The 56,062-nt window shown below is 54.9% G+C and carries 54 protein-coding genes and 2 tRNA genes (2 of these 56 running past the window's edge); 27 read left to right on the top strand and 29 right to left on the bottom strand.

Annotated features, from left to right (window positions below; genetic code table 11):
• The 3 genes from AB1F12_RS10335 to AB1F12_RS10325 form a co-directional block, all read right to left on the bottom strand.
• On the bottom strand, nt 1-264 hold the 5' portion of the coding sequence (locus AB1F12_RS10335; protein WP_368184069.1) for a TfoX/Sxy family protein. Its footprint begins 66 nt before the window's first position; 264 of the gene's 330 nt are visible here — the first part of the coding sequence; its start codon is at nt 262-264; its stop codon lies off the left edge, out of view.
• Nucleotides 265-891: 627 nt separating this feature from the next.
• A tRNA-Asn gene (locus tag AB1F12_RS10330) sits at nt 892-966 on the bottom strand.
• A gap of 81 nt (nt 967-1,047) precedes the next feature.
• Nucleotides 1,048-1,968, bottom strand: coding sequence for an MBL fold metallo-hydrolase (locus AB1F12_RS10325; RefSeq protein ID WP_368184068.1), 921 nt, complete (start codon nt 1,966-1,968; stop codon nt 1,048-1,050).
• Between the two features lie 28 nt (nt 1,969-1,996).
• Between AB1F12_RS10325 and AB1F12_RS10320 the strand changes: the two genes are divergently transcribed.
• Complete coding sequence (locus tag AB1F12_RS10320; RefSeq protein WP_368184066.1) at nt 1,997-3,325, top strand: ATP-binding protein; 1,329 nt, start codon at nt 1,997-1,999, stop codon at nt 3,323-3,325.
• A gap of 58 nt (nt 3,326-3,383) precedes the next feature.
• On the opposite strand, the gene AB1F12_RS10315 is transcribed toward AB1F12_RS10320, so the two are convergent.
• From AB1F12_RS10315 to AB1F12_RS10295, 5 genes are all read right to left on the bottom strand, one after another.
• Nucleotides 3,384-4,124: a substrate-binding periplasmic protein gene (locus tag AB1F12_RS10315; RefSeq protein ID WP_368184064.1), complete on the bottom strand. Its 741-nt coding sequence runs from the start codon at nt 4,122-4,124 to the stop codon at nt 3,384-3,386.
• Nucleotides 4,125-4,409: 285 nt separating this feature from the next.
• The gene (locus AB1F12_RS10310) at nt 4,410-4,586 is read right to left on the bottom strand and encodes a hypothetical protein (RefSeq protein ID WP_368184062.1); all 177 of its coding nucleotides are present in this window, start codon (nt 4,584-4,586) and stop codon (nt 4,410-4,412) included.
• A 249-nt stretch (nt 4,587-4,835) separates the two neighbouring features.
• Nucleotides 4,836-5,921, bottom strand: coding sequence for a serine hydrolase domain-containing protein (locus tag AB1F12_RS10305; protein WP_368184060.1), 1,086 nt, complete (start codon nt 5,919-5,921; stop codon nt 4,836-4,838).
• Between the two features lie 78 nt (nt 5,922-5,999).
• Nucleotides 6,000-6,076 (bottom strand) — tRNA-Ile (locus tag AB1F12_RS10300).
• 55 nt (nt 6,077-6,131) lie between these two features.
• Nucleotides 6,132-6,494 (bottom strand): hypothetical protein, encoded by a 363-nt coding sequence (locus AB1F12_RS10295; RefSeq protein ID WP_368184058.1) that lies wholly within the window; start codon nt 6,492-6,494, stop codon nt 6,132-6,134.
• 213 nt (nt 6,495-6,707) lie between these two features.
• Between AB1F12_RS10295 and purM the strand changes: the two genes are divergently transcribed.
• The 3 genes from purM to rnd all read left to right on the top strand — a co-directional run bounded on the left by purM (nt 6,708) and on the right by rnd (nt 9,641).
• On the top strand, nt 6,708-7,775 hold the full coding sequence (gene purM, locus AB1F12_RS10290; protein ID WP_368184056.1) for a phosphoribosylformylglycinamidine cyclo-ligase: 1,068 nt from the start codon (nt 6,708-6,710) through the stop codon (nt 7,773-7,775).
• 8 nt (nt 7,776-7,783) lie between these two features.
• Nucleotides 7,784-8,389: a phosphoribosylglycinamide formyltransferase gene (purN, locus tag AB1F12_RS10285; protein ID WP_368184054.1), complete on the top strand. Its 606-nt coding sequence runs from the start codon at nt 7,784-7,786 to the stop codon at nt 8,387-8,389.
• 91 nt (nt 8,390-8,480) lie between these two features.
• Nucleotides 8,481-9,641 carry a ribonuclease D gene (gene rnd, locus AB1F12_RS10280; protein ID WP_368184051.1) on the top strand — a complete coding sequence of 387 codons (1,161 nt, stop codon included), beginning with the start codon at nt 8,481-8,483 and terminating at the stop codon, nt 9,639-9,641.
• Between the two features lie 65 nt (nt 9,642-9,706).
• On the opposite strand, the gene aqpZ is transcribed toward rnd, so the two are convergent.
• The 6 genes from aqpZ to gatB all read right to left on the bottom strand — a co-directional run bounded on the left by aqpZ (nt 9,707) and on the right by gatB (nt 15,208).
• Nucleotides 9,707-10,396 carry an aquaporin Z gene (gene aqpZ, locus AB1F12_RS10275; protein ID WP_368184049.1) on the bottom strand — a complete coding sequence of 230 codons (690 nt, stop codon included), beginning with the start codon at nt 10,394-10,396 and terminating at the stop codon, nt 9,707-9,709.
• A gap of 149 nt (nt 10,397-10,545) precedes the next feature.
• Entirely contained in the window at nt 10,546-11,175 is a 630-nt protein-coding gene (locus tag AB1F12_RS10270) for a J domain-containing protein (protein ID WP_368184047.1), read from the bottom strand.
• A gap of 227 nt (nt 11,176-11,402) precedes the next feature.
• Entirely contained in the window at nt 11,403-11,885 is a 483-nt protein-coding gene (locus AB1F12_RS10265; RefSeq protein WP_368184046.1) for a DUF4177 domain-containing protein, read from the bottom strand.
• 195 nt (nt 11,886-12,080) lie between these two features.
• On the bottom strand, nt 12,081-12,692 hold the full coding sequence (locus AB1F12_RS10260) for a hypothetical protein (protein WP_368184044.1): 612 nt from the start codon (nt 12,690-12,692) through the stop codon (nt 12,081-12,083).
• Between the two features lie 257 nt (nt 12,693-12,949).
• A complete protein-coding gene (locus AB1F12_RS10255; protein WP_368184042.1) occupies nt 12,950-13,558 on the bottom strand; it encodes a hypothetical protein in 609 nt (202 codons plus the stop codon).
• Between the two features lie 138 nt (nt 13,559-13,696).
• Nucleotides 13,697-15,208 carry an Asp-tRNA(Asn)/Glu-tRNA(Gln) amidotransferase subunit GatB gene (gene gatB / locus AB1F12_RS10250; RefSeq protein WP_368184040.1) on the bottom strand — a complete coding sequence of 504 codons (1,512 nt, stop codon included), beginning with the start codon at nt 15,206-15,208 and terminating at the stop codon, nt 13,697-13,699.
• Nucleotides 15,209-15,386: 178 nt separating this feature from the next.
• Between gatB and AB1F12_RS10245 the strand changes: the two genes are divergently transcribed.
• Together AB1F12_RS10245 and AB1F12_RS10240 are read left to right on the top strand one after the other, a co-directional pair.
• Nucleotides 15,387-15,995 (top strand): transglycosylase SLT domain-containing protein, encoded by a 609-nt coding sequence (locus AB1F12_RS10245; protein ID WP_368184038.1) that lies wholly within the window; start codon nt 15,387-15,389, stop codon nt 15,993-15,995.
• An 85-nt stretch (nt 15,996-16,080) separates the two neighbouring features.
• Nucleotides 16,081-16,962 (top strand): transglycosylase SLT domain-containing protein, encoded by an 882-nt coding sequence (locus AB1F12_RS10240; RefSeq protein ID WP_368184035.1) that lies wholly within the window; start codon nt 16,081-16,083, stop codon nt 16,960-16,962.
• Nucleotides 16,963-16,966: 4 nt separating this feature from the next.
• On the opposite strand, the gene AB1F12_RS10235 is transcribed toward AB1F12_RS10240, so the two are convergent.
• From AB1F12_RS10235 to pepN, 3 genes are all read right to left on the bottom strand, one after another.
• The gene (locus AB1F12_RS10235) at nt 16,967-17,827 is read right to left on the bottom strand and encodes a 1-acyl-sn-glycerol-3-phosphate acyltransferase (RefSeq protein WP_368184033.1); all 861 of its coding nucleotides are present in this window, start codon (nt 17,825-17,827) and stop codon (nt 16,967-16,969) included.
• Between the two features lie 80 nt (nt 17,828-17,907).
• Nucleotides 17,908-18,429, bottom strand: coding sequence for a hypothetical protein (locus tag AB1F12_RS10230; protein ID WP_368184032.1), 522 nt, complete (start codon nt 18,427-18,429; stop codon nt 17,908-17,910).
• Nucleotides 18,430-18,474: 45 nt separating this feature from the next.
• A complete protein-coding gene (gene pepN, locus AB1F12_RS10225) occupies nt 18,475-21,024 on the bottom strand; it encodes an aminopeptidase N (protein WP_368184030.1) in 2,550 nt (849 codons plus the stop codon).
• A gap of 174 nt (nt 21,025-21,198) precedes the next feature.
• Between pepN and AB1F12_RS10220 the strand changes: the two genes are divergently transcribed.
• Together AB1F12_RS10220 and AB1F12_RS10215 are read left to right on the top strand one after the other, a co-directional pair.
• Complete coding sequence (locus AB1F12_RS10220) at nt 21,199-23,334, top strand: malate synthase G (RefSeq protein WP_368184028.1); 2,136 nt, start codon at nt 21,199-21,201, stop codon at nt 23,332-23,334.
• Between the two features lie 32 nt (nt 23,335-23,366).
• Nucleotides 23,367-23,795, top strand: coding sequence for a heme-binding protein (locus tag AB1F12_RS10215; protein ID WP_368184026.1), 429 nt, complete (start codon nt 23,367-23,369; stop codon nt 23,793-23,795).
• Here the strand turns inward: AB1F12_RS10215 and AB1F12_RS10210 are convergent.
• Nucleotides 23,778-24,992: a cytochrome P450 gene (locus AB1F12_RS10210; protein ID WP_368184025.1), complete on the bottom strand. Its 1,215-nt coding sequence runs from the start codon at nt 24,990-24,992 to the stop codon at nt 23,778-23,780. The two genes, AB1F12_RS10215 and AB1F12_RS10210, sit on opposite strands and share 18 nt — an antisense overlap.
• A gap of 113 nt (nt 24,993-25,105) precedes the next feature.
• Here AB1F12_RS10210 and AB1F12_RS10205 point away from each other — a divergent pair, with 113 nt between their 5' ends.
• The 5 genes from AB1F12_RS10205 to AB1F12_RS10185 all read left to right on the top strand — a co-directional run bounded on the left by AB1F12_RS10205 (nt 25,106) and on the right by AB1F12_RS10185 (nt 30,485).
• Nucleotides 25,106-25,888, top strand: coding sequence for a gamma-glutamyl-gamma-aminobutyrate hydrolase family protein (locus tag AB1F12_RS10205; protein WP_368184023.1), 783 nt, complete (start codon nt 25,106-25,108; stop codon nt 25,886-25,888).
• Between the two features lie 113 nt (nt 25,889-26,001).
• Entirely contained in the window at nt 26,002-26,688 is a 687-nt protein-coding gene (locus tag AB1F12_RS10200) for a D-lyxose/D-mannose family sugar isomerase (RefSeq protein WP_368184021.1), read from the top strand.
• A gap of 187 nt (nt 26,689-26,875) precedes the next feature.
• A complete protein-coding gene (locus AB1F12_RS10195) occupies nt 26,876-27,352 on the top strand; it encodes an isoprenylcysteine carboxylmethyltransferase family protein (protein WP_368184018.1) in 477 nt (158 codons plus the stop codon).
• Between the two features lie 114 nt (nt 27,353-27,466).
• Nucleotides 27,467-29,038, top strand: a complete 1,572-nt coding sequence (locus AB1F12_RS10190; protein WP_368184017.1) for a Re/Si-specific NAD(P)(+) transhydrogenase subunit alpha — start codon at nt 27,467-27,469, stop codon at nt 29,036-29,038.
• 13 nt (nt 29,039-29,051) lie between these two features.
• Complete coding sequence (locus AB1F12_RS10185) at nt 29,052-30,485, top strand: NAD(P)(+) transhydrogenase (Re/Si-specific) subunit beta (protein WP_368184016.1); 1,434 nt, start codon at nt 29,052-29,054, stop codon at nt 30,483-30,485.
• 92 nt (nt 30,486-30,577) lie between these two features.
• Here AB1F12_RS10185 and AB1F12_RS10180 read toward each other — a convergent pair whose 3' ends face one another.
• The gene (locus tag AB1F12_RS10180) at nt 30,578-31,144 is read right to left on the bottom strand and encodes a flavodoxin family protein (protein WP_368184014.1); all 567 of its coding nucleotides are present in this window, start codon (nt 31,142-31,144) and stop codon (nt 30,578-30,580) included.
• A gap of 123 nt (nt 31,145-31,267) precedes the next feature.
• Here AB1F12_RS10180 and AB1F12_RS10175 point away from each other — a divergent pair, with 123 nt between their 5' ends.
• The 5 genes from AB1F12_RS10175 to AB1F12_RS10155 all read left to right on the top strand — a co-directional run bounded on the left by AB1F12_RS10175 (nt 31,268) and on the right by AB1F12_RS10155 (nt 34,489).
• Nucleotides 31,268-31,639 carry a winged helix-turn-helix transcriptional regulator gene (locus AB1F12_RS10175; RefSeq protein WP_368184013.1) on the top strand — a complete coding sequence of 124 codons (372 nt, stop codon included), beginning with the start codon at nt 31,268-31,270 and terminating at the stop codon, nt 31,637-31,639.
• Between the two features lie 193 nt (nt 31,640-31,832).
• On the top strand, nt 31,833-33,107 hold the full coding sequence (locus AB1F12_RS10170) for a DUF3422 family protein (protein ID WP_368184012.1): 1,275 nt from the start codon (nt 31,833-31,835) through the stop codon (nt 33,105-33,107).
• A gap of 118 nt (nt 33,108-33,225) precedes the next feature.
• On the top strand, nt 33,226-33,720 hold the full coding sequence (locus AB1F12_RS10165; RefSeq protein WP_368188346.1) for a hypothetical protein: 495 nt from the start codon (nt 33,226-33,228) through the stop codon (nt 33,718-33,720).
• Complete coding sequence (locus AB1F12_RS10160; protein ID WP_368184010.1) at nt 33,704-33,982, top strand: hypothetical protein; 279 nt, start codon at nt 33,704-33,706, stop codon at nt 33,980-33,982. The genes AB1F12_RS10165 and AB1F12_RS10160 overlap by 17 nt, the downstream gene beginning before the upstream one ends.
• Before the next feature lie 42 nt (nt 33,983-34,024).
• A complete protein-coding gene (locus AB1F12_RS10155) occupies nt 34,025-34,489 on the top strand; it encodes a GNAT family N-acetyltransferase (protein ID WP_368184008.1) in 465 nt (154 codons plus the stop codon).
• Between the two features lie 66 nt (nt 34,490-34,555).
• Here AB1F12_RS10155 and AB1F12_RS10150 read toward each other — a convergent pair whose 3' ends face one another.
• The 5 genes from AB1F12_RS10150 to AB1F12_RS10130 all read right to left on the bottom strand — a co-directional run bounded on the left by AB1F12_RS10150 (nt 34,556) and on the right by AB1F12_RS10130 (nt 40,362).
• Nucleotides 34,556-35,458 (bottom strand): ABC transporter permease, encoded by a 903-nt coding sequence (locus AB1F12_RS10150; protein ID WP_368184006.1) that lies wholly within the window; start codon nt 35,456-35,458, stop codon nt 34,556-34,558.
• The gene (locus AB1F12_RS10145) at nt 35,451-36,470 is read right to left on the bottom strand and encodes an ABC transporter permease (RefSeq protein ID WP_368184005.1); all 1,020 of its coding nucleotides are present in this window, start codon (nt 36,468-36,470) and stop codon (nt 35,451-35,453) included. Before AB1F12_RS10145 ends, AB1F12_RS10150 begins: the two co-directional genes overlap by 8 nt.
• A 106-nt stretch (nt 36,471-36,576) precedes the next feature.
• A complete protein-coding gene (locus tag AB1F12_RS10140) occupies nt 36,577-38,298 on the bottom strand; it encodes a peptide ABC transporter substrate-binding protein (RefSeq protein WP_368184003.1) in 1,722 nt (573 codons plus the stop codon).
• Between the two features lie 44 nt (nt 38,299-38,342).
• Nucleotides 38,343-39,359: an ABC transporter ATP-binding protein gene (locus AB1F12_RS10135; RefSeq protein WP_368184002.1), complete on the bottom strand. Its 1,017-nt coding sequence runs from the start codon at nt 39,357-39,359 to the stop codon at nt 38,343-38,345.
• The gene (locus AB1F12_RS10130) at nt 39,352-40,362 is read right to left on the bottom strand and encodes an ABC transporter ATP-binding protein (RefSeq protein ID WP_368184000.1); all 1,011 of its coding nucleotides are present in this window, start codon (nt 40,360-40,362) and stop codon (nt 39,352-39,354) included. Before AB1F12_RS10130 ends, AB1F12_RS10135 begins: the two co-directional genes overlap by 8 nt.
• A gap of 211 nt (nt 40,363-40,573) precedes the next feature.
• Between AB1F12_RS10130 and argE the strand changes: the two genes are divergently transcribed.
• The 3 genes from argE to AB1F12_RS10115 all read left to right on the top strand — a co-directional run bounded on the left by argE (nt 40,574) and on the right by AB1F12_RS10115 (nt 43,970).
• Entirely contained in the window at nt 40,574-41,752 is a 1,179-nt protein-coding gene (gene argE, locus AB1F12_RS10125) for an acetylornithine deacetylase (protein WP_368183998.1), read from the top strand.
• A gap of 158 nt (nt 41,753-41,910) precedes the next feature.
• Nucleotides 41,911-43,074 (top strand): M20 aminoacylase family protein, encoded by a 1,164-nt coding sequence (locus tag AB1F12_RS10120; RefSeq protein ID WP_368183996.1) that lies wholly within the window; start codon nt 41,911-41,913, stop codon nt 43,072-43,074.
• A gap of 56 nt (nt 43,075-43,130) precedes the next feature.
• Nucleotides 43,131-43,970, top strand: a complete 840-nt coding sequence (locus AB1F12_RS10115; RefSeq protein ID WP_368183994.1) for a glycosyl transferase — start codon at nt 43,131-43,133, stop codon at nt 43,968-43,970.
• On the opposite strand, the gene AB1F12_RS10110 is transcribed toward AB1F12_RS10115, so the two are convergent.
• Both AB1F12_RS10110 and moaA read right to left on the bottom strand, forming a co-directional pair.
• Nucleotides 43,967-45,199, bottom strand: coding sequence for a 3-deoxy-D-manno-octulosonic acid transferase (locus AB1F12_RS10110; RefSeq protein WP_368183992.1), 1,233 nt, complete (start codon nt 45,197-45,199; stop codon nt 43,967-43,969). The genes AB1F12_RS10115 and AB1F12_RS10110 overlap by 4 nt on opposite strands.
• Before the next feature lie 2 nt (nt 45,200-45,201).
• A complete protein-coding gene (gene moaA / locus AB1F12_RS10105; RefSeq protein ID WP_368183991.1) occupies nt 45,202-46,206 on the bottom strand; it encodes a GTP 3',8-cyclase MoaA in 1,005 nt (334 codons plus the stop codon).
• Nucleotides 46,207-46,290: 84 nt separating this feature from the next.
• On the opposite strand from moaA, the gene AB1F12_RS10100 reads away from it, so the two are divergent.
• Nucleotides 46,291-46,806, top strand: coding sequence for a D-galactarate dehydratase (locus AB1F12_RS10100; RefSeq protein ID WP_368183989.1), 516 nt, complete (start codon nt 46,291-46,293; stop codon nt 46,804-46,806).
• On the opposite strand, the gene AB1F12_RS10095 is transcribed toward AB1F12_RS10100, so the two are convergent.
• From AB1F12_RS10095 to glmU, 3 genes are read right to left on the bottom strand one after another with little or no spacing between them, the layout of a single operon-like run.
• The gene (locus tag AB1F12_RS10095) at nt 46,803-47,480 is read right to left on the bottom strand and encodes a DNA alkylation repair protein (RefSeq protein WP_368183987.1); all 678 of its coding nucleotides are present in this window, start codon (nt 47,478-47,480) and stop codon (nt 46,803-46,805) included. The two genes, AB1F12_RS10100 and AB1F12_RS10095, sit on opposite strands and share 4 nt — an antisense overlap.
• Nucleotides 47,477-49,297: a glutamine--fructose-6-phosphate transaminase (isomerizing) gene (glmS, locus tag AB1F12_RS10090; RefSeq protein ID WP_368183985.1), complete on the bottom strand. Its 1,821-nt coding sequence runs from the start codon at nt 49,295-49,297 to the stop codon at nt 47,477-47,479. Before glmS ends, AB1F12_RS10095 begins: the two co-directional genes overlap by 4 nt.
• A gap of 1 nt (nt 49,298) precedes the next feature.
• Complete coding sequence (gene glmU, locus AB1F12_RS10085) at nt 49,299-50,651, bottom strand: bifunctional UDP-N-acetylglucosamine diphosphorylase/glucosamine-1-phosphate N-acetyltransferase GlmU (protein WP_368183984.1); 1,353 nt, start codon at nt 50,649-50,651, stop codon at nt 49,299-49,301.
• A 126-nt stretch (nt 50,652-50,777) separates the two neighbouring features.
• Here glmU and AB1F12_RS10080 point away from each other — a divergent pair, with 126 nt between their 5' ends.
• From AB1F12_RS10080 to AB1F12_RS10060, 5 genes are all read left to right on the top strand, one after another.
• Entirely contained in the window at nt 50,778-51,440 is a 663-nt protein-coding gene (locus AB1F12_RS10080) for an HAD-IA family hydrolase (protein ID WP_368183982.1), read from the top strand.
• A gap of 42 nt (nt 51,441-51,482) precedes the next feature.
• A complete protein-coding gene (locus AB1F12_RS10075) occupies nt 51,483-52,679 on the top strand; it encodes a DegT/DnrJ/EryC1/StrS family aminotransferase (protein ID WP_368188345.1) in 1,197 nt (398 codons plus the stop codon).
• A gap of 137 nt (nt 52,680-52,816) precedes the next feature.
• Nucleotides 52,817-53,977, top strand: a complete 1,161-nt coding sequence (locus AB1F12_RS10070) for an isovaleryl-CoA dehydrogenase (protein ID WP_368183980.1) — start codon at nt 52,817-52,819, stop codon at nt 53,975-53,977.
• Nucleotides 53,977-54,507: a lysozyme inhibitor LprI family protein gene (locus AB1F12_RS10065; protein ID WP_368183978.1), complete on the top strand. Its 531-nt coding sequence runs from the start codon at nt 53,977-53,979 to the stop codon at nt 54,505-54,507. The genes AB1F12_RS10070 and AB1F12_RS10065 overlap by 1 nt, the downstream gene beginning before the upstream one ends.
• Before the next feature lie 32 nt (nt 54,508-54,539).
• A protein-coding gene (locus tag AB1F12_RS10060; RefSeq protein WP_368183976.1) for a carboxyl transferase domain-containing protein crosses the window boundary here: on the top strand, nt 54,540-56,062 show its 5' portion. Its footprint extends 85 nt past the window's final position; the window shows 1,523 of its 1,608 coding nt (coding positions 1-1,523); it begins with the start codon at nt 54,540-54,542; its stop codon lies off the right edge, out of view.

The following is a 56,062-nucleotide window of genomic DNA, read 5'->3' as shown; positions in this document are numbered from 1 at the left end:
AAAATGTTTGGTCTTCATGGCGTCAAATTTGACCCGTAGGGCGTCCTTTTCTTTGCCTTTGCAATCGTTCCACGGGCGCCCCTGCAATGCCATGACCAACACATAATACCCGATAAAATGTGGGCGTGATCCGTTGGCCAGCAGTTGCGCATAGGCCGCATCCGCCCCCACATCATATAGGTCCTCAGCCGTATGAATGCCGACCTCTTTGAGCGCCTTTTCATAGGCTGGGCCAAGGTTTCGAATGCTGGAAATCGCGGTCATCGGGCAGGGGCCTGCAATGTTAAAGCCAAGTGTTGACGTTAAATTAACCGCTGAACGGAAAAAGACCAGCGTCCCTGCAAGGAGAATGAACAGGGAATTCGCTGGTCAGCTAGCCGCCCCGTGCGAGGGAGAACGCATAAGGGCGGGAATCCTATGGGTCAAATGGAACGGCCCCTCCGCATCGGGGGCGTTCAACATGTGATCAGATGCTTGCGTAGTCTTTGAATACAATGGGTTTTGGCGCGGGGGCAGGTTTTTTGTCCCCGGACGCCGTCCGTGGTGTCGGGGTGGGTTTCTGTGCGCTACGAATGCTTTTGAAAACTGTATTCATCACTGCGTCTACCTTTATGCCAGGGGCCAATGCCCGTTAATCCCTGTGGGCCTCTTGGTGGGCCATAAATTCAGGCTGCTCAAAGAGGATGGCCGGAAAAAGACGCAATTGTGTCAAATCCAAGGCAGTGTGCTCGGGGCAATGGAGCACCGCGGTTAATGAAGGCCGGGAGAGTGGCGATGTGAGTAGGGAGAATGGACCGCAGCAGATGGATCACCACTTTGGTCTGAATACAAAAAAACCGCCCGATTTCTCGAGGCGGTTTTTTGTTTCCAATCAGTGCCTTGCAGGATGATTGGCTCCGGCGGTAGGGATCGAACCTACGACCAATTGATTAACAGTCAACTGCTCTACCGCTGAGCTACGCCGGAACATGTGGGGTGATATAGCGACGTGATTCAGTGGCGGCAAGAGGGGAAATGCGAAAATGTCATCTGGATGACAGATTATTTTTACCGCCTCAGTTCAAAGCGCGCATTGATTGATATTTGCGGCTGCGCGGTGATTACATCACGCCCCACTAAATCAACGAGATGCGCAAAAACGTTTCGCTCTGCTGCTGGAAACAAACGGGGGTTCACATCTGTATAAACGGTTTGTGTGACTTCGGATGCGGTCGTGCAGCCCGTTGAAAGGGCTTGCAAAATTTGCTGTTCTCTAGATTTGCGATGTTGGATCAATTCCGCCAGCCGACCATGTGGGTCGTCCATCGGGGCCCCATGTCCGGCATGGTAGCGGCGCGCTGGGATTGACTGCAATTTAACACAGGATTGCATGAAATCGGTCAAATCCCCGTCAGGCGGCGATACCAACGACGACGCCCAGCCCATCACATGATCCCCAGTCAGAACAACATCCTGCCAGCCAAGCGCAATATGGTTGCCCATATGGCCGGGCGTGTGAATGACGCGAATAGGGCATTCGGCATCAATGATCTCTCCGTCGTTAACCCTTTGATCAAATTCAAAGTTCACATCAACGCCTTCGCCCCCACCTGCCAATCCTTGCGCGGCAAGTTGCTGCATTACGGGGCTCTGACCTGCGTTAGAATCGCCAAAGGCTAGAATTTTTGCGCCGGTTTCACCTGCTAATGGTCGCGCGAGCGGGGAATGATCCAAATGGGAATGCGTGACGATGATTTGGTCCACGGGGCGGCCCTTGATGGCGGCCAAAATCGCAGAGAGATGCTCTGAACTCTCTGGACCCGGGTCGACGATCGTCAGACGCGCATCGCCCAACAGATAGGTGTTGGTCCCCATAAACGTCATCGGCGATGGGTTGGGGGCCAGAATGCGGGTCAGACCGGGATCCAACTGTTCGGCGATACCGGGGGTGGGATCAAATTCTGTTTGCATATTGGTTTCGCTTTTCACTTGGGGCACCGCGCATTACGTTTGGCACATGTTCTTTACCTGGCTCAAACATTATATGCCCCGAAGCCTGTATGGGCGCGCCGCGTTGATCCTGATTTTGCCGGTGGTCACTCTGCAATTGGTGGTGTCTGTCACCTTTATTCAGCGCCATTTCGAAGGTGTGACCCGCCAAATGAGCCAATCAATCCTTATCGAGCTGTCTTATCTGGCCGAAGGTGTGGCCCAAGCAGACAGCTTTGAGGCGGCGCAACAAGTTGTTCTGGAACGTGCATCGCCCTTGGAAATGAATGTTGTCTTACCGGCTGGCGATGTGCCTGCGCAGGACATTCGCGCGTTTTACGATCTGTCCGGGCGGGAAGTGATCAGAACGTTGCGTCCTCAGCTTTTGGGGATGGGCCCCGTTGATCTGAGCGACACGCGCCGGGTGAAACTGTGGCTTGAAACGCCACATGGGATTATGCAGATCAGTTTTGATCGTCAACGTGTTTCGGCCAGTAATCCGCACCAACTTATTGTTTTGATGGTTGTTTTGGGTGTTCTGATGACGCTGATTGCCTATGTTTATCTGCGCAATCAGCTGCGACCGATCAAACGGATGGCTGCCGCGGCGGCTGAATATGGCAAAGGGCGGATTGTGCCATATGCACCGTCTGGCGCCACCGAAGTGCGTGCAGCAGGCAATGCATTTTTAGACATGCGCAACCGGATCGAACGTCAGGTGGCGGCGCGCACCTTGATGCTGTCTGGGGTGAGTCATGACCTGCGCACGCCGCTGACACGCCTTAGGTTAGAGCTGAGCCTGATGGATGAACAGGACGCAGCCCCGTTGTTGCGCGACGTTGATGACATGCAGCGATTGGTCGATGCGTTTTTGGATTTCGCCCGCGACGAAGCTTTGGACGCGCTAGAGGAAACCGATCCGGTTGCGTTGATAAAACAGGTTGTGGCAGACGCGGCGCGAACTGGGGATGACGTCGAATTGGGGCCGATATCCGGCGTTTTGCCTGCTCCGGGGACGATGCCGTTGCGGCCCATGGCGATTTGCCGAGCGCTTGAAAATTTGATCGGCAACGCATTGCGCTATGGGGGCAGGGCGATTGTTTCGATTTCCGTATCCAACCGGGCGCTAAAAATTTCTGTCGAAGATAACGGCCCCGGCATCCCCCCACAACAACGCGACGAGGCGTTGAAGCCTTTCACCCGACTTGATCCGTCCCGCAATCAAAATCGCGGCAGCGGCGTTGGGCTGGGATTGGCGATTGTGGCTGATATTACCCGCGTACATGGCGGCGCAATCCGACTTGCTGATAGCGATCTAATGGGTGGGCTGCGGGTCGATTTGATTTTCCCACGATGATTAAAGGCAAGGCAACTTGGAATGGCAAATATGACCATCCCAAATTGCCATCTCTAAATTATTGGGCAGCGGCGGCCGCAATAAATTCAGCCTCAAACTGTTCCCTAAGTTGTGCGAGTTCACCGGAATCACGCATTTCTATGATGATTTCATCAATCATCGGGATGATATCAGCTTTGGATTCATGCACATAATGATAAAGTTGCAGCGTCGCCAGCGCGGGGGAAACCATTTCGACGCCGGTAATGCCGTGCTGTGCCAGATTGGCCCGACCATCTAGATTGCTAGACAATGCAAAATCTACGCGGCCTGACTGAACAAGACGGAACAACGCGTCTGAATTTCGGACTTCGTGAACATTATCAACGTCTTGGGTGATGTTTCGTGTGTGAAGAACCCCCATCACAATCGCATTTGAATAGTTCTCCAACTCTTGCGCACTTGTCACTTGCATATCTGTGCCCGCTTGGCGAAACGCAACGGTTTGCAGATCAGACAATGGTGTGGGAACCCGGATCAAGGTGGGATGGTTTTCCCCCAACGCAAAAATTCGCAAAGTTTCCCCATCCATTCTGCCCGACGCCGCTTCTTCTAGGGCGCGACGTCCGGGCATTTCTGTAATTGTAATTTCCAGACCCGCACGATTATATACTTCTTCTAGCAAGCGCGCGCCTACGGCTTGCTCTGCAAGGCCCTGAATACGTACAAAATTGTATTCAGCGGCGACTGCAATATTGGCCATCCCTAGCGTGAGCGCCGCGATCAGAGATACAAAGAGTTTTTTTAAGCTGAAATTCATATTGAAGGTCCTTTGATGATTGTGGACATTCAAAAAACTGGATTGAACATCGCTGACGAGGCCACGCTATCAAGGCAAATGTAAACGTCTGTTGAACGTTGAGAGATCAGCGCACATCCGTGTTTCTAAAACTGTTTAGAAATTAACTGTTTGAGAGCGGCAAGTGGTTGGTCAACCAACCCAGATCCAGACGCCAATCACAAATCTAGTTTGCCCAAAGTTGACGGAATGCCAGGTTGTGAGCTGATATTTCGTACTTTTCACAATGACAGCCGTCAAAGCGGACTATTCGTCCAAGGTAGGGCGATCAATCACGGCATCCATTGCCTTGGAATAGAGGGCTTTGTGGGCCATGGCGCGTTGGCGACGTATTTCACCTCCGGCAAATTCAGCCCCAGCCATCCAAATACCCATTTCAGACATTTGGCGCAGCGCAAACAAAAAGATCTTAACTTTGTGCATCTCCTTCACTCCGATTTGTTAAACACCATCAGTTTACCCCGATCTGGTTAAGGCGGCGTTCACTTTGGCTTGTTTGGTCTGGGCGCTGGTCGGGGAAACACGTGTTTATCTGGGGAAAAGCCCGAACCGTGATGCAAAGGTGGCCAAAGTTTGCAGTGTGAAACGCCGTTTTGGAGGCGCAAATGTTCGAGTGATGGAAGCGGTTAACGCGATGAGAACCCTAAATAGGGCCAAACATCGTGAGAATTGCTAGGTGTTTGAAGTTGCCATGCTTTTGAACATATCGCTGATGGTTTGGTGCGGGTTTGATCTGTTCAGTTTCATGCCAGCCCAAATGTTAGCGGCCACACCACGATTGGTCAAAATGGCCGCCGCGGAATTGGTTTTTGGGCAGATATACAGGGTTGATGTCGATCCAGCCGTGCCCCCATTGTGAAACAGCATCAACGGAGCGTCATTTTGCAATTCTATCGAAAACCATCCCAGACTTTGCGCGATGGGTTTGGTCGCCCCGCGTCGTCCTAATCCAAATAATGGCATGACGCTGTTTTTGATGGCACGATCCAGAGATGTGACTGGGTTTTCCAAAGCGCGCAGAACAAAATGCGCGAATTTCCCTAGGTCTCGCGCGGTGGAACGCAAACATCCTGCGCCAGCATAGGCTTGGAATGTCCAAGGAACCACGGGTTTGCCTTTGGCATCATGGGGCTGCATGAACCGCGCCTGTTGATCTGATGTCAGAAGGCTGCTGGTGTCGCGCAACCCCATAGGATCAATCACTTTTTCGGATAAAAGGTCCAAAAATGGTTTCCCCACACTTAGGCTTATCGCCTCTCCCAAAAGGCCCATGCCCAAATTGGAATAGGCATGCCGTACATGACGAGGTTGGGACGTGATTGCCCGGTCATCAAACCAGTCAAAGAGGTCTTTCCTCGTAAAAGTTGCATAAGGATCATCGGGCAAAGGTTTGAACAGCACTTTCCAAATCGGCACATGGATCCTGGGCAATCCGCTGGTATGGGTCGCCAAGGTTTGAAATGTGATCCAGTCTGGGACATTTGACAGACCGGGATCTACGTCTTGGATGGCGCGATTGGGGTCAATTTTGCCTTCTTCGATCAACACAGCAAGCAAAAGCGCGGTGAAAACTTTGCTGATCGATCCAATTTCGAACAGCAAATCTTGGGGGGCGGTTTGACCTGCGGGCGGAATTGTTCCCAACGCAGAAAACGCGCAATCCCCATCCGTGAGCAACATGCTGACAATACCGGTTTCATCACCTTGATACGGGGCAAGCATCTTGGAGGGAAGCAACGAATGGGGGGACCGTATCATGGTTCGCTATTTGCCTTTGAAGAATTGACAAAATCTCATCTAAATGTTGGCAAAAGCGGGAATAATCCTTGCCATATCTGGTAGGCCCGGAGGGACTTGAACCCCCAACCAAAGCGTTATGAGCGCTCTGCTCTAACCAATTGAGCTACAGGCCCGCCATGGCTGTGACTAGCAGACAGGCTGGCAAGGTCAAGACCACAGGATGCGGAATTATAAGTCGGGGAAATCGCTGATTATTTCACCCAAAGGCGGACCGCCCAGCACCTGAAGCAAAACTTCAAGCATCTGCGCCTCTTCTTCGGTGAGGTTGGTTGGATCGCCATCCAGATCGGCCATCGCCAGCAAATCGGCCCGGGTCACCACAGACGGGATCGGCATTTTGGGCTGCAATTGGACCAAAGGTTGTTGTTGGAACATATCATGATTGGGATCGTCAGGTTCATAGCGCACATCCGCAGGCATCGCCCATGCGTTGGATGCTATAATTGTGGCAGTACAAACAGCCCAAAGAAATACTGGAACAACAAACTTAGATCGCAGAAAATCAGAGTGAATTGTGGATTCTCTGAACATTCATACCCCCATTTTTCAGTGGCCGGTTACGCGCCCGGTGCCATACACATGTCGAACGCATCTTAATAATATGTGAATATCGCCCCTGAACCGCGGCAGATTTCGCCCGAAATTGTCTGAATTTGCCTGAATTTGATTGTAGTGGCCCACATTCGTTGCACCGCGCGCCGGATTGGGCTATCGCGACGCAAACGTGACCTCGGGGGACAAGCGATGACACAGGACAAAACCCAGAAAAATGGCCAAAAGAACGGCCTAACATATGCCGAAGCAGGCGTGGACATTGATGCGGGCAATGCGCTGGTGGATCGGATCAAACCGGCCGCTGCGTCAACGAACCGGTCTGGCGTGATGGCCGGTCTTGGGGGCTTTGGCGGGTTGTTTGACCTCAAAGCCGCCGGGTTTGACGATCCGATTTTGGTCGCGGCCACGGATGGTGTGGGCACCAAATTGCGGATCGCGATCGATACTGGATTTGTAGACGGCGTTGGCGTTGATCTGGTGGCGATGTGTGTGAACGATCTGGTTTGCCAAGGCGCCGAGCCGCTGTTTTTCCTGGACTATTTTGCCACAGGCAAGCTGGAAACAGATCAGGCGGCGCGGATTGTCGAAGGGATCGCAAAGGGCTGTCGCGACAGTGGTTGCGCGCTGATCGGTGGTGAAACGGCGGAAATGCCGGGCATGTATCCAGCGGGTGATTTTGATCTGGCCGGGTTTAGCGTTGGCGCAATGGAACGTGGTACGGAACTGCCCGCCAATGTCGGCGAAGGCGATGTTCTGTTGGGGTTGGCCAGCGATGGCGTGCATTCCAACGGCTATTCCTTGGTGCGTAAAATCGTCGAAGTTGCAGGCCTTGGCTGGAATGACGACGCGCCGTTTGCCGATGGCAAACTGGGCGAGGCATTGCTGACGCCAACCCGCCTATATGTGAAACAAGCTTTGGCTGCGATCCGCGCGGGCGGTGTGCATGGCTTGGCCCATATCACGGGCGGTGGTTTGACAGAAAACCTGCCGCGGGTTCTGCCCGATGGTTTGGGCTGCAACGTTGATCTAAACGCTTGGGATTTGCCGCCTGTGTTCAAATGGTTGGCCCAGCATGGTGGCTTGGCTGAATCTGAATTGCTGAAGACATTCAATTCGGGGCTGGGCATGGTTTTGGTTGTGGCCGCTGATCGCGCCGATGCGTTGACTGAATTGTTGACAGAGCAGGGCGAAACCGTTGCGCGTCTGGGGACCGTGAATGCCGGCGAAGGCGTCAGCTATTCCGGCAACTTGATCTGAGCAGTGACATGACAGCATCAAAAAAACGCGTCGCGATCCTGATTTCAGGTGGGGGATCCAACATGGTTGCGCTGGCGCAATCCATGCAAGGGGATCACCCGGGGCGCCCCTGTTTGGTGCTGTCAAATGATCCCAATGCCGGTGGTCTGTCCAAGGCCGCCGATATGGGCATCGCCACCGCGTCTGTTGATCACAAACCCTTTGGCAAAGATCGCGCAGCGTTTGAGGCGGCTTTGATCGATGTGTTGGACCAACATCAACCCGATGTTGTGTGTCTGGCCGGGTTCATGCGCATTTTAACCGATGGGTTCACCGGTCATTACGCGGGGCGGATGCTGAACATTCATCCCTCATTGCTGCCCAAATACAAAGGTTTGAACACGCATCAGCGGGCGCTTGATGCGGGGGATGATGTGGCGGGATGCAGCGTGCACGAAGTGACCGCTGAACTGGATGGAGGCCCGATATTAGGGCAGGCACGGGTCGCGATTTTGCCGGGCGAGAATGCGGATGATCTGGCGGCGCGGATTTTGCCGTTTGAACATCAGCTTTATCCAGAGGTTTTGCGCAAATACCTGTCTGGAAACCGCGAAATGACGGTGTTGGGCGCATAGCGCGCAGACAATTTCGGCGCGGTCTCTTTCCTTATGGGTGCAAAATGCCTATCAACATGGCCGACAGGCATATGCATCAGAATGGGCCGGAATGAAGACCATCACCACCACCGAAGAACTGGCCGCGTTTTGCGCTGCCGCCGCGCAGCACCCTTATGTGACCGTGGATACTGAATTTCTGCGTGAACGGACCTATTATTCGAAATTGTGTTTGATCCAGCTGGCCTATCCGGGCGAAGGCGATGAAAATGCAGTGCTGGTGGATCCATTGGTGGCCGATCTGTCGCTCGAGCCGCTTTATGAATTGTTTCGCGATCATGGCGTGGTCAAAGTGTTCCATGCGGCGCGTCAGGATCTGGAAATCTTCTTTGTGGATGCGGGGCTGATCCCGGAACCGTTGTTTGACACCCAGGTGGCGGCGATGGTCTGCGGGTTTGGCGAACAGGTGGGCTATGAAACCCTGGTGCGCAAAATCGTTAAGGACAGCGTTGATAAATCCAGCCGGTTTACCGATTGGTCGCGCCGTCCCTTAACGGATGCCCAAAAGAAATATGCGCTGGCGGATGTGACCCATCTGCGTGGTATCTATGAATTCCTGTCTGCCGAGCTGGATAAATCCGGTCGCAAAAAATGGGTCGCCGAAGAGATGGCCGTGCTGAACGCGCCGGGCACCTATCGGGTCGAACCGGGCGATGCGTGGAAACGGGTGAAAACCCGCACCCAATCTGGGAAATTTATGACCATTCTGCGCGAATTGGCGCGGTTCCGCGAAGGTTACGCCCAGTCGCGCAACGTGCCGCGTAATCGTGTGTTCAAAGATGACGCGCTGGTGGAGCTGGCGTCGACCAAGCCCCGGACCATGCAGGATTTGGGCCGCTCACGCCTGTTACTACGCGAAGCCCGCAAAGGAGAAATTGCGGACGGTATTTTGGCGGCTGTGACCGCCGGATTAGAGGCTGATCCAGCCGATATGCCCAAAAACACCAAAGGCGCGGATAAATTGCAGGTGAACCCGGCATTGGCGGATTTGCTGCGCGTGCTGTTGAAAGCCAAAGCTGAAGGCGAAAAAGTTGCGCAGAAACTGATCGCAACCTCTGCCGATCTGGATGTGATCGCCGCCGGTGGGCGCGATGTAGCAGCCCTAAAAGGTTGGCGCAAAGAGGTGTTTGGCAATGATGCGCTGCTGTTATGTGACGGCAAGGTCGCGTTGGTGGCCAAAGGCAATAACGTGGTGGCTGTGCCCTACGACTAAACCGCATCGCCGAGGTTGGTTTTGAAACAGCGGGTGTCTCAGCACCCGCTGTTTTGCGTTTTAGATCAATCGGTTGGTTTTGCGTCCAACAGGCCCGTTTTAAATAACGCACCTGCGGCTACCGCCCCGATCACAGGGGCCACAATAAACAGCCAAAGCTGCGCCAACGCAGTTGTGCCCGCAAATAGTGCCGGACCAATGGACCGGGCCGGGTTCACCGACACACCCGTCACATTGATGCCCACCAAATGGATCACCACCAATGACAGTCCGATCGCCAAACCGGCCAATGACGCCGGTGCATTGGCGCCTGTTGCACCTAAAATCACCACCATGAATAGGAACGTGGCCACCACTTCGAATATCAGGGCGGCGATCAGGCTATATTCACCCAAATATCCCGCACCCCAGCCGTTTTGGCCCAGCCCGTTTTCCGCGATGCTGTACTCGGCTTTGCCGGATGCAATCACCCACAAAACCAAGGCCGCCGCGATGGCGCCGATGATCTGCGCGATGATGTATTTCACCGCCTCTGGCATCGTCATGCGCCCTGCGGCGACCATGCCCAATGATACGGCCGGGTTGATGTGGCATCCTGACACCGGGCCGATCCCATAGGCCATGGCGATCAACGCCAACCCAAAGGCAAAGCTGATCCCGGTCAGGCCTATATCCCCGCCCGCAATCACCGCGGCCCCACAGCCAAACAACACCAACGTAAAGGTGCCAAGCGCTTCTGCGATTTGTTTGTTCATTTTCTTCCCTCACTGATTAACCTGGGCGACCCTAAGAGGCGCGTGTCATATTGTGAGGGGAATAATTCTGCCAATCGGCCCATAACAGCCGCAAAGCAAGAGGGACCTCAATGCGAGTTGACCCGCATTAAGGTTTTTTTATCAGGCGTTTAGGCCTTAAAGGACCGGCTTGATTTGATCTGATCCCAAGCCCAGACAACTTCGGATAGTTGCTCTTCTTGGGATCGATCACCACCGTTCATATCCGGGTGCAGCACCTTGATCAGGGCTTTGTATTGCTTGCGGATTTCGGCCTTGGTCCAGTGATCCTTAGCCTCAAGGATATCCACCGCTTTGCGTTCGGTGGGGGGCAGGCGGCGCGTGCCGGTAATGGATTTACCGGGGTTTTGCGTCGCGTTTTCACCCAGAACCTGATGGGGGTCTTCGATCCCCAGACGCGCCCATGCGCGCTGTTCCTCTGACTGTTTGAACGGCTTGGTTTCACGTTCCCAAACCCGGTCTTTGTCCTGCTGTTCCAGAACGTCCTTTTCTGTGGACGTCTCAAAGAAGTTCCACTTGAGGTTATATTCCTTCACGTGATCTTTGCAGAACCACAGATATTCATCCAGAATATCAGGCGATTTGGGCGCACGGTATTTGCCTGCATCTTCGCAGCCTTCATGGGCGCAAACGCGGGTCGAGGTTTCAAACGCCCCCGACATGCCGCGCCGTCCGCGCGGATTTTTCTTTTTGGACGTCGACACAGACATGTCGAACCCAAAGGGATCTGATTTGGCCATTCTACGTTCCTTACCGACTCGGACGAGTGATTTTAAACCTCTGGTCACCAAGGTGAAGTCTAAAGTTAAATTTTTTCGGGGTTGATCTGTATAAATTGATCAAAGCGACTCTACCTAAGGTTGCGTTTGCGCACCAAAACCTGCCCATCACAACATAGCTGTGTATTTATCAACGCAGCCCTAAAACCGGGCGGTGTTTTCATGCAAATTGTGAGTGGCAGATCGTGTTATTCAGCTGCGACCGTCGGTTTTTCCCCATCGGGTTTACCGGCACTTTGTTCGGATACCCCGGTGACCATCGCGGTGTTATCCGTTTCAAACGTGATCGCGGCAGGGGCGGCAAGCGGCGCAGACACGGCAGCCTCAATCCGAGGTTTTGTCACAGCAGGGGCCTCGGGGGTGTTTTGCGCAGGGATGTCTGCTGCGACACCATGCGCGATTTCAGGTGCGCTCACAGCTGGCGTCTCTTGGGCTTGGATCGTGCGGCGAAACACCAACATGTTTTGAAATACAGTGGTTTTGCCGGTCAAACCGGACCGTTCTTCGCTGGGCAGTGTATCGGTGCGTTGGTATTCCCAACCATCGCGCCCCATGTCGTTCATGACCATTTCCAAGGCATTGGCAAACCGAGCTTCGCCGGTTTTCAGACCTTTTGCCTTAATCCCCTTTTTCGGGGCGGCCACCACTTTGTATTCAAACGTATTCATCATCTGCTCCCACGCGCGCTTGGACGTCACAGTATCAAGAACGCCCCGTAAATCCAAGGTGTTGCGCGGTTTCTTATGACGGGTCTATGTGTTGTATCTGGCGCGGATTTGGCCGCGATATATAGGATGGTCGGGCGGTGAATGGCCCATTGCACCGCGCAGGTGTCTACGACAAGTGCCAGCAACAGATGCCTGCGATCAGGCTATGTGTTTGCGGCGTTTGCGGATAAACAATCCGGCGCCGATCATCAGCGTCGCAACCAAAGGCAGACCGGCAGGCGCGGGCACCGGGGGCAATGCGCGCGGGGCTTCTATGACGGACACCCGAACGCCATCGGCGGTCAGGGCTGAAAACGTGTCATAGGCGACCCATCCCAAGCTGCGTTCGCGGTAGGAAAAGTCGATAAAGCCGCCTCTGGCATTTGATCGCGATCCCCATCCCAGTTGCGCATGTTCGTAGCGCAGGTTTGGGTCAACAACCCAGTCGATTTCCCCAAAGGATGAATTGGAAACAAACCCCCAATTGTTCCCGATTGTGCCGTTCCAATCGTCAGGCACATCGAAAAAACCACTGGTGGTCTGTGCCGTAAACACTATGGGCATTTGATCCAAAATGGGTTCGGACAACGCATCTAGGATATTGGTCCAGCTGGTCAGTGTGAATGTGTCTGTTGTTGTATCAACGACGCCTTGCCATTCCATGTGATGCGGCCAAAACAACGTCACATCATATAGCGTTGCCTGCGCTGGCAAAGAGGCCGCACAAAGGAATAATGTTCCAGCGGCTATGTCACGTGGACGAAACGGCATGCGCAATTTCCCATTAAGTGAACAAAAAATTAACGCCAACAACAATGGCGTTAATCTATCCGTAATTGACGAGGAATTGCAAGAAAAAGCGGGTTAATGACGTCGTATCACGCTTTTGGGGGCTTAAAACCAAATTAGCTGGAAAGAGGATGATGTTTTTCATCTCAGATTTTTGGGAATAATCCCCGGAAAAAAACCAGCCGCAACGGGGGGCTGCAACTGGTGTGACGTTTGAGCCAATTCGTTCAAATCTGCCTTTAACGCGCTTTCTTACGGCGTCGCAGGAACAATCCCGTCCCGCCCAGTAACGTCGCCATCAACGGGAAACTCGTGGGCGTTGGAACAGCGGGCAAGGAAGGGGCGCCAGCTTCGGTAACAACAGAGACAACATTGTGAGGTGAGGTGAGCAAGCCAGCCCCGGTTGGCACCCAGCCAAGTCTTCCTTCGTTGTCGCTATAATCAAACGGTGCAAATAGCCCCGCACGTCCCCCCCATGCCAGATACAAGTCTGAGAAAGACGAATAAAACGACTCGATCCAATCGACATCAGCAAGCGTCATAGACGACACAAACGCCCAATCCGACCCAATGGTTCCATCCCAGGAATCCGCAACATCAAAAGACCCCGTTGCGGTCTGTGCGGTAAAGGTTATGGGAAACTGATCCGCAAGGGGGGTGAAGGTTCGCCCTTCGATTGTTGTCCAGCTGGTCAGCGTGAAAGTGTCTGTCGTTGTATCAACCACGCCAGTCCAATTCAGGTAATTTTCCCAATCGATCGACACATCATACACAATTGCCTGTGCCGAATTGGCTGTGGCCAGTGCCAAAACTGCGCAAGCCATTCGTTTTTTTAGTAATTTGCTCATGAAAATCCTCTGTTAAATATTAACTCATTAAGCACCTTTCCTTGTTCCCAATGAGACGTGCTAAATCAACAAAAAAGGGGCCACACATTGCTGCATGACCCCATTTGGTTCGTTTTAGGCAATCAGGTTGGAATTCAGTTACAATCCCAATTTGGCCGCGACCATTTCATTCACAGCCTTTGGATTGGCTTTGCCTCCGGTCGCTTTCATGACCTGACCGACAAAGAAACCAACCAGTTTGGGGTTCTGTTTGGCCTTTTCAACCTGCGCCGGGTTTGCCGCGATGACAGCATCAACAGCCGCTTCGATGGCGCCGGTATCTGTGACCTGTTTCATGCCGCGATCTTCCACGATCTGGGCTGGGTCACCGCCTTCGGTATAGACGATTTCAAACAGGTCTTTGGCGATTTTGCCGGAAATGTCACCCTTGGAAATCAGCGCAATGATGCCGCCCAACTGGTCCGGAGAAACGGGGCTGTCGCCGATGACGTGGTCTTCTTTTTTCAGGCGACCGAACAATTCGTTGATCACCCAATTGGCGGCCAGTTTCCCGTCGCGACCCTCAGCCACGGCTTCGAAATAGGCGGCGTTTTCGGCTTCGGCGGTTAGGACCGAAGCATCATAATCCGACAGGCCGAAATCGGCGATGAACCGCGCCTTTTTGGCGTCAGGCAATTCGGGCAAAGTCGCGGCGATGTCGTCGATAAACGCCTGGTCGAATTCCAGCGGCAACAGATCGGGGCAGGGGAAGTAGCGGTAATCATGCGCTTCTTCTTTGGACCGCATTGACCGGGTTTCGTTTTTATCCGGATCATACAGACGTGTTTCCTGCGTGACCTCACCGCCATCCTCGACGATGGCGATCTGACGACGCGCTTCGACGTCGATTGCGGCCTGAATGAACCGCATCGAATTCATGTTCTTGATTTCGCAACGTGTGCCCAGATGGCTGAAATCACCCGTTGCTTGGTATTTTTCATACTGGCCCGGCTGACAGATGGACACGTTCACATCCGCGCGCAGGTTGCCGTTTTGCATATTGCCATCACAGGTGCCCAGATAGCGCAGGATTTGACGCAGCTTGCCCACATAGGCGGCGGCCTCTTCTGGGCCGCGAATGTCGGGGCGTGATACGATTTCCATCAACGCCACACCAGTTCGGTTCAGGTCCACAAAGGACATGTTGGGGTCCATATCGTGGATGGATTTCCCGGCATCCTGTTCCAGATGGATCCGTTCAACCCGCACCAGACGGGCCGTGCCATCGCCCAATTCCACCAACACTTCGCCTTCGCCCACAATCGGGTGGTAAAGCTGCGAAATCTGATAGCCCTGCGGCAGGTCTGGGTAGAAATAGTTTTTGCGATCAAAGGCGGAAAATTTGTTGATCTCAGCCTTGAGGCCCAGACCCGTGCGCACAGCCTGTTCGACGCAACCTTCGTTGATGACGGGCAACATGCCGGGCATGCCCGCATCCACAAAGGCCACGTTTGAATTGGGTTCGGCCCCAAACAGGGTCGATGCGCCGGAAAACAGTTTTGCCTGCGTGGCAACCTGCGCATGTACCTCTAGCCCGATGACCAATTCCCAATCGGATTTGGCCCCTTGGATCACCTTGGGTTTTGGAGCGTCATAAGTCAGGTCAAGCATTGCAGCATCCTTTGGTTCGGCACAGCTTTGGCACGATGTTCAGCGGTGGTTTTATGAGGGCTGGGTTAGGCGTGCAAGAGGGCATGGGCGGAGTGCCGCCAAAGTTTCGATGTTTTCAGCGGTTTGATTGCGCGTTTGCCGGGTTTTGGGCCAGTCTGCCCCAAATAAGGAGCGTGACATGATGGGGTTCAAAGGTGCGATAGGTGTGATGGCCCTGTCTGTTTTGATGGCATGTGGTGGGGGGCGTGGTGATATTGCGCAAACACCTGATCAATCTGGGCCGGTTGCAACGCCGATGCGCTGGGATCATTTGCCAAATGGGGCGGCTTGGACGCAGACGGCGTTTGCGGCGTTGGACGATCAGGGCGCTGCATTGTTGACGCTCGTGCCTCAGGATATCGACACATGGTGCCCGGCCTATACAGGTGGAACCACACAGATGCGACGCGCCTTTTGGACGGGGATGTTATCCAGCCTCGCCAAACACGAAAGCACATGGCGACAGGACGCCGTTGGGGGCAATGGCCGCTGGTTTGGATTGGTTCAGATCGCGCCTGCAACCGCACGGGGCTATGGCTGCGCGGCCGGATTGGGGGCAGAGCTGAAAAACGGACATGCCAATATCAATTGCGCCATCCGCATCTGGGCCCATACCGTGCCGCGCGACGGTGTTGTATCCGCCGGATTTCAGGGCATCGCCGCCGATTGGGGCCCGTTCCATCAAGCCAGCAAACGCCAAGACATGCGCAACTGGATCCGCGCGCAACCCTATTGTGCGCAGCCTTAGGTCGCCCATTTGCAAATTTGGCAAATGAAAAGACAATGACTCAATTTTATTGAAAAATGGGGCCAAACCCGTCATAGAGGCGCGCATGTCTGTATCGCGTACCATCCTTGGGGGGATTGTTGCGGCATGTGTGATGATGGGAACTGCCATTCCTGTCATCGCCAACACAGCGCCCGACAGCCCAGATTTAACATCTGAAACACGCCCGTTTTCGCGCGATGACGCGATTGTGCTGCGCGTGGCGGCGCAGCGCGCGGCTTTGGCCGGGTATCGCCCGGCTGCGCGCCCGACATTCATGTTGCGCTATCCACCCCATGCCCCAAATGAGGCCCCGGCGATCCGCCCTCTGGCGCGCAATGATTATCACCCGCCCGCCCGTTGGGATCATCGCCCAGGAGGCGAGGTTTGGACCCGCGCGGCCCTGTCATCGATTGTCAGCCACGGCAATGGGTTGGAAACCTTGGTGCCGCGCGACATAGACGCTTGGTGCCCCGGCTATACTAACAATTCACCTGAATTGCGCCGGGCGTTTTGGGTTGGGATGATGTCATCCCTGGCCAAACACGAAAGCACATGGCGACCCGAAGCCGTGGGCGGAGGGGATTTGTGGTATGGATTGCTGCAAATCTATCCAGACACAGCGCGGCGGTATGGTTGTTATGCCCGCACGGGAGCGGATCTAAAGGATGCGACCGACAATCTGTCCTGCGCGGTGCGGATCATGGCCGTCACGGTGCGGCGCGACAATGCAATCGCGGTGCGGGATACACGCTGGCGTGGTGTTGCGGCGGATTGGGGGCCCATGACAAACCGATCCAAAATCGCGGAAATGTCGGCTTGGACACGGCAGCAACCCTATTGCGAACGCCAGTCCGGCCTAACCGCCAGCCTGCGGCCGCAATTGCGTCCAAACGGATTGAACCCCACGTCGCTGCCGATTGTCGACGCCGTTTCAACACGCGGATAATGCATCACAATCGCAGCAACGGTCTGCGGGTCGCACGCACCAGTGACACATCTGGTGCCTCTGTCCCACCAAGGGCTAGGGTGGCTTGGCGCAACATTTCAATCCCGTCTTCGGATGATTTAGGCAGTGCGTTCGGCAGAATGGGCGCGCCGAATGTCACGTGAAACGGTTGGCGATCCTTGTTCAGGGTTTCATGAAACAACGTGATATCGCGCAACGTCGGATGAACCAGATCAAACAGGTAAAACAATGCGGAATTGCGCGCGCGAATGTTGACGGGAATGACCGGCAAGTGAAATTTGCGCGCCAGCATCGCCGCCGAGGCCATCCATGGACGTTCGATCAATTGCAGCCCACGGCGTTTGGCCAGACGTCCTGACGGGAAAATCACCCCGATACGTCCTGCGGCAACTGCGCGCCGGGTAAACGCCATGGTTTCGCGGGTTTTGCCGTGGCTTCGCTTTTCCTGACGCCATTCCACCGGGGCGATGAAATCGGCCATTTGCGGAAGGATACGCAGGATGTCACGGTTGGCATAGAAAAAGGCGTCTTTGCGTACCTTGGTCAGCAGATGCTGTAATATGATACCATCCGCGATGCCGGTCGGGTGATTGGCCACAATCAGCGCCGCCCCGTTGCGCGGCACCTGCGCCATCCCCTGCGCACAAACGTCCTGGGCCAGACGCCGCCCCATGTGATCCATGATGTCCTGCGATGGCATATGTTCCAGCGACTGGGCGATTTGCACCGTTTCGCGATATGACAAGGCATCATTCAGTGCCGCACGCATAATCCGCGTTCCCAGCCTGTCAGAGCTCAGCCATGGGGCGCGTTCATGGATTAAAGGGTCGATCCGATCTTGCATGATTGTTCACACCACGGGCATGTAACAGCCCCATGATGGGAAAATGACAATCCGTTAAGGATCAGAATGTGCGGGCGGGGTTAGTGTAATTTGAACCCACGACGAATGTCGTTGATCGCTTCGCGCTGGGCGCCGGATAAATCCTCAGTTGTGATGCCTTTTAGGATCGTCAAAAGCGGTTCAAACGAATTCGCGCCATCCAGTTTGAACAAGACGCGCGCCAGACGGGTGATTGCGGGCTGGGGGCCTTGGCATTCGTTCATCAGCCACCGCCCCAAAATCTGCAATTCGCTGGAATCCTGCGCGCTGACCCGCAGGGTTGAACGCAATTGCACGTCCAACAATCCGCGTTGTTCTTTGGTTGGCAAATCATCAAGTTCCAAAAACGCAATTGCGATCGTCGCAATGGCAAGTTTGGGGTCCTCGATACTGTCGGCGGGGTGGGTGTTGCTGCGACGCTGAAACCCAAACCGACGCGCCGCGAGCCGCACATCATTGGCCACACCTAGCAAATCATGGGACAAATCCGCTGCGTTTTTCGCCCGGTTCACAAAGAAATAAACAGCGGCAAGCCCACCTAAAACGGCAATAAGTATCGGCATCTGAAATTCACTCTTCCTAAAAAACTTTTTACCGGCAGGGCCAAATTACCCAAGCATTCGCCCGACCATTTCCGCTAGATCACGGCTTAAATTATCTTTGGCCGCAATACGCGATAATGCCTCTTGGATCAAGGCTTTGCGCCCGTCATCATAGCGTTTCCACGTTTCAAACCCGGTGGATATCCGGGCTGCAACCGGTGGGTTCAACGCATCCAGCAGGATCAGTTGGTCGGCCAGCAATGCATAGCCAGCCCCGGATTTATGGTGAAACCCGGCCGGGTTGCTGATCATCGCGCCAAATACGGACCGAACCCGATTTGGGTTCTTTAGATCGAAATCGGCGTGTTTGGTCAGCGACAGGGCCGTTGCCGCGGTTTGATCGGGGGCGGCACAGATCACCTGAAGGCTGAACCATTTATCCATGACCAACCGTTCCTGCTGCCATTGCTGCTGAAACGCGTCCAAGGCATCCTGCCCTTTGCCGATGGACAACAAACAAGTCAGCGCGGCCTGTTGTTGGGTCATGTTGTCGGAGGTTTCAAATTGCGCAGTCGCCGCTTTGCCCGCATCGATTTTGCTTAGATAGGACAGGACCTGATTGCCAAGCGCGCGTTTGCCAGCATCAGCAGCGTCAGGCGAATAGGGGCCGGTGATGGTGCAATCGGCCTGAACCCGAACCAGCGTATCCTGTAGATTTTCAGCGATATGCAGCTTTAACGTTTCATGGGCGTCATAGATCGCTTGCGGGTCCGGCACATACCCGTTTGCGTGCAAATCCTGCGCGGTGTCTTCTTGGCTCGGAAGGGCCAAAACCAATGCCTGATAGGCGGGATCCAATTGCGGGTCGCGCAAAACGGATCGCAAACCTTCTATAAATGCAGAATTTGGGCTGGCATTGGTGGTGACCATGTCGCGTAATACGTCCACCGCCAGCGCACGTCCCGCGTCCCATTTGTTGAACGGATCCGTGTCATGGGCCAACAAAAAGGCGCGTTCTTCTGGGCTGGTGTTGCGTTTCAAAATGACGGGGGCAGAAAAATCCCGCAGGATTGACGGGATGGGACGGTCCTGCAGCCCGTCAAATTCAAAACTTTGTTCCGGCTCGGTTAGTTCACAAATCGTGGTTTTATGGGTTTCAGTCCCATCAGGGCCAAGCAACCCAACAGCAATTGGAACCACATGTGGCGCCTTGTTAGCTTGTCCGTTTGTGTCTGGAATTTCTTGTTTGAAATGAAGCTGATATGTGCCGTTGTTAAAGCTATCGGTCACGTGAATTTGTGGCGTGCCAGCCTGCGCGTACCAGCGCTTGAATTGGCTCAGATCACGGCCGGTGGCATCCTCAAACACCGCGAGCCAATCTTCGATTGTGGCGGCGTCCCCGTCATGGCGATCAAAATACAGATTGAGCGCCTTTTCATAGTTTGCATCCCCCACCAGAGTTTTAAGCATCCGGATCAGTTCAGCGCCTTTTTCATAGACGGTGATCGTATAAAAGTTGTTGATCTCAACAAAGCTTTCGGGGCGCACCGGATGGGCAAGCGGTCCGTTATCTTCGCGGAACTGACGACTGCGCAACAGGATCGCATCCTCAATCCGTTTCACAGGCGCACTGCGCATGTCACCGGTGAATTGTTGATCGCGAAATACTGTCAAACCTTCTTTGAGACAAAGCTGAAACCAGTCGCGACATGTGATCCGGTTCCCGGTCCAATTGTGGAAATATTCGTGGGCGATAACGGCTTCGATACGTTCAAAATCCTTGTCCGTTGCGGTTTGCGGACTGGCCAGAACCAAGGCTGAATTGAACAGATTGAGCCCCTTGTTTTCCATCGCCCCGCCATTAAAGTCATCCACGGCGACGATGTTAAACAGGTCCAGATCATATTCGCGCCCATAGACCTCTTCGTCCCAGGTCATTGATTTCTTTAACGCTTCCATGCCCCAGGCGCATTTGTCCTGATCCCCCGGTCGCACCCAAATGTTCAATTCCACGTCGCGCCCGGATCGTGTGGTGAATTGGCCGGGATAATTCACCAAATCCCCGGCAACCAGCGCAAACAGATAGGCCGGTTTGGGCCATGGGTCATGCCATTCTGCCCATCCATCCCCGGCGGCCACTGGATTGCCGTTGGACAACAAAACCGGCGCGTCGCTTTCGATGCGGACGGTGAAAACGCTCATGACGTCGGGGCGGTCGGGGTAATAGGTAATCCGGCGGAACCCTTCGGCTTCGCATTGCGTCGAATACATCCCGCCCGACATATACAGCCCTTCGAGGACCGTGTTTGCGGCCGGGTTGATTTCGACGATCGCCTCAAATGTGAACGGTGCGTCGGGCACGTCACAGCGCAGCCCGTCAGCGGATAAATCCGGCGTGATGGCTTTGCCGTCAATCGCGGCAGAAATCAGGCTAAGTTCCAGGCCATGCAAGAAAAAATCACGCGACACTGCAGCGGGATTGGGGACAAACCGAATTTTGGAAATGACTCGCGTCGCCGTCTTTGACAGCTGAAACGTCAGATGAACATCCTCAACCAAATAGGCAGGGGGGGTATAGTCGCTAAGATAGATTTTCTGAGGGGCGTCGACGTTCATCTGGGGCTCGCTGATTTACCATATGAGCCGAGCTTAGGGTGCCACCAGAAAAGCAACAAGTGGGGATGTTGAGGGGCGTGTCACTGCATTGTTTTGAATTGGTCATTTTTTTTGACCACGTTGTTGCCTATCGGAAACTTTTGTTCTATTCCGTTCGGAGAATAGGAGAAAACCATGACTGAACGCGTCGAACGAAGTGGGCTCAAAGTTGCCAAATTGATGGCAGATTTCATTGAAAACAAAGCGTTGCCGGGAACCGGCGTTGCGGTTGACGCATTTTGGTCAGGGTTTTCAGAGCTGGTGCATTCAAATGGCCCAGAAAACCTGCATTTGTTGGAAAAACGCGCAGATTTGCAGCGCCAGATTGATGAGTGGCATCTGTCACATCGCGGGCAGCCCCATGACCCCGCAGCGTATCAGGCGTTTTTGAACCATATTGGCTATTTGGTTCCAGAAGGGTCGGACTTTTCGATTGAAACCGAAAATGTGGACCCTGAAATTGCTCAAATAGCCGGCCCGCAACTGGTGGTTCCGATCATGAATGCGCGGTTTGCGTTGAACGCGGTGAATGCCCGTTGGGGCAGTTTGTATGATGCGCTCTATGGTACGGATGCGCTGGGGGACCTGCCGGCTGGCAAAAACTATGATCCCGCGCGCGGCGCGAAAGTGATCGCATGGGCCAAAAATTTCTTAGATCAGGCGGTTCCACTGCAATCCCAAAGTCATGCGGATGTGACACAATACACCATTCAGGATGGGGAACTGTCCCCCGCGCTAACAGATCCGAACGCCTTTGTTGGGTATCGGGGGGATGCCCAGTCGCCGTCATCTGTTTTGTTGAAAAACAATGGTTTGCACATCGAAGTTGTGATCGATGCGACCAGCGACATTGGCGCAGATGATCCGGCAAATATCAGCGATATCCTGTTGGAATCCGCTGTTTCGACGATCATGGATTGCGAAGATTCCGTCGCCGCCGTGGATGCCGAAGACAAGGTTTTGGCCTATACAAATTGGCTTGGCCTGATGACTGGAAATCTTGAGGAAAGCTTTGAAAAAGGGGGCCAAGTCGTCACGCGGCGCATGAACCCGGATCGGGTTTTCACCGGGCCAAAGGGCGATGATGTCACCCTGAAAGGCCGCGCGTTGATGTTGGTGCGTAATGTCGGCCATCTGATGCGCAACCCGGCGATTTTGGACAGGGACGGCGCCGAAATTGGCGAAGGTCTGATGGATGCGATGATAACCACCCTTATCGCGATGCATGACCTGCAACGGGGTGGTGGAAACTCTACAAAAGGGTCCGTTTACGTCGTAAAACCGAAAATGCATGGCCCCGAGGAAGTCGCCTTCGCGGATCAGATATTCACGGGGGTTGAGGCGGTGTTGAACCTGCCACAAAACACCGTGAAAATCGGGATCATGGACGAAGAACGCCGCACGTCGGCGAACCTAAAGGAATGTATTCGCGCGGCAAAATCGCGGGTCGCCTTTATCAATACCGGGTTTTTGGATCGTACCGGTGATGAAATCCACACCTCTATGGAAGCAGGGCCCATGGTGCCCAAAGGTGAGATGAAAAACGCTGCTTGGATTGCGTCTTATGAGGATCGAAATGTGGATATCGGGCTGGCGTGTGGGCTAAAAGGCCGGGCACAGATCGGCAAAGGTATGTGGGCCATGCCCGACCTGATGGGCGACATGCTGGCGGCCAAAATAGGCCACCTGCAGGCTGGTGCGTCCTGTGCCTGGGTGCCGTCGCCTACGGCTGCGACGTTGCATGCGACCCATTACCATCAAATTGATGTTTCGGCGCGGCAGGATGAACTGCAATCCGGCGGCGCGCGCGGTTCCTTGGACGATTTGCTAACCATTCCCACCGCGCAACAGGATCGTGTGTTTTCAGACGCGGAAAAGACCCAAGAATTGGAAAACAATGCCCAAGGTATTTTGGGCTATGTCGTGCGTTGGGTGGATCAGGGGGTTGGGTGTTCCAAAGTGCCTGACATTCATGATGTTGGCCTGATGGAAGATCGCGCAACTTGTCGGATTTCGTCGCAGGCATTGGCGAATTGGCTGCATCATGGCGTGGTTTCTGAGGCGCAGGTGCGCGCCGCATTGGAAAAAATGGCATTGGTGGTTGATGCGCAAAATGCCAACGATCCCAGCTATTTACCAATGGCGCCGGGCTATAATTCAATAGCGTATCAAGCAGCATGCGATTTGGTGTTCCAGGGGCGTATCCAGCCTTCGGGATATACCGAACCGGTTTTGCATCAGCGGCGTCTGCAGAAAAAGACCCAAGCATAACACTTTAGCTTCATCCAATAAGGATATGAAATATGGCGGAAATTTCTTTAAATCGTGCACGTACTATCATTCGTAAAACGTTTGAAAAAGGCAAAGAACTGGACCTAAAACCGCTTTCTGTTGTGGTGCTGGATGCAGGTGGGCATGTCAAAGCGTTTGAACGTCAGGATGGGGCTGCGCCGGGGCGGTTTGCAATCGCACATGGCAAAGCCTATGGGGCGGTTATGCTGGGTATGCCTGGATCGGCCCAGATGGCGCGCGCCGAGGCGCAGGGCTATTTTATGAATGCGGTGAATGGGGTCTATGGCGGACAAGTGGTGCCAGTGCCCGGAGGGATTTTGGTGCAGGACAAATCTGGAAAAACCGTTGGGGCGATTGGGGTTACCGGTGATACATCCGACAATGATGCAATTGTCGGATTGGCCGGAATCGACGCGGTGGGCCTAACTGGATTGGCGTAAACGCACCGGTAAACGTTTATATCCCCGCAATCCCACCCGCTTTAGCAGCGGCAATTCCGCCTGTTTGAGGGTGGGTTGGATTTCGGGGAAACGTTCAAAAAGAGTTTGCAACGCCACCCGCAATTCCACCCGCGCCAGTTGCATGCCTACACATATATGTGGCCCATATCCGAACCCGATATGGGGATTGCGGACGCGATCAGGTTGAAACTGGTCAGGATCCGTAAACCTGTTTGGATCCCGGTTCGCTCCGATAAGCAATAGGACGATTTTATCCCCAATTTCAAACTCATGGCCGCTAATGTTAATGTTGTTTTTCGCATAGTGGATATTGGTCAACATCACGGGTGACTCGTGTCTCAGCACTTCTTCAGTAAAGGCATTCCACCGGCTTGGGTCATCTTTGAACGGGATCACATTTTCTGGTGTGTCGAGCATATGCGCGATCGCAAACCCCATCAGATTGGCGGTGGTTTCATGGCCCGCGACAAACAGCGCCATTACCATGGCCAGCAATTCATCGTTGCTCAGGCGGTCTCCGTTTTGTTCGGCCTGCACCAAATCACTAATCAAGCCCGGTCGCGGATTTTGCCGCACATTTTCAAATTCCGTGCGAAAATACCGTGCTATGCGCCAAATACCGGGCAGGGCGCGCGCAAAGCTAGGCCCCCCGGAAATCTGCGTCATCGGATTAACCCAGGCGGCAACTTTGGCGCGGTCCGCCTCTGGGATGCCCATCACATCGCAAATCACCAACATCGGGATTTTCTGACAATAGGCCCCCATTAGATCCACCTCTTGGGTCAAAGGCATCTGGTCCAATAGCTGATTTGCGATCTGTTGAATGGCCGGAATACGCGTTTCCATGGCCGTTTTGGTAAAGGCAGCGGTCACCAAATGTCGCAATCGAATATGTTCTGCGCCATCCAGCTGGGCAGGATTCCTAAGAAGAGGGCGCAAAAACGGTGGCATCCACCAAAACGTCTTGGCCATGCTGCGCCCGGTTGCATTTTTGGTGTTGCGGGCAAAATTTTCGGTGTCTTTCAAAACCTGACGCGCGGTTTCATCATTGGTCGTGGCCCAAACGACACCGACCAACGGCAGCTTGACCTGAACAAATGCGCCTTGGGTCTGTAATGCGCGCAGTTTCGGACCGGGATTGCGTAAAAAATCGGTATTATTGAGGTCGTGAACCATATTCGCATCCAAATTATTCATGTGCGCCAATGCAGAGGGTATTCATCAACGGTAAGGGTTTTCTGTCTATCAACATAGGTCTATGTTTTGACAGGAAGTATAAGGATGGACGCGTGCGACCTGTTATTGGAATTATTGGCAATTCATATCTGATCAACGATGAATACCCAACCCATGCGGGGGGCACGATGAATTCCTGTGCGATTTCGCACGTGTCAAATTGTGCGCCAATGATCATCCCCGCCAGCCCGGACGTGGTGCAGGTCGACGAATTGCTGTCGATATGTGATGGGTTTTTGTTTACGGGCGGGCGCCCGAATGTACACCCATCTGAGTATGGCGAGGCAGAGACTGAGGCGCATGGTGATTTTGATCGTGGGCGGGATGCAATTACGTTGCCGTTAATCCGGGCCTGTGTGGAGCGTGGCCAACCCATTTTAGGAGTGTGTCGTGGGTTCCAAGAGGTGAATGTCGCCATGGGCGGGACGCTTTATCCGGAAATCCGCGATCTGCCGGGCCGCAGCAATCACCGCATGCCGCCTGATGGGACGCTCGAAGAAAAATTTGCCCTGCGTCATGTGGTCAAAGTCACGGAAAATGGCCCGTTTCATACCCTGTTTGGTGCAACCGAAGTTTTAACAAACACCTTACATGGCCAAGGGATAAAACAGCCCGGCCCGAGGGTGGTTATTGATGGGCACGCCCCCGATGGCACCCCCGAAGCGATCTATATTCAGGACGCACCGGGATTTACCATGTCTGTACAATGGCATCCGGAATGGAATGCAGCCAATGATCCGGTATCGCGCCCTTTATTCGAAGCGTTTGGGGATGCGGCGCGCGCCTTTTCTGCGCAGCGATCAACCCAAAACGCGGTCCTACAGCGCAGCGCCTGATCTGACGGCGGTAAAAGTTTCGGAAATGTTTCGTGGATCATGCTTGCTCTTGGTCTGGGGATTGGGCACTGATAGCGCAAACATATCCGTAATAGCCGTTTGAGGATTAGCCGATGAAACGTTCGCGCATCAATGACATCATGGCAGAAGCCGATGAAATGATCCGATCCTTTGGGTTTGTTCTGCCGCCTTGGGCCTATTGGTCGCCGGATGAATTCAAATCCCGCAAAGACGAAGCGCGCGCCGTTATTGATGCGCGCAATGGCTGGGATATTACTGATTATGGTGCTGGGCGTTACGACGAGATGGGCTTGTTCCTGTTTACGCTGCGCAATGGCCGTTTGGCCGATCTGCAACGCGGCGGCGGGATGTGCTATGCGGAAAAACTGCTGATTTCCAAACAAGATCAACTGTCCCCGATGCACACACATGTGATCAAAGCCGAAGACATCATCAACCGGGGCGGCGCCACCATGGTGATAGAGCTGTTTGGCTCGGATGCGGATGGGAATTTTGATGAAACTGCGGGGGGGACAGTGTTTTGTGACGGGATCCGCCGAGATTTTGCCCCCGGTGAAAAGCTAAAATTTGCCCCCGGTGAAAGCGTGACCCTGATGCCCGGCGATTGGCACGCATTTTGGGGCGAAGGCGGGGACGTTCTGATCGGAGAAGTGTCGACAGTTAATGATGACGAAACCGACAATGTGTTCCGTGACCCAATTGGCCGATTTGCCGACATCGAAGAGGATGTCGCGCCCACTCATTTGCTGGTCAGTGACTATAAAACATGGCTGGCCTGATCCGCGTTTTGGTCTAACCGGACAGAATCCCGGTTGTACCCATTCAAACCCATTCTCAGAATGAACCAAATCGTAAACGTTTGTTTGCGTTTTCACCTTTTCTTGGTGTGTTTGTTATCAAAGGGGTGCTTGCGCTTCCTGTTGGGGAGGGTATCTTCGCGCTAAAGAACCCTTTGGGACGCTGCCCGTGACGTCTTTTGCCAAAATGCCGATTTCTAAATGGATTGATGTGCCGCCTGTTTGGCTGGCCGGTGCAATTTGTGTGGCGTGGTTTGTCGGTCAGGCGCAGCTGTTCCGTCTTAGCTTTGGCGGGGCGTGGTCCGATTTTTTAGGCGGCATTGCGATTGGGGGCGGGGTGATCCTGATCCTTTTGGCGTTTGTGGAAATGCGCAAAATGCGCACCACCGTCATTCCCCACCAAGAAGCGGCGCGACTGGTCACATCAGGAATATTCAAACGCACCCGCAATCCGATCTATCTGGGGGATGTTTTGATCTTGCTGGGGGTGATTTTGCGCTGGGATGCGGTGGCGGCTTTGCCATTGGTTCCTGTGTTTCTATGGTGGATCGAACGTCGGTTTGTCATCCCCGAAGAACGCGGTCTGCGGACAAAGTTCGGTAAGGTGTTTTTTCAATATAGTGAAAAAACGCGACGATGGGTTTGAATTGCTGCGTTGCAGCGGGTATAGGTGGGTAATTGTGCTGCGTCTGCGCGATCCATTTGGCAATATTATTTCGCGGTGAATGCCGCGAAGCTAGCAAGGGAAGGGGAACGTTCCGTGAAAATCGGTGCTCCAAAGGAGACTTTCGAAGGCGAAAACAGGGTCGCAATGACACCTGCATCCGCCAAAGATCTGCAAAAACTGGGATATGATTGCGCGATTGAAACCGGGGCCGGTTTGGCCGCTGGGTTTTCTGACGCGGATTATGCTGCGGCAGGTGTGGAAATCGTAAAAACCGGGGCGGCGCTTTACAAAGCCGCTGACATTGTCGCCAAAGTACGCCAGCCAGACGCGACGGAAATGAAGCGTTTGACCGAAGGTCAGACATTGATTTCATTCTTTAATCCGGGTGCCAACGAAACCGGGATGGAAGCCGCCAAAGCCAAAGGCGCCAACGTAATTGCCATGGAAATGGTGCCACGGATCAGCCGCGCGCAGAAAATGGATGCGCTGTCATCCATGGCCAATATCGCCGGCTACCGCGCGGTGATTGAGGCGGGCAATAACTTTGGACGCTTCTTTACCGGTCAGATCACAGCGGCGGGCAAGGTGCCCCCGGCCAAGGTTCTGGTTGTAGGCGCGGGCGTGGCCGGATTGGCTGCGATCGGCACATCCACATCACTGGGCGCGATCACGCTGGCCTTTGATGTGCGTCCCGAAGTGGCCGAACAGGTCGAATCGATGGGCGCTGAATTTGTCTATCTGGACTTTGAAGAAGATCAGGCAGACGGTGCGGCCACAGGTGGTTACGCCGCCGTGTCATCGCCTGAATTCCGCGAGGCCCAGCTGGCCAAGTTCCGCGAACTGGCCCCCGAGGTTGATATCGTCATCACCACGGCGCTGATCCCCAACCGCGAAGCCCCAGAGCTGTGGACCGAAGACATGGTCGCCGCGATGAAGCCCGGTTCGGTGATTGTCGATCTGGCTGCGGAAAAGGGCGGCAATTGCAAATTGACCGTCATGGACGAAAAAATCGTCACAGATAATGGCGTGACCATCGTTGGTTACACCGATTTCCCATCCCGGATGGCCGCGCAGGCATCGACGCTTTATGCGACCAATATCCGTCACATGATGACTGACCTGACCCCTGAAAAGGACGGTCAGATCAATCACGACATGGAAGACGACGTAATCCGTGGCGCGACTGTAACCTATGCAGGGGAAATCACATTCCCACCGCCACCACCCAAAGTGCAGGCCATCGCAGCCAAACCCAAAGAGGTGGTGCCAGAACCAACTGCTGCGGAAAAACGCGCCGCAGAAGACGCCGCATTCAAGGCGCAGACCAAACAGCAGGTCATTCTGTTGGGCGTCGGTGCTGCGTTCCTGCTGGGCGTTGGATTGGTGGCTCCGGCCAGCTTTATGCAGCACTTTATCGTGTTTGTGTTGTCTGTGTTCATCGGCTTCCAGGTGATCTGGAATGTCAGCCACAGCTTGCACACACCGCTTATGGCTGTGACCAATGCGATCTCTTCGATCATCATTCTGGGCGCTCTGATGCAAATCGGATCGGGCAGTTTCCTGGTGATCTTACTTGCCGCGCTTTCGGTCTTTATGGCCGGGATCAACATCTTTGGCGGCTTCCTCGTGACACGGCGCATGCTCGCCATGTTCCAGAAATCTTAAGGGGGCCGGAAGTATGGATTTTGGTTTTACAACAGCGGCTTATGTCGTTGCAGCAGTCCTGTTCATTCTGTCCTTGGGCGGATTGTCAGGTCAAGAAAGCGCAAAACGCGCTGTGTGGTATGGCATTGTCGGCATGGCGCTGGCGGTGTTTGCAACCCTGATCGGCCCCGGCTCGGGCCTGTGGTTCCTGTCGCTGGTGCTGATCGGCGCCGGTGGGGTGATCGGCTATATGGTCGCCACCAAGGTACAGATGACAGAAATGCCGCAACTGGTCGCCGCGATGCATTCGCTGGTGGGTCTGGCCGCGGTTTTTGTCGGCTTTATCGCCCATATTGAACTGGGCCGTGTCATGGCCATGGATGCCGAAACCCAAAAAGGTCTGGACGGGTTCGCAGCGTTATTGGCCAAAAAAGACGCCGTCGAAATCGCCATCCTGCGGGTTGAGCTGTTCCTTGGCGTATTCATTGGTGCGGTCACCTTTACCGGGTCGGTCATTGCCTATGGAAAACTGGCAGGCAAAGTGACGACCTCGGCGGAAAAACTGCCCGGTGGGCATATGCTGAACGCAGGCGCGGCGGCATTGTCGGTGATCTGTCTGGTCTGGTACTTCAACACTGGCGGGTTCTTTCCGCTGTTTGTGATGACCTTGGCGGCGTTGTTCATTGGCTATCACCTGATCATGGGGATCGGCGGCGCGGATATGCCGGTGGTAGTGTCCATGCTGAACAGCTATTCCGGCTGGGCGGCTGCGGCGATTGGCTTTAGCCTCGGCAACGATCTGTTGATCGTGGTTGGCGCGCTGGTTGGTTCGTCCGGTGCGATCCTGTCTTACATCATGTGTAAGGCGATGAACCGGTCCTTTGTCAGCGTGATCTTGGGCGGCTTTGGCGGCACTGCTGGTCCCGCAATGGAGGTCGAAGGCGAACAGGTCGCGATCGAAGCGGACGGCGTTGCCACGGCCTTGGATGAGGCCGACAATATCGTGATCATTCCGGGCTATGGCATGGCGGTGGCGCAAGCCCAGCAAGCCGTGTCTGAGCTGACCAAACGTTTGCGCGACAAAGGCAAAAACGTGCGGTTTGCGATCCATCCGGTTGCGGGTCGTTTGCCCGGTCACATGAACGTTCTGCTGGCCGAGGCAAAGGTGCCTTATGACATCGTGCTGGAAATGGATGAAATCAACGATGACTTCCCGGAAACGGATGTGGCCATCGTGATCGGGTCCAACGATATCGTGAACCCCGCCGCCCAAGAAGACCCCAACAGCCCCATCGCCGGTATGCCGGTTCTGGAATGCTGGAAGGCGAAACAAGTGTTTGTTTCCAAACGCGGGCAGGGCACCGGTTACTCCGGTATCGAAAATCCGCTGTTCTTCAAAGAAAACACACGCATGTTCTATGGCGACGCCAAAGACAGCCTGAACAAATTGCTGGGTCTGATCGAATAATCGACAGTCACCTAACATCAAAAAACGCCCCGGTTTCGCGACCGGGGCGTTTTGCGTTTATGGCCTTACGTTTTTGATCCTGCGTTGATGGATTAGGCCGCTTGGCGGGCCTGCGCGAGGGTGGCCACACGTTCACCATAGGTGCGCGCACTGATCAGATCCCCGGCAAAGGGGCCTTCTTCGGGGGAGGCATCCGATGGGGACGTGGCCAGTGGCCCAGCTGATCCGCCAAAGTGGTTCATGTCAGCGGCGGTATTGGCTTTGGTATTGGCGGGCATCTGGTTCAGGCTGACCCAGAGGCCGCCATGCTGCGCTGCCAAGGTCTGAAACCACGCCATGGTCATGCCTTTGTCACCGCTGGGGGACCCGGAATTGGTAAAGCCGCCAAACAATTTGTCCTGCCATGCACGGGTAAACCAACGTTGCGCGCTGGTATCTGCAACCTTTTTAAACTGCCATGCGGCATTGCCCATATAGGTCGGGCTGCCAAACAGGATCGCATCTGCGCCGTCCAGCGCATCCCATGCCTCATCAGGCAGCGTTCCATCCTCAGAAATGGGCCAGAGCCGCGCCTGATCTCCGGCCCCTTGTGCGATGGCTTCTGCCTGTTTTGTGGTGTGGCCGTAGCCTGAAAAATAGATGATTTCGATCTTTGCCATGATGTGATTCCTATCGTTGGATCGTGTTACATCACCTCAGTTAGGGGCTTTACTTACTTTTCGTAAGGAGGTACTTTTTCGTAAGTAATACTTTCATTTTCGTAACTGTTGCGAGCAAGCGCCATGCCAATTGATGCCAATAATCACCTTTGTCCGATGGACCCTTTGCTGCGGCTGATTTCTTCTCGTTGGACCAGCTATATTGTCTGGCAATTGCAAAACCATCCGGGCATTCGGTTTGGCGCTTTGCAAAATCAGGTACCGGGGATTTCGGCCAAAATGCTGACGGAGCGGCTGCGGGAACTGGAAAATGCTGGGCTGGTGACGCGTCACATTGAACCCACACGACCGCCACAAGTGTCCTATGAATTGACCGAACAGGCGCGGGCGTTGCGCGGGGCATTGGATGCGCTGCACAAGGTTGCCGAAGATTGGAAACAGCAGGGCTGGAGCGCTGATACCGGGTTCCCGCAAAAGGCCACACTGCCATCGTGAGTTGAGTTTTGGTTTATGGCGTAAGGTACTGAATGTGTTGGCGAAACTACGGTTCGCGATGTTTGATTTAAGGGGTGGATGGATCGTGGTATACAGTCGTATCCCACTAACCCCTTGCAAAACATAATAAAAATTCTTTACAGATTGTGGATTTCCCCTAGTTTGGCGGGACCTGCCGCTACGGAAACCCGCTATGAATTCCAACAATGATCATCCCAAACGTTATGCAATGGCCAATGAATTGCATGCGCGCCCTTTTCCTTTGATCGCAGCGCCCGGTCGGGCGGCCTATCTGGCGATCAAGCCCGCGCGAAATGCTGCAGGGCGGGATCGGGATGCAGACCGGGCGCATCTGATCGCGTTGTTGGATCGCTTTGGCGCACCGCATCCCCAACCCAATGCCACGCATTATTCTGGGCAAATCGGCCGACATATCCTGAAATGGGAAAGCCACACAGAGTTTGTGACATATACCATTCACTGTGATGGCGTGGCGGATGATCCTTTTAATGCGGCCACGTTCAAATTGTTCCCCGAAGAATGGCTGGCCCAAGCGCCGGGCGTTCGGGTCACATCCGCCTTGATCCGGATTGAGCAACTGACAGACGACACAGGCATCCCGGAAAAAACCAGAGCATGGTTTGTGCCCGAAAGTCTGGCAATGTCACGGGTGCTGGACGATGATTTGGTGGTTGGGGCTGATTTTCGCATCGACGAAGCCGGACATATGCGTTTTGCGGTTTTTGTGCGCCCTGAATGTGGGGCCCGTCGGGTGGGACGGGTGGTTCAGCGTCTGTGCGAAATCGAAACCTACAAAGCCATGGCCATGTTGGGGTATTTTCAGGCAGGTGAATTGAACACCAAAATGGGGGCCATTGATGCGCGCCTGTCAAAGCTGATGGAGGAAATTTCCGGCACCGCACCAGAGGTTACATTGTCGGCTTTGATTGATGTCTCTGCAGAACTGGAAAATCTGAGCGCAAAATCATCGTTTCGATTTGGGGCAACCGGGGCCTATGAAACCATTGTGAACCAACGCGTTGCTGTGCTGCGCGAACAACGGTTCAAAGGGCGTCAGACCTTTGGCGAATTTATGATGCGCCGGTTTGATCCCGCCATGCGCACCGTCGCCAGCACCCAAGATCGCCTGCAAGTCATGGCCGATCGTGCCCGTCGCGCGGGGGAATTGCTGCGCACACGGGTGGATGTGGAACGGTCTGCCCAGAACCAAGCTTTGTTAGAAAGCATGGACAAACGCGCCGATTTGCAGCTGCGATTGCAACAAACCGTCGAAGGATTATCCGTCGTTGCGATCAGCTATTATGCTGTGTCTCTGGGGGCTTATGCGCTGTATCCGCTGGGGAAATGGGCAGGGATCAGCAAGGAATTGATCACCGCAGGGCTGGTTGTCCCTGTTTTGGTTCTGGTTTGGCTGATGGTCCGGGCGATCCGAAACAAATTCCATTAAAATGGCATGCGATTGCAATTGCTGACGGGGGGGCGATGCTTTGAAAACCTCGTTTTCAAATGGACACCTCACGCCGCAAAATGAACTTCTGTTTGCCCCCCTGACATTGCCTTGTGGGGTGGTGTTGAAGAACCGGATCGTGAAATCAGCCATGTCTGATTCCTTGGGGGACGGGACCGGGCATCCTACAGTTTCGCAATTTCGGCTTTATCAACGCTGGGCTTCTGGCGGTGTTGCCGCGTCAATCATCGGAGAGGTGCAGGGGCAGCCCGGTTTTGCTGAAAAGCCCGGAAATTTGGTGCTGAACGCCGCGGCTGATCTGGATCGCTTTCAAACATTGGCCGCCTCGGGGCGTGAAAATGACGCGCAGCTTTGGCTGCAATTGGGGCATGCGGGCGCGCTGTCATATGCGCCAACCAGCTGTGCCAAAGGACCAAGCGCGCTTGATTTACCCGGACTGAGCTGTGCAGCATTGTCCACAGACGACATTGCACAAATCCCAGCTGAATTTGCGCAAACGGCCCGTTTGGCGCAACAGGCTGGGTTTGGTGGCGTTCAGGTCCATGCGGCCCATGGTTTTTTGCTTAGGCTAGTTTTTGTCGCCGTTGTTTAACAAACGACAGGATAGCTATGGTGGCACAATTGCCAATCGTGCCCGGCTTTTGCTGGACACAATCATCGCGATCCGGGACGTAGTCGGGCCCAATTTCCCAATCGCGGTGAAACTTAACGCGACGGACCAACTTGTCGGAGGGTTCAGCGAAGAAGACGCGGGGTGGGACTTGGATATTCGCCGGGCCATAAAAGATTATGACGCCCGTGATCAAAAACGCACCCGTATTTGGCAACAGCACTTTGGAGATCCCAAAAACTAGGTTGGTCACAAAGCTGTTGAACGGGTCCGATAAGAGGGGGCAATGACCCAGTCGTTTTCAATCCGAATTGCAGATACTGACGATTCAGAGCGGATTCTGGATTTGTTGGCGCATTTGACTTTGGACGACACGCGATGTCCACCTGACGTCGCACATAAAAACCTGACCAAGTTGATGGCATTTGACGGCTCTTGTGTGTTTATCGGGGAAGTTGCGGGCATTGTCGCGGCCACCTGCATGTTGATTATCATCCCCAATTTGACCCGCAGCGGCGCGCCCTTTGCTGTGATCGAAAATGTTGTTACCCATCCCGATCATCGTGGGGCGGGCTATGGGACCCAGATTTTGGACGCCGCATGTGCGCGCGCTTGGCAACATGATTGCTATAAAATCATGCTGAGCACCGGTTCGAAAAATCCCACGACATACGCATTTTATGAACAGGCCGGGTTCGAACAATCACGCACCGGGTTTCAGAAACGCCGCATTGCGCCGCGCGCGGATTAAAAACGCCAGCTGCAAATCGGGGCAACTGGCGTTTTTGTTGGTCACATAGTGGGACCTAGCCCGGTGTCACAGACCACGGATCCGCGGATCCAGCGCATCGCGCAGCCCATCGCCGATATAATTCACCGACAGCACGGTCAGCGAAATCGCCAGACCCGGCCAGATCACCCGTTCGGGATATTGCTGCATAAAGTCACGAGCATCAAACAGCAGGCGGCCCCATGTCGGGAAATCTGGGGGAAAGCCCAGCCCCAAGAAGGACAAAGCGCTTTCGGTGATGATCGCGTTGGCAATCCCTAACGTGGCCGAGACCATGATCGGCGACAGCACGTTGGGCAGGATATGCCGCATGATCATCCGCCCCGGCCGGGTGCCGATGGACCGTGCGGCCAGCACAAATTCCCGTTCTTTGATCGCCAAGACATCGCCGCGCACAATCCGCGCGGTTGGCATCCATGATGTCACCCCGATGGCCACGACGATCAGCAGGAATATCCCCTGTTCCGGGCCAAAGGCGGCGTTCAGGCTGTCGCGAAACAGCATCACCATGACCAATAGCAACGGCAATAGGGGCAGGGCTAAAAACAGGTCGGTCAGGCGCATCAACACACCGTCCAACCGTTTGAAATACCCCGCAACAACCCCAATCAACGTGCCAAGGAACAGGGCCAGCAACATGGCCGTCATCCCAACGGCGACCGATGTTTGCCCACCTTTCATCATGCGGGCCAGCGTGTCCCGCCCCAATTGGTCCGTGCCAAACGGATGCGCCCAGCTGGGCCCCTGATTGCGCGCACGAATGTCGATATAGGTCGGGTCGATGGACCAGATAAATGGCCCCAGAAACACGCCTCCGACGATCAGGATGAAAAAGGCCGCGCCAATTAACGCGCCTTTGTGGGATTTGAACTGGTCCCAGACGTCCCACCATTGGTTGCGGACCTCGGGCATCTGCGTTTGATCAGTCATAGCGAATCCTCGGGTCCAGCACGCCATAAAGAAGGTCGGCAATCAGGTTGAACATCACAATCAAGAAGGCAAATAAGAAGGTGATTGTTTGCACGGTCGGCATGTCATTGGCCTGAATGGCGACAATCAGATATTGGCCGATGCCGTTCACTTTGAACACTTGTTCGGTGATGATCGCCCCGCCAAAGATCGACGGAATACCCAGCGCAATCACCGTCACAACCGGGATCATCGAATTGCGCAAAACATGCACCATGACCACGACGCTTTCGGTCAGGCCTTTGGCGCGGGCGGTGCGCACGTAATCTTGGTTCAGGTTATCCAACATGGATGCACGCATGAACCGGCTGATCTGTGCCGTGGTTTGCAACGCCAGCACCATCACGGGCATAACCATCTGACGGGCTTGTAACTTAAAGCTTTCCCAATCAACCACTTGCAGCGTGGTATCATAGATTGAGGGCAACCAGAAAATACTGTCGCGCGGGATCAAAACCGAAAAGATCACAATCGCCAGAACACCGGAAAAGAACGGTGGAACGGAATAGCCAACCATGGACACAAAGGTCCCAACCTGGTCAAACACCGAATATTGGCGATAGGCGGAAATGATGCCGATGGGCAGGGCGATCAGCACCCCAACCACATATGACAGGCCCACAACCTTTAGGGTTTGGGGCAGGCGTTCCAGAATAGTGTCCATCACCGGCGCGCGGGTTTGCCATGAAATCAGCCGCGCTGATTCAGGGGCATCCACCCAGCCCAGATCCGCCAGATAGAACATCGGTTCGGTCCAGACGATCTGTTTGAGCCATAAAACATAGCGAATATGAACAGGTTCCCCGAGCCCGAGGCTCTGACGGATTTGTTCGCGAACTTCGTGCGAGATCGTCAACGGCAGGTTCGCCGTCGGATCACCGGGCGCGAGGTCCAGCAAAAGGAAAATGATCAACGAAATGAAGATCAATGTCGGGATGGCCATGGCCAGCCGTCGGATTGCAAAATTCAGCATCAGGTCCCCGGAATGCCGCTTTGGGCGTTGGTCTTGGTCAGATGCCCCGGTTCAAATGGTAAAACCGGGGCATCCAGTGTGGATGTGCGTTTTTTATCCAATTGGATTATTCAGCCGCACGGGACCAATCTTTGATGTTCCACATTTCACTGTCCCAGTCGGTGATCAACACGCCTTCTAGGGAATTGGCATGCGCGGATACACCACCACGGTGCACCAGCGGCACCATGGAACCGGACTGAACCAACAGGTCATTCAGGCTCTTGGCCAACTCAGCGCGATCTTCGATCGATGCTGTGCCTGCCATTTCGGTGACCAATGCGTCATATTCTTCGGAACAGAACCGCTGAATGTTCGCACCTTGCCACTGGCTTTCTGGGGAAGGGATGTCGCTGCAGCGCCAGTTGGCCATGTACGCCTCTGGGTCAACACCGGCAAAGTTGTTGGTGTACATTTCGATATCTGCATAGAACTTCTGGTATGTGTCCGGGCTTGCTGGATCACCCCCAAAGAACACAGATGCATCAATATTGCGCAGCTCGGTTTCAACGCCGATTTCGCTCCACCACTGTTTGATCAGGGCTTGGGTATCCTGACGCACAGCATTTGTGGATGTCTGGTACAGAACCCGCAATGGCACGCCGTCTTTTTCACGGATACCGTCGCCATCTGTATCAACAACACCGAGGCTGTCGAGCAGGGCATTCGCTCCGGCAATGTCCTGACCTAGGCAGGCATCATTGGCGGTCGAGGCATAGATCGCAGGGGCAGGCAGCACGTTACAGGTGGCCTGACCACCGGACCCATAGCCCACTTCGACCAGCAATTCGCGGTCAATCGCCATGGACAATGCACGCACAACTTCGCTGTCGGACAGGAACGGATGCGCGCCGCCTTCTACGGTGGAACGGGCATCGCCAAGGGCGCTGTCAGGGTTGGTTTGGTTGATCATCAGACGTTCAACCGAGGACCCAAATGCCGTCACAACAGTGCCGTTACCGGCGGATTCCATGTCAGACAGAACGGTTGGATCAATCTGCAGGTTCCACGCATAGTCAAATTCAGCGGTTTCCAGCACCGACCGGGCCGCCGCAGCCGCGTCACCGCCGCCTTTGAACACCACGTTCGCAAAGGCAGGTTTACCCTCTTCGCGGAAGTTTTCATTGGCCGACAGGGTGATCACGTCATTGGCGCGGAATTCGTCAACCACAAACGGGCCTGTGCCAATGGGGCTAAAGTTCGCATCCGTACATTCCGGCGCAGACGCCCCCAGACAATCGGCAAATTGCGCGGCTTGGATCAGCGGGCTCTCAGAGCCAACAAAAGCAGTGTAGGGGAATGGTTTTGGCTGATCAAAGGTCACTTTGATCGTGCGGTCATCAATCGCTTCTACGTTGGTCACGCCATCATAGTAGGATGCCTGCGCACAGCCACCTTCGGGGTGGGTACAATATTGCCAAGTGAAAATCGCATCCGCAGCGGTCAGGGCTGTGCCGTCAGACCAGGTCACGCCTTCGGAGATTTTCCATGTGATCGAGGTCAGGTCTTCGGCCACGCCGCCATTTTCGATCGTTGGGATTTCGTCGACCAACCATGGAACCAGTTCACCTGTATTGGCAAAACGGGCCAGCGGTTCGATAACCAGCGACGCCGCTTCGGTTTCTTTTGTGCCGCCCGACAGATACGGGTTCATCGTGGATGGCGCTTGCCAATAGATGATCCGCAATTCGCCGTCACGTCCGCGTTCACCGCCATGGCCATCCGCAAAGGCCATCGGGGCAAGTGCGAAACTGGCCGCAGCTCCCATCAGAATTGTCTTAAGTTTCATTGTTTTCTCCATGTTGAGCGCTCTTGTTCGCCTCGTGCCGCAGGTTAGCCCGCGGTCTGATTATAGTGGTGACAGGCCACAAAACGGCCGGGCAGCACCTCTTTGTATTCAGGGTCTTTTTCGTGACAAATCTCCATCACGGCCGGGCAACGGGTGCAGAAATTGCACCCCAGCGGCGGGTTGGATGGGGATGGGACATCGCCGGTCAGGATCTGGCGTTCGGCGCTGTCATGCAGCACAGGGTCGGGTTCGGGAACCGCCGACAGCAACGCCTTTGTGTAGGGGTGCAATGGGTCGGCATATAGCGCCTCGCGTTCGGCCAATTCGACGATTTTACCCAGATACATGACCGCCACGCGGGTTGCGATATGGCGCACCATCGACAGATCGTGGGAAATAAACAGGAATGTCAGGCCAAATTGTTTTTGCAAATCTTCAAGCAAATTCACGACCTGCGCCTGAATGGACACGTCCAACGCCGCAATCGGTTCGTCACAGACAATGAATTTCGGGTTCAAGGCCAAAGCCCGCGCAATGCCGATCCGTTGACGTTGCCCCCCGGAAAACGCATGTGGATACCGCGCGGCAAACCGACGGTTCAACCCCACCGCATCCATCAATTCATAGACTTTTTCGGCCTTTTCTTTCTTGGATAGCTTGGTGTGTTCATCCAGCGGTTCCTGAATAATCGCCTGAACGGTCATACGTGGGTTCAGCGATGCCTGCGGGTCCTGAAACACCATCTGCATAGTCGGACGTTTGCTGCGTAAACTGGCCTGAGGCACATCGCCGATTTCGTCGCCATCCACCGTGATCGTGCCGCCGGTGATGTCATATAACCGCAGCACAGCCCGCCCGCAGGTGGATTTGCCACAGCCAGATTCCCCCACCAATCCAAGGGTTTCGCCCGGATAGATGTCAAAACTGACCCCATCCACCGCCTTTACCGCGCCGGTTTGACGGCGCAACAATCCCGATTGAATAGGAAAATGCATTTTCAGGTCATTGACTTGCACCAAAGGCGTCTCTGTGCGTGTTGCATCTTTTGGTAGATCAAACATTTTCAATCCCCTTTGACTGGGTCGGATCCACATGGAAACAAGCGGCATCATGACCCGGCCCGGTGGCATAGCGCACAGGGTTTTCAATCGCACAACGATCAAAGGCCACGTCGCACCGATCCCGGAATGCGCAGGATTTGGGCGCGGTATGCATCATGGGGGGCTGACCTTCGATCACGGTTAGACGGTCCTCGCGTTCACCGCGCACCGAGGGCACGGTTTTTAACAAGGCACGTGTGTAGGGATGCTGAGGATTGGCAAACAATTCCCGCACCGGCGCCTGTTCCACAACTTGGCCGCCATACATCACCATCACCCGATCCGCGATCCCGGCAATGACGCCCAGATCATGGGTGATCCAAATGACGCCCATGCCCAGCTTGGTCTGCAATTCCTTCATCAGTTCAAGGATTTGCGCCTGAATGGTCACATCGAGCGCGGTGGTGGGTTCATCGGCGATCAACACTTGGGGATCACAGGCCAAGGCGATGGCAATCATCACCCGCTGCCGCATGCCACCGGAAAACTGATGCGGATAATCCTTTAGCCGTTGATCCGCGTCCGGAATGCCCACCAGTTCCAGCAATTCTTTGGACCGGGCGCGGGCCTCTTTTTTGGACAGGCCCATATGGGTCATCAAAGGTTCGCGCAATTGATAGCCAACCGTAAACACCGGGTTGAGCGACGTCATCGGATCCTGAAACACAAATCCGATTTTGCCACCGCGCACCCCGCGCATATCCTTGGCACCGATTTGCAGCAGGTCCTGGCCGTCAAACATCACCGTACCAGCACGGACATCCGCGGGTGGGGTCGGCAGCAATCCAATCAGCGACATCATCGTCACCGATTTTCCAGATCCGCTCTCACCGACAACGCCCAGCAGTTCGCCGGGTTTGAGGTCAAAGCTCACATCATTGACCGCGTGCACCTCGCCGGCCCGCGTTTTGAATACAGTCTTTAGGCCCTGCACATGCAGAACGGACTGGCCCCCATCGGGCATACAGAACCTCCCTGATTTGGTTCCTATGTGTCGTCTTTTTTTGGCGTGGCGATTATGTTACCGCCATCATATCGCCAGACGTTAGCACGGATTTTTCCCCCCGCAAGCCCCCAGTTTAGGTCATTCGATCTGCATTCCGCTGCGTAACGGGCCACTTGACCTTCTTGCGTTGACGTTCAACGTTAGGGCGAAAATTCAGGGTAGGGATGAAATGGGCCAAAAACAAAGCGCACAAGAGATACTGGAACATCTGGTTGGGTTTGCGACCGTAAGTGAGGACAGTAATCTGAAATTGGTCGATTTTGTGGAACAATATTTGTCGTCTTGGGGTGTGAATTCTGTTCGTGTGCCCAACGAAGACGGGATCAAAGCCGCGCTTTATGCCCATATCGGACCGGATATTCCCGGCGGGGTTGTGCTGTCGGGGCACACGGATGTGGTGCCTGTGGCGGGGCAGGATTGGGACAGCGATCCATTTGTTTTGACACAGAAAAATAATCGTCTCTATGGGCGGGGATCGTGTGATATGAAGGGGTTTGTGGCGCTTGCTCTGGCGGCGGTTCCGCTGGCCGTCGCGCAGCACAAGGCGCAGAATTTAACCCGCCCCCTGCAAATTGCCCTATCCTATGACGAAGAGGTCGGCTGTACCGGGGCGCCGGTGATGATCGACCATATGCTGGCCAATGGCATGCCGCAGGCCAGCACCGTCATTGTGGGGGAACCGACCAACATGCAGGTGGTCACCGGTCACAAAGCGGGCATCGGGTTTCAGGTCCATGTGCAAGGATTTGAGGTGCATTCGTCTCTATTGCCCGAAGGGGTCAGCGCCATTCTGGAAGGCGCCCGTTTGATCAACTGGGCCAATGCGCAAAACGAACGGCTACAGGCCACGCCGCCGACGCCATTGGCCGCGGCGTTTTACCCACCCTTTACAACCCTGCATGTGGGTAAAATTCAAGGCGGAACAGCCCATAATATCACGGCCAAGGATTGTTATTTCGATCTGTCTTTCCGTGTCGTCCCCGATGAAACCCCCGCAGAATGGGAGGCAAAATTGCGGGCCGAAGTCAAAACGCTTAAGGCGAAAATGAAAGCCATCCACCCGGATGCGGCCATCACCCTGACCCAAGGGTTTGGCGTGCCCGGCTTGCGCCCTGAGGAAAATGGATTGGCCGAACAATTGGCGCGGCAATTGACCGGTGACAATGCCAGCCATGTGGTCAGTTACGCAACCGAAGCCGGGCAATTCCAAGAGCGGGGATATTCCGTGGTTGTCTGTGGTCCCGGTGACATCGCGCAAGCACACCAGCCCAACGAATTTTTAGAGATTTCACAACTCAGAGCCGGTGAGACCTTTATGGAAAATCTGATCAAAAACCTGAGCGTTTGATCAAAACCTTATGTGCGGGACTTGTGAACCGGGCCATTTCTAGGCACGGTTCGCGCAATCCGCCCTTTAATTTGGTGTCTGTTATGGCGCCGTAATCTCACTTCGATTCGACTGAGACCAGTTTGAAATCAGGGTGTTTGACCCAACAGGAGCCGTAAATGCCTATCAAGAATCGTTTCGCTGAAATGTTGCCAGAGGTCACCGAATGGCGTCGGGATCTGCATGAAAACCCCGAAATTCTGTTTGATACAATCCGTACCTCTGCCGCCGTAAAGGCCAAATTAACCGAATTTGGTGTGGATGACATCGTCACCGGATTGGGGCGCACAGGCGTTGTTGGGGTGATCAAAGGAAAGACCAATAAATCGGGCAAAGTCATTGGGTTACGCGCCGATATGGACGCATTGCCGATCCACGAAGCCACTGGTCTGGACTATGCCTCTAAAACGGACGGGGCCATGCATGCCTGTGGGCATGACGGACATACGGCGATGTTGCTGGGCGCGGCGAAATACCTGTCGGAAACCCGCAATTTTGACGGCACGGTTGTGGTGATTTTCCAACCCGCCGAAGAAGGCGGCGGTGGTGGCAAAGAAATGTGCGACGACGGTTTGATGGACAAATTCGGCATCCAAGAAGTGTACGGCATGCACAATTGGCCCGGCCGCCCGGTTGGCAGTTTCGCAATCCGTCCGGGGTCCTTTTTTGCGGCTGCGGATCAGTTTCACATCGAAATCGAAGGCAAAGGAGGCCATGCCGCCAAGCCGCAAGAAACGATTGATACCACCGTCATGGCCAGCCATGTGGTTCTGGCTTTGCAAACCATCGTCAGCCGCAACGTGGATCCGGTGAAACAGGCGGTTGTTTCGGTCACGTCATTTGAAACCGACACCAAGGCCCATAATGTGATCCCCCAGCGGGTCACGTTGCGCGGAACTGTGCGAACGATGGATCAAGATGTGCAGGATCTATGCGAAAAACGGCTAAGCGAAGTTGTTCAGGGCACGGTTGCCGTGTTCGGTGGCGTGGCTAAAATTAACTATGAACGCGGGTATCCGGTTATGGTCAATTCCGAGGAACAGACCGAATTTGCAGCCCAGGTTGCGGCGTCTGTGTCGGGCACCTGCGAAGAGGCGCCCTTGGTGATGGGGGGCGAAGATTTCGCCTATATGCTGAATGAACGGCCGGGGGCCTATATTCTGGTTGGAAATGGGGAAACGGCCCCGGTTCATCACCCGGAATACAATTTCAACGACGAAGCGATCCCCGCCGGATGTTCGTGGTGGGCCGGCATTGTCGAACAGCGAATGCCCGTCGAATAGGGGGCTGGGGCCGGCTCAGGCTTGCGATCAGGATGACAAAAGGGTACGCGCAGCACATGACACAGAACACCACCTATGCCCCGTCTTCGCCTGATATGCCGGTCACAAATGTGGCCTGTATCAAATGGGGCACCTTGTTTGGTCCTGAATATGTGAACCGTCTGTATTCAGGTGTGCGTCGACATATTCGCGGGCCAGTGCGGTTTATCTGCATGACCGAACATGCACAGGGGATCCATCCTGACGTGGAAATTCTGCCCTTGCCGGTCGAACCGTTTCACGATGCGATGAACGCGGCTTTGGCAGTGGCGAACCGGCAGGGCGCCATGCGCAAAGTGTCCCTGTTTCGCCCCGGTCTGATTGCAGACTTAGAGGGGCCGGTGCTTGGCTTTGATCTGGATGTGGTGATTACCGGCGATCTGACTCCAATTCTGGAACTGGAACCGGGCAAAGTCGCCATGCGCGCTGATTGGGTCGAAGCGCGCCGTGGGCGCAAAACAGGGCATGGATCGGTGTTTCGATTTGATCCCGTGGCGCATCCCTATCTTTATCACGATCTGGCAGCAAAACCGACCCAAGAGGTTGAAATCGCGCGCGGATCTGAGCAACGCTATACATCGACCAAGGCGCAGGAACGTGGGGATTATGTCTATATTCCGGGTGATCTGGTGGTGTCATTTAAACATGATTGTTTGGATTTGCCGCCGATGAACTACCTGCGTGCCGCCCGGATGCCGGAAAATGCGCGGGTTGTGTGTTTTCATGGCCGCCCCAAAATGCCCGAAGCGGTTGAAGGCTATTCCGGATCGTGGCTTCGTTATGCGAAACCCTGTGATTGGTTGCAGGATCATTGGATTGATCGCGCAACCGCTGATTTGGGCGCTGAATGGGCCTAAATCAGGTCCAATATCCGATCAACAATTTGCCCACGCAAGGCCCGCCCGGCCTGTGTCACTTGGTCTAGTTTCTGCGTCGATTTTCGCGCCATTAAGGCAAGGGATGCGATGTCATCAGCGGTTTGCACCATTTGGGCCATCCCGATTTTTCTTAGCTTTTCATAGGCTTCTGTGGCGTTTTTAACATCAGGACCATAGAGGGTATAGCTGCCCAAAACAGCCGGTTCCCATGGGTTATGACCACCGCGTTGGCCAAATGATCCCCCCAGCAAAGTGACGGCGGATTGCGCGAAAAACAGACCCGTTTCCCCCATCGTATCCGCCAACAATATTTGATCCGACTCAGCCAAACCCTGACCGCTTGATCTGCGCATATGTTTCAGGCTTAAAACGTCGATCATCGTTGCCAATTGCGCGGCACGATCGGGATGTCTGGGCACCAGAATCAACAATGTATCAGGTTGTTTTTGTAATACCTTTTCATGGGCTTGCAGGACGATTTCGTCGTCCTCTGGATGCACCGAACAGGCCAGCCAGCAGGGGCGGTTGCCAATTTGTCGTGCCAAATCCGCCGCCATGACGGGGTCAATCGGCAAAGGATCCGCCGATGATTTTAGATCCGCACCCCCGAGGTATTTGGATTTTGACAGCCCCATTTGGGGCGCTTCGTCGATCAAAGATGCCGAATTGGCCGTGATAAATTCCGATCTGTTCAGCACTTCTCCAGCCAGAGTCGGCAATTTTTGGCGTGTGCGGGATGGGCGCAGGTTCAGCGTGACTTGTGGAATGTTTTTTGCGCTCAGATGCCGGGTGAGGCGCGGCAGTAATTCATTTTCCACGATCACCGCCATATTGGGACGCCAATGGGCCACAAACCGGGCCGCAATGCCGGGCAGGTCCAATGGGCCAAATTGGTGGGTAACGCGGTCCCCCAGTTTTTCGGCCATTTCTGCCCCGGTTTGGGTGGTGGTGGAGATCAGAAAATGGACGTCGCTGCGGCGTGACATCAGGTCTTGGATCACCGGTAGAACCGCGCGCAATTCACCCATGCTCGCGGCATGGCACCAGATCAGCGTGCCATCCGGGCGGGGCAGGGTGGCATGCCCAAACCGTTCGCGCAAACGCGATGCAGGGGCCGACATTTTTTGATGTTTGCGCCGCATGGCATAGCGCAAAATGGGCGCGGCGAGGAACGTCGCCCCGGAATAGAGACCTGACTGAACCGACAAAACTAACCGCCTGTATGGCTCATGTGACGTGAAACGCGCCCGTCAACCGATTGACGGGAATAGTCAAAATCATGCCCTTTGGGTTTTAGCGAAATGGCCGCACGGATCGCGTCGGCCAATGCATCGGGATCGTCACTGGCGCGCAGCGGGGCGCGCAGGTCCGAATTTCCTTCTTGGCCAAGGCAGGTATAGATCGACCCGGTGCAGGTGATCCGCACCCGATTGCAGCTTTCGCAGAAATTATGTGACAGCGGCGTGATAAAGCCGATTTTCTGACCGGTTTCTTCCAAACGCACATATCGGGCCGGGCCACCGCTGCGTTCGCTCAGGTCGGTTAGGGTGTATTTTTCCGCCAATGTAGCGCGCAAATCTTTGAGCGACCAATATTGCCCAATGCGGGTTTCGTTGCCAATATCGCCCATGGGCATGACTTCGATCCACGTCATGTCCATGTCGCGTTTGGCGCAGAATTCGGCCATGGTGAACAGTTCGTCTTCGTTGAAGTTTTTCAGCGCAACCGCGTTCAGTTTCACCCGCAAACCTGCATCCTGCGCGGCATCAAGCCCCCGCAAAACCTGTGACAACCGACCCCAGCGGGTCACTTCGGTAAATTTGGCATCCTCCAACGTATCAATCGACACATTGATCCGGCGCACCCCGGCGGCAAACAGATCCTTGGCGTATTTTTCCAGCTGCGACCCATTGGTGGTCAGGGTCAGTTCCTTTAATGCGCCGGTGTCCAAATGCCGCGACATCGCATTGAAAAAGCTCATGATATTGCGCCGCACCAAAGGTTCGCCCCCCGTGATCCGCAGCTTTTCAACCCCGAGATTGATAAACGACGTGCAAAGCCGATCCAGTTCTTCGAGGGTCAGCAGGTCCTTTTTGGGCAGAAATGTCATCTGTTCGGACATGCAATACACACACCGAAAATCGCAGCGGTCAGTGACCGACAGGCGCAGATATGAAATGGGGCGTTGAAACGGGTCTATCAGGGGTGCTGTCATGGATCAAAGGTAGGGATGCGCGGGCCGACGTGCAAGGTTGAAAACACGCTTGTTTTGTTTCGTGGGTCTGCGTAATTTGCACGTATGAAACGTATTGCTCTTAGCCTGTCTGGCCTGTTCCTTATGTCTTGTACGTCTCCTTCGTTACAGGGCTTGTTTGAAACCCCAACTGCACCTGACACCGCTGTGGTTGCCGCCGCGCAACCCGCGCCAGAAGTGGCCGAAGTGCCGGTTGAGACACTGGATCCAACACCCCCACCTCCGCCGCCGACCTCTGCCACAACAGTTGAGCAATTCGACACCACAACCGCTGAGGACCGCGCCGAGGCACAAGCCGCGCCAGAACCGGCGGGAGAGCAAGCGTTGGGGGTGACTTTGGCCACATTGGGATCGCCAACAGATCCCGGTATCTGGGTGAAAACGCCGTTGGTGGATGCATTGACCCAAGGGCGCGTCGAATACCAAGGCGAAAGCATCAATGTTGAACTGCGCCCCAGCGGTGGCGATGCCGGGTCGGGCAGTCAAATCAGCCTGCCTGCCATGCGATTGCTAAATGCCCCGCTGACAGGTGTGATCGAGCTGAGCGTTTTCAAAAGTTAAGGAAGTTTGCGCGCGGCGTCTTTGCGGGCAAATGGCTTCATCTGATCGCCATATTGCGCCAAAAAGGCACGGGTGCGGTCGGGGTCATGTTTGGACAAATCCCGCAGCCACCACGATACGGATTTCTGAATAAACCAATCTGGGTCGGTCACATAGCCAGCTGCCCAGCCCAAAACCCGGTCGCGTATTTCCAATTCGGCCGGTTTCGGAAAATTCTGTTTGGTCCATGGCAACATGATCACCAACGCAGCACGGCGCGTCCACATGTGATCTGATTTGGTCCATGTTTCGACCTGATCAACACGGGTTGGATCGGCGATCAGGCGTTTTGATCCCGCGCTGCAAACATGATCCGCTATGGCCCATGAATCAAAGTCCGGCACCCAGGATTGAATGAGCGTCCAGGCCTCTTCATCCGGGCGCAGCCGTGCTTGGGTCAGCAATTTAGCCGCCGCGATGCGCGCCTCAAAGATATCCGTATCCCACAGGTCCCTAGCCAGCGAAACACGCGCCGGAACATCCAGTGTCTGACGCCAGTTTTGCGCAATTTGGTTGATGTCGGGGTTGGATATCCCCAACACGTCTCGGGTTTGTTTGTGATAGGCCGCCATTTGCGCGGCACGGCCCGGTTCAATGGCGCTGCGCAAAGTTTCAAGCGCCTGTTCCAGCATCATTCGACCGTCACCGATTTTGCCAGATTGCGGGGTTGATCCACATCCGTGCCTTTGGCCATGGCCGTGTGATAGGCCAGCAATTGCGCCGGCACAGCATAGAGGATCGGAGCAAGAAACGGGTCGATTTCAGGCATGATGATATGGTCCCACACACCATCTCCGGCTTCTTCGAACCCTTTGGCGTCGGTGATCAACAAGACCTTGCCAGACCGCGCCATGACCTCTTGCATGTTGCTGACGGTTTTGTCGAACAACGCATCCCGCGGCGCCATCACGATGACCGGCACCGATTGATCCACCAGCGCGATGGGGCCGTGTTTCAACTCTCCAGACGCATAAGCTTCGGCGTGTATGTAGCTGATTTCTTTCAGTTTTAATGCGCCTTCATGGGCGAGGGGATACATCGCTCCGCGTCCCAGAAACAGAATGTCGCGGGCTTCGGCCAGTTTGGCAGACACATCAATACATGCATGATCAATGCCCAAGGCATGGTTCATCAATCCCGGCAAACCACGCAGATCAGCGACATGTTTGGCCAGTTGGGCATCGTTGATTTCACCGCGATCTTTGGCGGCCTTTAGCGCAAGAATTGCCAAAACGGTCAGCTGACAGGTGAACGCTTTGGTTGAGGCAACACCGATTTCAGTGCCCGCCAGAATTGGCAATGGCAGGTCGCTTTCGCGGGCAATCGACGACGTTTCTACATTGATGACAGACACAATCTTGTCGGCTTTTCCGGTGCAAAACCGCAAGGCGGCCAATGTGTCAGCCGTTTCCCCGGACTGCGACACAAACAAAGCAGCGGTACGTGCCGGAATGGGGGGTTCGCGATACCGAAATTCGCTGGCCACATCCACATCTACCGGGATGCGCGCGACCTGTTCGAACCAATATTTCGCAACCAGACAGGCGTAATAGGCCGTCCCACAGGCAACGAGGCTGAGCCGGTCGATCTGAGTGAAATCCAGCCCCGGATCCGGCAGGGTGATCTGGCCATCGCGCCCGATATAATGGGTCAGCGCCCCATTTAGAACGGTGGGCTGTTCGGCGATTTCCTTGGCCATAAAGTGTTTGTAGCCGCTTTTGTCGACGCGGGCGGCATCCACCCGGATGGTCGAAATTTCGCGATGGATTTGTTGCCCGTTCACGTCGCGGATTTCGACAGAGTTTCGGGTGATGATCGCGCTATCGCCTTCTTCCAGATAGGTGATCCGGTTGGTCATGGGCGCCAATGCAATCGCGTCTGATCCAACAAAGTTTTCGCCATCCCCGTGCCCAATGGCCAATGGGGACCCTTTGCGCGCCGCGATCAGCAGATCTTCTTCGCCTTCAAACAAGAAACACAACGCATATGCGCCGGTTAATCGCGCAATGGTTTCATGGGCCGCATCGCGCGGCGACAGACCGCGGTTTAACCCGTCCTCAACCAGATGAGCGATGGTTTCCGTGTCTGTGTCGGTGGTATGTGCGATACCTTTTTCGGCCAGTTCCGCCCGCAATTCGCGGTAGTTTTCGATGATCCCATTATGCACCACAGCGACGCGGCCGGACCGGTGTGGGTGGGCGTTGTCGATGGTGGGGGCGCCATGGGTTGCCCAGCGGGTATGTCCGATGCCGGCTTTGCCCGATAGCGGTTCATGCACCAATAAATCTGACAGGTTCGCCAGCTTGCCCACAGCCCGGCGGCGGCGCAATGCGCCGTCCTGGATCGTCGCGATACCTGCGCTGTCATAGCCGCGATATTCCAGCCGTTTCAGCGCTTCTACCAATTGGGGTGCAACCTCGTGACTGCCGAGGACTCCTACAATTCCACACATTTTACGCCCCTTTTTCGGCTTTTGCCTTTAGATTCTTTAACTTTTCGAACATTCGTCTGGCCAGACCCGGTTTATTGGCCTGACGCGCTCGGGCCACGGCCAATGCTTCTGCTGGCACGTCAGATGTAATGACGGACCCGCTGGCCGTCATCGATCCGTCCCCCAATGTAACCGGTGCAACCAACATCGTGTTCGAGCCAACAAATACGTTTTCACCAATGGTGGTGCGGTGCTTAAAGACGCCGTCATAATTGCAGGTGATCACGCCAGCCCCGACATTTGTCGCTTTGCCAATAGACGCGTCGCCCACATAAGACAGGTGATTAACCTTGGCGCCATCCGCGATCTGCGCGTTTTTGACTTCGACAAAGTTGCCGATTTTGACATGTTCGGCCAATTCCGCGCCCGGGCGCAGGCGGGCATAAGGCCCGACAACCGATCCGCGCGAGACATGACAGCCCTCTAAATGGGAAAAAGCGCGAATTTCAACGCCTGATTCAACGGTCACATCAGGGCCAAACACCACGTTGGGCTCAATGATGCTGTCGCGCCCTAAATAGGTGTCAAACCCGAAAAACACGGTTTCTGGCGCGGTCATGTTCACGCCATTTTCCAATGCTTCGGCGCGGGCACGCGATTGAAAGGCCGCTTCGGCCTGAGCCAGTTGAGCACGGGTGTTCACCCCCAGTGTTTCGGCCTCATCGCAGCGTACCACACTGGCAGATAGCCCGCGTGAACGGGCAATTTCAACGATGTCGGTCAGGTAATATTCACCCGCCGCATTGTCATTGCCAACCGCGTCAATCAGGTCAAAGAGCACCTTTGCATCTGCAGATATAACGCCAGAATTACAAAGCGTTATGGCGCGTTCTGTTTCTGTGGCGTCTTTGAATTCAACAATCTTTGTCAGGGTTTGACCGTCGGTGATCAGCCGCCCATAGCGCCCGGGATCAGCGGCGTCAAAGCCCAAGACAACCACATCGGAATACATCCGGGCTGCGGCCATTGCGGTCAGGGTTTCGGGCTGAATAAACGGCGTGTCCCCATAAAGAACAATCGCGTCGCCCGTTACATCCGCCAAGGCCTCGCGCGCCTGTGCCACGGCATGGCCTGTGCCCAATTGTTCATCCTGCAACACAACTTGGGCATCTGGATCAAAATCCATCGCGGCTTTGGCAACGGCATCTGCACCATGGCCGGTAACAATCACGGTCCGTTCCGGTTCAAGTGCCGCGCCCGCGCGCATGGCATGCACCAATAACGGGGCGCCCGCCACTTTGTGCAAGACCTTGGGCAGGTCAGAATTCATACGTGTGCCTTGGCCAGCGGCCAGGATTATCAAACTCGTGCTCATGCGTTTGCCTCGTTATGTGTTGCCTCCTTCTAGCGTGTGCAGGGATTGTCGCAAGGGTGGGGGGTTCACATGACATGTCTTTTCGTTACAGAAGACACTAAATGCGGTGTGGAACGGAGAAATCTCATGCGATCAGTGGTGTTTGACCTAGATGGAACATTGGCGGATACCAGCGGCGATTTGATCGAGGCGGCCAATGTCTGCTTTCGCGGGCTGGGTTTGGGGGATTTGTTGGATCCCGTGGCCGACGCGGTGACGGCGTTTCACGGCGGCCGGGCGATGCTGACGCTTGGGTTTTCGCGTGTCGACGGGTTTGGTGATGCAGCGATTGAGGCGCAATATCCCGTTTTATTGCAGGCCTATGGGGATGCGATTGATGTGCATACCACGCTCTATCCCGGGGCGATGCAGGCCGTCGCGGATTTGAAATCTGCGGGGTATCCCGTTGGTATCTGCACCAACAAACCAGAAGCGTTGGCACAGACATTGTTGACGCGCATGGGCATTCGCGATGCGTTTGACGCCTTGGTTGGCGCGGATACTTTGTCGGTTCGCAAACCCAATCCAGCGCCGTTGATCGAAACGGTGACCCGGCTGGGCTGTGATCCAAAACGCACATGCCTGATTGGGGATACGATCACCGATCGCGACACGGCCCGCGCCGCAGGGGTGCCAAGTGTGTTGGTGACCTTTGGCCCCGCCGGAATGGATGTCGCGGCGCTAAATCCGGACGCTTTGATCGGGCATTTTGATGAATTGCCCGACATAGTGACCCAACTGGACCTATGAATTGGGATTGACGCAACCCAGCTGGGCTGCTTTTTCATGGCTATGACTGAAAAATTTACCGGTAGTTTCACCCAGCAAGAGCCCATTCCAGAAGATGGAATTAACGCCGCCTTAGATGTGCTGCGTCACGGGCGTTTGCATCGTTATAACAATGCCGCAGGCGAATATGGCGAAGCGGCCCTGTTGGAACAGGAATTTGCCGCCCAAGTGGGGGCCAAATATTGTCTGGCCGTCGCATCTGGTGGCTATGCGATGTGTACCGCGATGCGCGCCGTTGGGGTGAAACATGGCGACCAGGTGTTGACCAATGCCTTTACGCTGGCCCCTGTGCCCGGTGCCATTGCGGCGGTGGGTGCGGAACCGATCTATGTCGAAGTGACCGAAGATCTGGTCATTGATCTGGACGATCTGGCCGACAAGGCGGCGATGGCGGATGTGCTGCTGCTGAGCCATATGCGCGGCCATATCTGTGATATGGACCGGCTGATGCAGATCGCGCAGGATCACAACCTGACCGTCATCGAAGATTGCGCCCACACAATGGGGGCATCCTGGAACGGCGTGCCGTCGGGGCGGTTTGGGACATTTGCCTGCTATTCGACGCAGACCTACAAACATGTCAATTCGGGCGAAGGCGGATTGCTGATCTCGGATGATCCCGATGCGATGGCGCGGGCGATCATTCTGTCGGGGTCTTATATGTTGTACGAACGGCATCTGGCGGCGCCACCGGCCGAGGCGTTTGACCAAATCCGCTATGAAACGCCGAATATTTCGGGACGGATGGACAATCTGCGTGCAGCGATTCTACGACCGCAATTACGCGATCTTTCGGTTCAGGCGGCCCGCTGGAACGCGCTTTATCATGCGGTTGAGGATGGATTGCGGGATGTGCCGGGTCTGACATTGCTGCATCGCCCGGACAAAGAAGCGTTTGTGGCGTCATCATTTCAATTCCTGCTGGTGGATTGGACGCCTGATGCGGTGCAGGATGTTGTGGCACGCTGTCTGGCCCGCGGGGTTGAGTTGAAATGGTTCGGCGGCGCAGAACCCACTGCATTTACAAGCCGTTACGATTCATGGCGTTACGCGCCTGTCCCTAAATTGCCGCGCACAGATCGGGTGTTGCAGGGGATTTTGGACATGCGTTTACCCCTGACATTTTCAACGGATGATTGCGCCCTGATCGCGCGGATCATTCGCTCCGAAGTCAGCGCCGTTTATCAATCTCAGACCTGATTTTCGCTGGTTCCTTGCGACGTTTGCACCTGTCTTTGGGGGATGAACGTGGGAATTTTGCGAATTATGATTGACGGATCGCGTTTTGTCGGCTTAGAAATGAACGAGCGTTCAATAAAGCTGCAAGGGAGGCCGCGATGTTCACGCATTCGATGAACTTTGATTTGGGAGAAGAGGTTAACGCGCTGCGCGACATGGTGCATCGTTGGGCTCAGGACCGGATCAAACCCATTGCAGCTAAAACCGACGCCGATAATGCCTTTCCCAATGAATTGTGGAAAGAAATGGGTGAATTGGGCCTGTTGGGGGTCACCACGCCTGAGGAATTCGGCGGGGCGGGCATGTCTTATCTGGCGCATGTGATCATCGTCGAAGAGATGGCCCGCGCAAGCGCCAGTATCAGCCTGTCATATGGTGCGCATTCCAACCTATGCGTGAACCAGATCAAGCTGAACGGCAGCCAAGAGCAGAAAGAAAAATACCTGCCGCGTCTGATTTCGGGCGACCATGTCGGCGCGTTGGCCATGTCCGAAGTTGGGGCTGGGTCTGATGTGGTTTCCATGAGCTTGCGCGCGGAAAAACGCAACGATCATTACCGCCTGAACGGCAACAAATACTGGATCACCAACGGCCCTGATGCGGATACTTTGGTGGTTTATGCCAAAACAGACCCGGATGCGGGCGCCAAAGGTATGACCGCTTTTATCATTGAAAAAGAAATGGTTGGCTTTAGCACGTCGCCGCATTTCGACAAAATGGGCATGCGCGGATCAAACACAGCCGAACTGATTTTCGAAGATGTCGAAGTGCCGTTTGAAAACGTGCTGGGCGAAGAAGGCAAAGGCGTGCGCGTTCTGATGTCCGGTCTGGATTACGAACGTGTGGTGCTGTCGGGCATTGGCACCGGCATCATGGCCGCCTGTCTGGACGAAGTGATGCCCTATTTGGCCGAACGCAAACAATTTGGCCAACCGATTGGCAATTTCCAGCTGATGCAGGGCAAAATCGCTGACATGTACACGGCGATGAATTCCGCACGCGCCTATGTCTACGAAGTGGCGCGCGCCTGTGATCGCGGTCAAGTGACCCGTCAGGACGCGGCGGCATGTGTGCTTTATGCGTCTGAACAGGCCATGGTGCAGGCCCACCAAGCGGTTCAGGCCATGGGTGGGGCAGGGTTCATGAACGACAGCGTGGTGTCGCGCCTGTTCCGGGACGCCAAACTGATGGAAATCGGCGCAGGCACATCCGAAATCCGCCGCATGCTGATCGGCCGCGAATTGATGGGCGCGATGTAATGCGCAATTGGGGGGGCGTCATTGGGATCGCGATCTCTGTATTGGGGGGCAGCGCAGTCGTGGCGCAGACCAATTCGGATATTGATCGTTTGATGCCATATATGACCGCCTTGCCTGACTGTGTTGATGGGGCGTCCGACTTGGCTGCTGCCAAAGAATGCGTCGGATTATTTGCCAGCGCTTGCATGGAAACAGAAGAGGGCGGTTGGTCGAATTATGGCATGACATTCTGCACTTTGGCCGAAAATCAGGCTTGGGATGAACTGTTGAACCGGGACTACCAAACGGCCATGTCCACCGCACGCGTGTTGGACGCAGAAGAAGCTGAAACCTTTCCTGAATATGCCAATCGTGCGGATTCTTTGCGTGATGCGCAGCGGGCTTGGATCGTGTTTCGGGATGCGGAATGCGGTTTGGCCTATGCAGAATGGGGCGCCGGATCGATGCGCAGTTTGGCCCATGCCGGATGCCAATTGGATATGACCGCAACACGAACGCTAAAGCTGCATTTTATGTGGCAAGAGATGTGACACCCAAGCGGGTGCAAGAGGGATAGACGAAGATGGCAGTTTTGAAGTCCAAAGCGATTGTTGATCCTGAGACCAAGGCCAAAAACCGGGCCGGTCATGGGGCAGAACGTGCGCGTGTCGCAGAGGCGGCGCAGGCGGCCGAGCTGGGCGGGGGCGAACGGTCCCGCGCGCGCCATGTCAGCCGGGGTAAAATGCTGCCACGTGAACGGGTTGCCAATCTGTTGGACCCCGGATCACCCTTCCTAGAGGTCGGGGCCACGGCCGCCCATAACATGTATGATGGTGCAGCGCCCTGTGCCGGTGTGATCGCCGGGGTTGGCCGCATCCACGGCATCGAATGTATGGTGATCTGCAATGACGCCACCGTCAAAGGCGGCACCTATTATCCGTTGACCGTGAAAAAACACCTGCGCGCACAGGAAATTGCCGAAGAATGCCATCTGCCGGTGATTTCATTGGTGGATTCCGGCGGCGCAAACCTGCCCAATCAGGACGAAGTGTTTCCGGATCGCGACCATTTTGGCCGGATTTTTTATAACCAAGCCCGCATGTCCGCCAAAGGTATCCCGCAAATCGCAGCTGTGATGGGATCATGCACCGCTGGGGGCGCTTATGTGCCAGCCATGGCGGATGTGTCGATCATTGTGCGCGAACAGGGGACGATTTTTCTGGCCGGACCGCCTTTGGTCAAAGCGGCGACCGGCGAAGTGGTCACATCAGAGGATCTGGGCGGCGGTGACGTGCATACACGTCTGTCTGGCGTTGCTGATTATCTGGCCGAAGATGATACACATGCGCTGGCGCTGGTGCGTCAGGCGGTTGCGTCCCTGAACCGCGAAAAACCAATGGTGGTCAAACGCGAAACGCCCGAATTGCCCGCGCTTGATCCCGAAGAATTGCTAGACATCGTTCCCGCAGATCTGCGCACGCCCTATGACATCCGCGAAGTGATCATGCGGATTGTGGACGGGTCCCGGTTTGATGAATTTAAGGCGCGATTTGGCGAAACGCTGGTCTGTGGGTTCGCCCATATTGACGGCTGGCCTGTTGGGATCGTGGCCAATAATGGCGTGCTGTTTTCCGAAGCGGCCCAAAAGGGCGCGCATTTTGTGGAATTGTGCAGCCAACGCAAAATCCCGCTGGTTTTCCTGCAAAATATCACCGGCTTTATGGTTGGGCGCAAATACGAAAACGAAGGCATTGCCAGGCATGGGGCCAAAATGGTGACCGCTGTGGCCACCACTAATGTGCCCAAAATCACCATGTTGGTGGGCGGGTCGTTTGGCGCGGGCAATTATGGCATGTCGGGACGCGCCTATAGCCCTCGGTTTATGTGGTCCTGGCCCACATCGCGCACGGCTGTGATGGGCGGCGAACAGGCGGCTGGCGTTTTGGCCACCGTGAAACGGGACGCGATTGAACGTGCTGGCGGGGACTGGTCGGCTGAAGAAGAGGCGGCCTTTAAACAACCCACCATCGACATGTTCGAAGAGCAAAGCCATCCATTATATGCATCGGCCCGGTTGTGGGATGACGGCATTGTTGACCCACGCAA

It is taken from the genome of Aestuariibius sp. HNIBRBA575, assembly GCF_040932005.1.
Lineage (GTDB): Bacteria > Pseudomonadota > Alphaproteobacteria > Rhodobacterales > Rhodobacteraceae > CANLNM01.
The sequence above is the reverse complement of the archived record's forward strand: the minus strand, read 5'-3'. Positions and strand labels throughout refer to the sequence as shown.

What these genes read in the sequence shown, in the direction of transcription:
- AB1F12_RS10320 (WP_368184066.1), top strand. Translation starts at nt 1,997, where the DNA reads ATGTTCTTTACCTGGCTCAAACATTATATGCCCCGAAGCCTGTATGGG.
- AB1F12_RS10315 (WP_368184064.1), bottom strand. Translation starts at nt 4,124, where the DNA reads ATGAATTTCAGCTTAAAAAAACTCTTTGTATCTCTGATCGCGGCGCTC.
- AB1F12_RS10310 (WP_368184062.1), bottom strand. Translation starts at nt 4,586, where the DNA reads ATGCACAAAGTTAAGATCTTTTTGTTTGCGCTGCGCCAAATGTCTGAA.
- AB1F12_RS10305 (WP_368184060.1), bottom strand. Translation starts at nt 5,921, where the DNA reads ATGATACGGTCCCCCCATTCGTTGCTTCCCTCCAAGATGCTTGCCCCG.
- AB1F12_RS10295 (WP_368184058.1), bottom strand. Translation starts at nt 6,494, where the DNA reads ATGTTCAGAGAATCCACAATTCACTCTGATTTTCTGCGATCTAAGTTT.
- purM (WP_368184056.1), top strand. Translation starts at nt 6,708, where the DNA reads ATGACACAGGACAAAACCCAGAAAAATGGCCAAAAGAACGGCCTAACA.
- purN (WP_368184054.1), top strand. Translation starts at nt 7,784, where the DNA reads ATGACAGCATCAAAAAAACGCGTCGCGATCCTGATTTCAGGTGGGGGA.
- rnd (WP_368184051.1), top strand. Translation starts at nt 8,481, where the DNA reads ATGAAGACCATCACCACCACCGAAGAACTGGCCGCGTTTTGCGCTGCC.
- aqpZ (WP_368184049.1), bottom strand. Translation starts at nt 10,396, where the DNA reads ATGAACAAACAAATCGCAGAAGCGCTTGGCACCTTTACGTTGGTGTTG.
- AB1F12_RS10270 (WP_368184047.1), bottom strand. Translation starts at nt 11,175, where the DNA reads ATGGCCAAATCAGATCCCTTTGGGTTCGACATGTCTGTGTCGACGTCC.
- AB1F12_RS10265 (WP_368184046.1), bottom strand. Translation starts at nt 11,885, where the DNA reads ATGATGAATACGTTTGAATACAAAGTGGTGGCCGCCCCGAAAAAGGGG.
- AB1F12_RS10260 (WP_368184044.1), bottom strand. Translation starts at nt 12,692, where the DNA reads ATGCCGTTTCGTCCACGTGACATAGCCGCTGGAACATTATTCCTTTGT.
- AB1F12_RS10255 (WP_368184042.1), bottom strand. Translation starts at nt 13,558, where the DNA reads ATGAGCAAATTACTAAAAAAACGAATGGCTTGCGCAGTTTTGGCACTG.
- gatB (WP_368184040.1), bottom strand. Translation starts at nt 15,208, where the DNA reads ATGCTTGACCTGACTTATGACGCTCCAAAACCCAAGGTGATCCAAGGG.
- AB1F12_RS10245 (WP_368184038.1), top strand. Translation starts at nt 15,387, where the DNA reads ATGATGGGGTTCAAAGGTGCGATAGGTGTGATGGCCCTGTCTGTTTTG.
- AB1F12_RS10240 (WP_368184035.1), top strand. Translation starts at nt 16,081, where the DNA reads ATGTCTGTATCGCGTACCATCCTTGGGGGGATTGTTGCGGCATGTGTG.
- AB1F12_RS10235 (WP_368184033.1), bottom strand. Translation starts at nt 17,827, where the DNA reads ATGCAAGATCGGATCGACCCTTTAATCCATGAACGCGCCCCATGGCTG.
- AB1F12_RS10230 (WP_368184032.1), bottom strand. Translation starts at nt 18,429, where the DNA reads ATGCCGATACTTATTGCCGTTTTAGGTGGGCTTGCCGCTGTTTATTTC.
- pepN (WP_368184030.1), bottom strand. Translation starts at nt 21,024, where the DNA reads ATGAACGTCGACGCCCCTCAGAAAATCTATCTTAGCGACTATACCCCC.
- AB1F12_RS10220 (WP_368184028.1), top strand. Translation starts at nt 21,199, where the DNA reads ATGACTGAACGCGTCGAACGAAGTGGGCTCAAAGTTGCCAAATTGATG.
- AB1F12_RS10215 (WP_368184026.1), top strand. Translation starts at nt 23,367, where the DNA reads ATGGCGGAAATTTCTTTAAATCGTGCACGTACTATCATTCGTAAAACG.
- AB1F12_RS10210 (WP_368184025.1), bottom strand. Translation starts at nt 24,992, where the DNA reads ATGGTTCACGACCTCAATAATACCGATTTTTTACGCAATCCCGGTCCG.
- AB1F12_RS10200 (WP_368184021.1), top strand. Translation starts at nt 26,002, where the DNA reads ATGAAACGTTCGCGCATCAATGACATCATGGCAGAAGCCGATGAAATG.
- AB1F12_RS10185 (WP_368184016.1), top strand. Translation starts at nt 29,052, where the DNA reads ATGGATTTTGGTTTTACAACAGCGGCTTATGTCGTTGCAGCAGTCCTG.
- AB1F12_RS10180 (WP_368184014.1), bottom strand. Translation starts at nt 31,144, where the DNA reads ATGGCAAAGATCGAAATCATCTATTTTTCAGGCTACGGCCACACCACA.
- AB1F12_RS10175 (WP_368184013.1), top strand. Translation starts at nt 31,268, where the DNA reads ATGCCAATTGATGCCAATAATCACCTTTGTCCGATGGACCCTTTGCTG.
- AB1F12_RS10170 (WP_368184012.1), top strand. Translation starts at nt 31,833, where the DNA reads ATGAATTCCAACAATGATCATCCCAAACGTTATGCAATGGCCAATGAA.
- AB1F12_RS10155 (WP_368184008.1), top strand. Translation starts at nt 34,025, where the DNA reads ATGACCCAGTCGTTTTCAATCCGAATTGCAGATACTGACGATTCAGAG.
- AB1F12_RS10150 (WP_368184006.1), bottom strand. Translation starts at nt 35,458, where the DNA reads ATGACTGATCAAACGCAGATGCCCGAGGTCCGCAACCAATGGTGGGAC.
- AB1F12_RS10145 (WP_368184005.1), bottom strand. Translation starts at nt 36,470, where the DNA reads ATGCTGAATTTTGCAATCCGACGGCTGGCCATGGCCATCCCGACATTG.
- AB1F12_RS10140 (WP_368184003.1), bottom strand. Translation starts at nt 38,298, where the DNA reads ATGAAACTTAAGACAATTCTGATGGGAGCTGCGGCCAGTTTCGCACTT.
- AB1F12_RS10135 (WP_368184002.1), bottom strand. Translation starts at nt 39,359, where the DNA reads ATGTTTGATCTACCAAAAGATGCAACACGCACAGAGACGCCTTTGGTG.
- AB1F12_RS10130 (WP_368184000.1), bottom strand. Translation starts at nt 40,362, where the DNA reads ATGCCCGATGGGGGCCAGTCCGTTCTGCATGTGCAGGGCCTAAAGACT.
- argE (WP_368183998.1), top strand. Translation starts at nt 40,574, where the DNA reads ATGGGCCAAAAACAAAGCGCACAAGAGATACTGGAACATCTGGTTGGG.
- AB1F12_RS10120 (WP_368183996.1), top strand. Translation starts at nt 41,911, where the DNA reads ATGCCTATCAAGAATCGTTTCGCTGAAATGTTGCCAGAGGTCACCGAA.
- AB1F12_RS10115 (WP_368183994.1), top strand. Translation starts at nt 43,131, where the DNA reads ATGACACAGAACACCACCTATGCCCCGTCTTCGCCTGATATGCCGGTC.
- moaA (WP_368183991.1), bottom strand. Translation starts at nt 46,206, where the DNA reads ATGACAGCACCCCTGATAGACCCGTTTCAACGCCCCATTTCATATCTG.
- AB1F12_RS10100 (WP_368183989.1), top strand. Translation starts at nt 46,291, where the DNA reads ATGAAACGTATTGCTCTTAGCCTGTCTGGCCTGTTCCTTATGTCTTGT.
- AB1F12_RS10095 (WP_368183987.1), bottom strand. Translation starts at nt 47,480, where the DNA reads ATGATGCTGGAACAGGCGCTTGAAACTTTGCGCAGCGCCATTGAACCG.
- glmS (WP_368183985.1), bottom strand. Translation starts at nt 49,297, where the DNA reads ATGTGTGGAATTGTAGGAGTCCTCGGCAGTCACGAGGTTGCACCCCAA.
- glmU (WP_368183984.1), bottom strand. Translation starts at nt 50,651, where the DNA reads ATGAGCACGAGTTTGATAATCCTGGCCGCTGGCCAAGGCACACGTATG.
- AB1F12_RS10080 (WP_368183982.1), top strand. Translation starts at nt 50,778, where the DNA reads ATGCGATCAGTGGTGTTTGACCTAGATGGAACATTGGCGGATACCAGC.
- AB1F12_RS10075 (WP_368188345.1), top strand. Translation starts at nt 51,483, where the DNA reads ATGACTGAAAAATTTACCGGTAGTTTCACCCAGCAAGAGCCCATTCCA.
- AB1F12_RS10070 (WP_368183980.1), top strand. Translation starts at nt 52,817, where the DNA reads ATGTTCACGCATTCGATGAACTTTGATTTGGGAGAAGAGGTTAACGCG.
- AB1F12_RS10065 (WP_368183978.1), top strand. Translation starts at nt 53,977, where the DNA reads ATGCGCAATTGGGGGGGCGTCATTGGGATCGCGATCTCTGTATTGGGG.